Here is a 45,497-nt window from a genome sequence, read left to right on the forward strand (position 1 = left end):
GTGTTGGGCTCTCATCTGCCGTGGGGGGATCCGCGGCGGGGGTGGGATTTCGTCTCCACGGGTCACGGTGATGTGCCGTGGGAGGATGCGTTCCGTGCGCTCGATGCGATCGGGTATGCGGGGCCGATCTCGATCGAGTGGGAGGATGCCGGGATGGATCGTCTGCACGGGGCGGCCGAGGCGGTGGAGTTCGTGCGGTCGCTGTTGTGGAGACGTCCCGACGCGTCCTTCGACGCCGCGTTCTCCACCCGCTGACGGCGACGGGTGAGCTGGATGCCCGGCTACGCCGAGGCGCGCCGTGCGCCCTCGCCGAGCGCGTCGAGCTTGGCCCAGGCGATGTCGGGGTGGATCCGGCCGCCGAGGCCGCAGTCGGTCGAGGCGATCACCCGGTCGGCGCCCACGATGCCGGCGAAGCGGCCGATGCGCTGCGCGACGAGGTCGGGGTGCTCGACGACGTTCGTCGCGTGGCTGACCACGCCGGGGACCAGCACGAGATCGTCGGGGATCGTCCCGGCGGCCGCCGCATCCTGCCATGCGGTCCACTCGTGCTCGTGGCGCACGTTCCCGGCCTCGAACGAGATCGAGCCGACGTTCGCCTCGAGCACGACGGGCAGGATGTCGGAGATCGGGATGTCGGTGACGTGCGGGCCGTGCCACGAGCCCCAGCACACGTGCAGGCGCACGAGCTCCTTCGGCAGCCCATCGAGCGCGTGGTTCAGCGCCTCGACCCGGATGCGGGTGAACGTCCGGTAGTCGGCGACGGTCGGCTCGGGGCTGATCTGGTCCCAGTTCTCGGCGAGTGAGGGGTCGTCGATCTGCAGGACGAGACCGGCGTCGGTGATCGACTTGTACTCCTCGCGCAGCGCGTCGGCCCAGGCGTGGATGTGCTCCTCCTCGGTCGCGTAGTGCTCGTTCCACACCCGCGAGCCGCTGCCGGGCGAGATCGCCGTGAGGAAGCCCTGCTCGCCCGGGCGGAGGGCGTCGCGCAGATGCCGGATGTCGGCGGCCACCGCATCCTGCCCGCGGTAGACGAGCGGCCCGGTCGTCGTGGGGAACGCGGTCGCGGTCCTGCCGGTGAAGGCGCCGCTGTGGGGGTCGGCGTAGACGGCGGGGAAGAGCTGCCGGTCGCGGCGGTCGAGGAACGAGGTCAACTCGATGCGCCCCGGGACCGAGACCGCGAACGGCTGTGTGAACAGGTCGGTGTCGGTGAGCGAGAGGCCGGCCACGCGCTGGAACGAGTACGACCACCACGCGCCGTAGTCGAGGGCGTTCGACATGGCCTTGCCGTACTCGCCGTCGCCGACGAGCGTGATGCCCGCCTCGCGCTGGTGTTCGACGACGTCGCCGACGGCGGTGGCGACGAGGCTCTCGAACTCGGGCGTGCTGCGCAGAGTGAAGCCGTCCTCCTCGAACTCGCGCGCGGCGTTCGCGTCGATCAGGGCACGGCTTCGGGGCAGGCTCCCCGAGGTGGTCGTGGCGATGGCGGACATCGATTTCCTCCTCGTGACGATGTGTCATCGGCTCTCGCCCCGGCGACGGTGGGATCACGATCGCGCATCCGGTGCACGATCGGGTCGACGGTGCTCAAGGCGGAGGCTTCCGATTCACGAGCCGTGGCGAGCATAGCGGCGCTCGGCGGCGGGTCGCCGGGTCTGTGTCGGAAGGTGACGGACGGCGCGGTGTCGCGCGCGGATTCTGCGGGTGGCGGACGATCGCATTCGCGCGTTATCCTTGTTCACAATACGCACGTACGTTCGCAATGCGAACACCCGAAGGAGGATACGTGATCGACAAGACCGTTCCGAACGTCGAGGCAGCCGTCGCGGGCATCGCGGACGGCGCCACCGTCATGATCGGCGGCTTCGGCCGCGCCGGTCAGCCCGTCGAGCTCATCGACGCCCTGATCGCCCACGGGGCGAGCGACCTCACGATCGTGAACAACAACGCCGGCAACGGCGACACCGGTCTGGCGGCGCTGCTCGCGGCGAAGCGGGTGCGCAAGATCATCTGCTCGTTCCCGCGGCAGAGCGACTCCTGGGTGTTCGACGGGCTGTACCGGGCGGGCGAGATCGAGCTGGAGCTCGTGCCGCAGGGCAACCTCGCCGAGCGCATCCGGGCCGCAGGCGCCGGCATCGGCGCGTTCTTCTCTCCCACCGGTGTCGGCACTCAGCTGGCCGAGGGCAAGGAGGCGCGCGAGATCGGCGGCCGTCGGTACGTGCTGGAGTACCCGATCACCGCGGACTTCGCGCTCATCAGCGCGCGCAAGGGCGACCGCTGGGGCAATCTCGTGTTCCGCGAGACCGCCCGCAACTTCGGGCCCATCATGGCGACCGCCGCCGCGACGACGATCGCGCAGGTCGACGAGGTCGTGCCGCTGGGCGACATCGACCCCGAGACCGTCGTGACGCCCGGCCTGTTCGTCGACCGCGTCGTGGCCGTGGGGGAGCGGCCGTGGCTGCGCGACGACGTGTTCGTCGGCGGCGTCGACCTGGAGGGCCGCGCGCTCGAGGAGGAGAACCGATGACCACCCGCATCTCGCGCGACGACCTCGCGCGCCGCATCGCCGCCGACATCCCCGAGGGCTCCTACGTGAACCTCGGGATCGGCGCGCCCACCCTCGTGGCCAACTTCCTGCCGGCGGACGAGGAGATCATCCTCCACACCGAGAACGGCCTGCTGGGGATGGGGCCCGCCCCCGAGCCCGGGCTGGTCGATCCCGATCTCATCAACGCCGGCAAGCAGGCGGTGACCGCGCTGCCCGGAGCGGCGTACTTCCACCACGCCGACTCCTTCGCGATGATGCGCGGCGGCCACCTCGACGTGTGCGTGCTGGGGGCCTTCCAGGTGTCGCAGACCGGGGACCTGGCGAACTGGTCGACCGGGGCACCGGGCGCGATCCCGGCCGTCGGCGGCGCGATGGACCTCGCGATCGGCGCGAAGGACGTGTACGTGATGACGGACCTGCTCACCAAGCAGGGGGAGTCGAAGCTGGTCGCCGCCTGCACCTACCCGCTCACCGGCGTCGGCTGCGTCTCGCGCGTGTACACCGATCACGCCGTGTTCGACGTCGCGGACGGCGCATTCGTCGTCCGCGAGCTGTTCGGCGACAACACGATCGATGAGCTGCGCGAGCTCACCGGGCTCGCACTCGGTGCGACGGAAGGGAACTGAACCATGACCGCATCCTTTGTGTACGACGCCGTCCGCACACCCTTCGGCCGTGCCGCCGGCGCCCTCGCGGGCGTACGGCCCGACGACCTCGCCGCCGTCGTGATGAAGGCCGTCGTGGAGCGCGCCGGGGTCGACCCGGCCGCCATCTCCGACGTGATCTTCGGCGACGCGAACCAGGCCGGCGAGGACAACCGCGACGTGGCGCGGTTCGGCGCACTTCTCGCCGGGTTCCCCACGAGCGTGACCGGCGTGACCGTCAACCGGCTGTGCTCGTCGTCGCTCGAGGCGGTGATCCAGGCGGCGCGCGCGGTCGAGACCGGGGACGCCGACATCGTGCTGGCCGGCGGCGTGGAGTCCATGAGCCGCGCCCCGTTCATCGTCGAGAAGTCGCCGAAGCCGTGGCCCGCCGTCGGCAATCAGACGCTGTGGAACACCGCGATCGGCTGGCGCATGACCAACCGGAGGCTGCCCGCGCAGTGGACGATCTCCAACGGCGAGTCGGCGGAGAAGATCGCCGGAGAGTGGGGCATCTCCCGCGAGGCGCAGGACGAGTTCGCGGTGCGCTCGCACCGGCTCGCGGCGAGGGCATGGGCCGACGGCGTCTACGCCCCCGAGATCGTCCAGGTGCCGGGCGTCGAGCTGTCGCGTGACGAGGGCATCCGCGACGACACCTCGGTCGAGAAGCTCGCCGGGCTGAAGGCCCTGTTCGCCTCGGACGGCGCCGGCACCGTCACCGCCGGGAACTCCTCGCCCATCAACGACGGGGCCTCCGCCGTGTTGATCGGGGCGGAGGGTGCTCTGCCGGGCGAGCCGCTGGCGCGCATCGCGGGCCGGGCCGCCCACGGCGTCGACCCCGACCAGTTCCCGATCGCGCCGATCGAGGCCGCCAACAAGGCGCTGGCCCGCGCCGGGAAGACCTGGGCCGACGTCGACGTCGTCGAGCTGAACGAGGCGTTCGCGTCGCAGTCGCTCGCCTGCATCGCCGGCTGGCCCGAGCTCGATCCGGAGAGAGTCAACATCCACGGCGGCGCGCTCGCGATCGGGCATCCGCTGGGGGCCTCGGGCGGCCGCATCCTCGGCCATGCCGCGCACGAGCTGGCCCGGCGCGGCGGCGGGGTCGCGGTCGCCGCGATCTGCATCGGCGTCGGTCAGGGACTCGCGGTGGTCCTGGAGCGCTGATCGCCTGGTCCGGCGCATGCGCGGCACAACGGCGGAGATCCGGCCGGATGCGCAGGTCGTGCCCGGGCGTGCCCGGCGTGTCGCCCACGGTCCCCGCCGTTGTGCATTCGCACGGGCGCCCGGAAGCGGCGGCACCGGGCAGGAGAGGATGGGATCGTGAACGAACGATCCGAGAGGGAGCCCGCGTCGGGCGAGTTCGTGCAGTCGTTCGCGCGCGGGCTCGCCGTCATCCGGGCGTTCGATGCGGAGAACCCCGGTCTGTCGCTCAGCGACGTCGCCCGCCGCGCCGATCTCCCGCGGGCCGCGGCCCGCCGATTCCTGCACACGCTCGAGGCCCTCGGCTACGTCCGCAGCGACGGGCGGCGGTTCTCGCTCACCCCGCGCGTGCTGGAGCTGGGCTTCAGCTATCTGTCGGCGCTGTCGCTGCCCGAGCTCGTGCAACCGCACCTCGAGCGACTGTCCCGCGCGGTCGACGAGAGCGTGTCGGCGGCCGTGCTCGACGGCACCGACATCGTGTACGTCGCACGCGTGCCGATCCGCCGCATCATGAGCGTGCGCATCACGATCGGCACCCGCTTCCCCGCCTCCGCGACGAGCATGGGCCGGGTGCTGCTGGCCGGGCTCCCGGAGGCGGAGCGCGACGAGGTGCTCGCCGCATCCGCCCGCGAGCACCTCACCGACCGGACTCTCACCGGTCCCGCCGCGCTCCGCACGGAGCTGAGCCGGGTGAGGGAGCAGGGCTGGGCGCTCGTCGACGGGGAGCTGGAGGATGGGCTGCGCTCGGTCGCGGCCCCCCTCCACGGCCGGGACGGAGCCGTGGTCGCCGCGGTCAACGTGTCCACCAGCGCCACCCGCGACACCGTCGAACGTCTCACCGACGAGTACGTGCCCGCGTTGCTGGCGGCGACGGCGGCGATCGACGCGGAGCTCAGGATGCGGTGACCGATCCGCCCGCGATCCGCGGGCGGATCATGTCGTCCGCACGCAGTAGCCGAGCCCGTCCGCCTGGACCACGACACGGGGCCGGTGGAGCGGAGACGATGGGACCGTCCCCGAGCAGGGGGCGGATCCTCCGAAGAACAGGGATGAGACATGACCTCCGCAACCCACCGCGTGCCGCGTCGCCTGGCCGCAGAGTCCATCGTCGGCCCGGTCGTCTACGACCGCGACGCGATCCGTGTGCCCGGCACCCTCCAGGTCTCGCTGGGAGACGCCGCCGCACTCCAGCGTGCGCTTCGCGCCCGGTGAGCCGGCGGTGAGGGGCGCCCTCCACGCCGACCCCGGCACCGGGGTCCATCCGCTCCCCGGTGCCGAGGCGTCTCCCACGGCGGGCGGCACCGAGTCGGGGTCCGGGTCCGAGCCTGCGGCGCGGCGCGGACGGTTCGGCGGCCGCTACCGGCGCCCGCCCGTGCCGACCGATCGCGCCCGCAACCGCATGTCGGCGTTCGTCTACGGCAACGTGCTGGTGCTCGCGGCGGTCGTCGCGCTCAGCGCGCACGACATCGAGGACGGCACCGGCATGGCGATCGTGCTGGTCACCGCGCTGACGACGCTCTGCGCGCACCTGCTCGCCCATTCGGTGGGCGCGCTGGTGGGCCGGCGACCGGAGGAGCCGTGGCGTCACGTGCGGCAGGAGCTGCGGGACGTCGTCCCGATCGCGACGAGCGCCATCGCCCCGACGATCTGTCTGATCGGGGGAGTGCTGGGGTCCTATACGCCGCTCGTGGCGCAGCTCATCGCCTCGGGCGTCGTGGTGCTGCGGCTGGCGCTGATGGGGCCGATCGCCCGGCACCTGTTCCCCGACGGGTCGCGACTGGCCGCGCTGTGGCTCGGCCTCGGCATCGCCGCCGTCGGGATGGCGATCGCCGCCGGCAAGCTGTTCCTGACGCACTGACCGGCTCCGGCCGGCTCCGCCCCGTTGGCGACGGGACGTACGATGATGCCCCGCGTGACGCCCGAGGTCGGGTCGTCGCGCGGGGCGTCTCGTCCGTCAGGGCCGCTCGGGCTCGTCCGCCGCGAGGGCGGTCTGGGCGCGGGAGGCGATGTCCTCGACGCGGCGGCCGACCGCGTCCGGCGTGTGGTCCTTCGTGAACGTCGCCGCTCGGCCGATCGCGTCCGAGGTCTTGCCGACGGCCGCGGCGAACCGCTCCTCGCTGCGCGCCGTGTGCGCGTCGAGCCTCTGCTTCATCGACTCCTCGTGCGCCTGGATGCGGGTGGCGACGTCGTCGCGGGTGGACTCCTCGTTCTCGGTCATCTTCCGGTCTCCTCTCTGGGGTGGGATCCGATGCCCCCGTGGGCGATGGATCCGCCGATGAGCCCAGCATCCTCCCGGCGTCCGGAGGGCGCGTCGTCCGGATGGAGCGTCCGCCGTAGACCGGATGCAGTAGGGTCGCCCGTCGGCGACCAGGGGTGACTCACCAGTCGTCGGATCCGTGGGGCGGATGTCGCCTGCTGAGGCACGACGAGGGCCCCGCCCGCCGTTCATCCGACGACTGAGGACGCATCAGCTTCCCCGCGTCCCTGCTTGCGTGAGGTGGCGAAAGCCCGGTCGCTGCCCTTCGTCTCGGAGCTTGCGCTCCTCGCTCAGGGACCGAGAGCGGAGACTTTCGAGTCAGAAGAGGGCTGTGAGGGCGACGATGCCCACGCCGACCGCCGTGGGGAGGAGACCGAGGAGCACGAGCAGGGCGAGCGTGCCGAGGTCCGCGCGGAGACGGCGGACCCAGGCCGGCGTGTCGGCGTCGCTGCGGGCGGTCACGGCCGCTCCCCGCCGGGGAACGTGCGCTCCGGTCCGTGGCGGGCGGGTCGCCGCCCAGGGGACGTGCGCCGCAGCCCGTGACACGCGCGCGGCGGCGTGCAGACGCGCCCGCCGCGCGGCGGCCCCGGCACGATGTCGTGTCATGGCAGCGGTCGTGGTGTCGGATCCGTCGCGGGCCCGGGAAGACGGTGGACCAGCATGTAGACGCCGATCAGCGCGACCGCCGAGCCCATGGCGAGCCCGCACAGGGCGTTGGAGAACGTGTGGTCGGCCTCCGAGGCCATCGACAGCAGCGCGGTCTGGGTCAGCACGAGCAGGATCAGGGAGGCGGCGAGATTTCCCAGCTTGTTGAGCTCCATCAGCAGGTCCTTCCGCTTCCGGGACGAGACGAGCCCGTGCACGGAGAAGCCGAGCTCGACGAAGGTCACCGCCGCGATCGCGATCGCGACCACGGGATCGTATTCGTCCGTGGCCTTCGAGCCGCCCGGATACGGGATGCAGCACGCGATGTAGATCGCCGCGAGCACGACGAGGAGGGCCCCGCCGCAGCGGTACGCCCTCTTCGCGGCGGTGGCCGAGCCGCGCCGGTCGCGGCGGTCCGACGCCACGATGAGCGTCTTCACCCCGACCAGGCCCAGCGTGAAGACCACGTTCCCCAGGATGAACAGCGAAGGGGCGATCAGCATCAGGCCGCCCTTCCAGCCCGCCATGGCGAGGTGCCCGGGGATGGCGGCGGCGGAGAAGTAGACGTTGCGGCGACCGGCGTCCCTCAGGCGCACGGCGACGCGACGCGAGCCCGGTCGCCCGCGCCGCGCCGCGCCGCCGCCGCCGATGCCCCGCCGCGTCGTCACCGTGCTCTCGACGGTGTCGCCGCGGGTGGTGGTCATCGGCTCCGGCGTGCGATGACGACGCCCACCGTCGCCAGCACGGCGGCGGCGACTCCGGTTCCGATGATCTTCGTGCGAGTGGACATGGCTGCTCCTTGCGATCGTGCATCCGGGCTGCTCCGCGGCTGGTGTGCCCTCAGCCTCGCAAGACGCGGCGCGATCGGGATCGTCCTGCCGGATCGCCGCGCGTACTGCGTCCGGACGAGCGCGTCAGCGACCGCGAGCGCAGCGAGACGAAGCGCCCCACCGGAACGGGCACACCGCGTCCCTTCGTCTCGGAGCTGTGCTCCTCGCTCAGGGACCGGGAAGACGAGACTTTCGGGTCAGCGGCCGGGGTCGCTGACGACCGACGAAGGAAGCGAAATCTCCCCACTCCGGGGAGACTTTCGGGTCAGGGGCGGATGCCGGCTTGCACGGCGAGGGAGACCAGGTGCGCGCGATCCCGCGCGGACACCTTCGTCATGGCCCGGTTGGCGTGGGTCTTCACCGTGAACGGCGAGATGAAGATCCGGCGACCGATCTCGGCGTTGTCGAGACCCTCGACGACCAGCCGGACCACTTCCAGCTCGCGCGGCGTCAGCTGGGCGAACAGCGCCTGCTTGTCGGGGTCCGCCGGCGGCGGCTCCGGTGCGTCGTGGAGATGATCCACCAGTGCGCCGACCGCCGTCGGCGACAGGGCGTTCTCCCCGCCCGCGATCCGCAGGACGCCCTCCGTGAGCTCGGCGGGGCTCGCACCCTTGCTGAAGAAGCCGTCCGCACCGGCACGCAGCGCCTTGAGGACGTTCTCGTCCTGGTCGAAGGTCGTCAGCACGAGAACGCGCGGAGAGGCCGACCCGTGCCGTGCGCGGATGCGGCGCGTGGTCTCCACGCCGTCGATGCCGGGCATGTTCAGATCGAGCAGCACGACGTCGACCGGAGTGCGCTCCAGCAGATCGAGCGCCGTGATCCCCTCGGCGGCCTCCGCGACCACCTCGATCTCGGGGTGCGCGCCGAGGATGACGCGAAGCCCCGCCCGGATCATCTCCTGATCGTCGACCAGCATCACGGTGACCATGAGCTCCTCCCTTCTGACGCGACGTCTCCCCGAGGGAGAGATCTCGCATCCTTCGTCGGCCGTCATCGGCCGCGGGCCGCTGACACGGGAACGACGGCGTCGAGCCAGAACAGCCTCCCGTCGATCCTGACATCCAATCCGCCGCCGGCGGACTCGGCGCGCTCGCGCATGCCGACCAGCCCGTTCCCCCCGGTCGACTGCGGGTCCGCTGTCTGTCGACTGCGCATGTTCACGACCTGGATGCGGATCTCGTCCTCCGTGCGCTCCACGGTCAGCGACACCGTTCCCTCGCCGTGCTTCTGCGCGTTGGTCAGCGACTCCTGCACGATGCGGAAGACGGCAGCGGCGGCCTGCGGCGAGATGTCGGGAGGGGGCTCGGCGATCGTGTCCTCGATCTGCATCCCGGCGTCGCGCCACCTCTCCACGAGCTCCGCGACCGAGTGGTAGGCGTGCTCGGAGCGCGCGGGATCGTCGCCGACGCGCAGCACGCTCAGGATCTGCTGCGTCTCGCGCAGCACGGCCTGCGCCGCGGCGCGCGCGGCGACGAGGTCGGCACGCGCGGCGTCCGCGCCGGGGGGCAGGTGGACCTCCGCCGCGCCCAGACGCATGTTGACCACCGCCACCTGGTGACCCACGCTGTCGTGCAGGTCGCGGGCGATGCGAAGCCGCTCCTGCGCCACCCCGCGTTCTACGGCCGTCGCGTGGGTGAGCTCGGCCTCGTGCGCGCGCTGCTCCACTTCTCGGCGGTAGCTCGCATTGTCGCGGATCGCGCTGCCGATCGCCGCACCCATGACGGCGGCGAACGCCGCGACGGAGGCGCTCACGGCCACGTTCGCGTCGATCGCGGCGGCCTCCCAGCCTGCGGCGGCGAGGTTCGAGACCGCCACGACGCCGCCGGCGATCAGCGCGGAGGACCCGCGCAGCGCGATGAGGAAGACGAAGAAGCAGGCGATCGACCAGATCCCGGTGGAGGGGACCGATGCCACGACGGCCATCGGCGCGGCGGCCGCGACCGGGATCAGACCGGCATAGGGATGGCGCAGCCCCGCGGCCACGCCCGTGGCAGACAGCACGATGCAGACGTAGGCGAGCGGCGGGGAGCCCGAGACGGCGAGGGTCACGGTGTTCACGACGAGGGCGACCGCGATCACCCCCAGTGACGTCAGTGCGAGCGCTCGCGGCACCCGCTCCCAGACGGGACGAGGTCGGAGCGGAGTCTGCGCGGTCGCCGTCACGGTGTCGATCCTGTCATCGCGGCGGCCCTCCGCGCGCCCTCGCGGGCGCGACCTACTCCCGATGCAGTAGGTCGCGCGCGCTCGCTGGACGACTCTCCCGGCCTCCTGCGGGAGGACCATCGAGGAGATCACAGGGCTCGACCTCGATCCGCCCGCATCCGACCTCGCTTCCCGGAGCACAGACATGACCACCGACCAGATCCCGTCCACGGCTCCCGAGAGGGGCGGCGGCTCGTACGTCGCGTACGAGTACCTGTCGGTGAAGGCGCCCCGGAGCCTCGGGGCGCTCTATCGGGACACCTACCGCGGCTTCGGCTGGATCGGCGAGAACGCAGAGCCCCCCGACCCGTTCCGCCCGCCGTCGGCGACCCCGGGGATGCACTCGGGGGTCGTCGCGCTCACACTGAAGCGCGACCGCAGCATCCGCAATCGCGAGCTCGTGCAGGAGCTGCAGCGCACGGCCGAGCGCAGCCTCGCGGCGATCGCCCGGCTGGAGCGGCACACGACGGTCGCCGTCGTGTGCGTCGCCGTCCCGCTGGGCGTCGTCGGCGCAGCCCTGCTCGCCGCCGCGGTCCTCAGCGTGATCGGGGGGCTTCTCGCGCTCTCGATCGTGCTCGGCGCCGCCGGGCTCCTGTCGTGGATGGGCGCCTTCCTCTCGCAGGGGACGGTGCGCCGCCGCAGTCTCGCACGGGTGACCCCGCTGATCGACCGGGAGCACGACGAGCTGCACGAAGCCGCCGGTCGGGCCAGCCGGCTGCTGGCCTGAGCGGCCGATCCGTTCGTCGTACTGCGACTGACGTAGTCGTGGCGGTCCGCCGGGGCGATTCGGCGCGGGGCGCGACTGGCGAGGATCGTCTGGACCGCCGCCGCGGCCCCGCCGCAGCCGACCCGCGCAGACCGAGAGGACCACCCATCCATGACCACCGCCACGCCGCCCGCGACCCTGCAGCCCGCCGCACCGCCCTCGTCCCTGTCCGCCGGACGGATCCGTCTCGTCGTGCTGGTCCTTGCCGCCACCGGGGTGATCGCGGCCGGCATGCAGACGCTCATCGTGCCGCTCATCGGGCGCCTCCCCGCCCTCCTGGGAGCATCCGCCGACGACACCGCGTGGGCGGTGACCGCGACCCTTCTCGCATCGGCGGCCGTCGTGCCGGCGGTCGGGAGGCTGGGCGACATGTTCGGCAAGCGCCGGATGATCCTCCTCAGCCTGCTGCCGCTTATCGCCGGCTCCGTGATCTGCGCGCTCGCCGGATCCCTCGTGCCTCTGATCGTCGGACGTGCCCTGCAAGGACTCGGGATGGGGGTCATCCCGCTCGGGATGAGCCTGCTGCGCGAGGTCCTGCCGCCCGAGCGCGTGGGTTCGGCCGTCGCGATGATGAGCGCGTCGATGGGCATCGGCGGCGCCATCGCACTCCCGGTCGCCGCGGCGATCGCCGAGTACTCGAGCTGGCGCGGCATGTTCTGGACGTTCGCGGGACTGGCCGTGGCGGTCCTGGTCCTCGTGTGCTGCCTCGTCCCCGCGGATGCGCCGGGCCGTCGCGGGCAGCGATTCGACCTGATCGGCGCGGTGCTGCTGGCGGCCTCCCTCGTGAGCCTCCTGCTGGCCGTCTCGAAGGGCGCGGACTGGGGCTGGTCGAACGGGCGGACGGTCGGCTGTCTGCTGGTGGCCGCGATGTTGCTGGGCTCGTGGATCCTGCAGCAGCTGCGCGCCCGATCGCCGCTGGTCGATCTGCGGCGCGTGGGCACCGGCACCGTCGCGATCACCAACGTCGCCTCGTTCCTCGTCGGCTTCTCCATGTACGCCCAGTCGCTGGCGATCCCGCAGCTGATGCAGCTGCCGGCCGAGACCGGATACGGGATGGGTCAGTCCATGCTCCAGATGGCGCTGTGGCTCGTGCCGAGCGGCGTGACGATGATGGTGGTCTCCCCGTTCGGGGCGCGACTGACCGCGTGGCGCGGGCCGAAGACGACACTCGTGGCCGGGGCGCTCGTCGTGGCCGCCGGATACGGGGTGGCGCTGCTGACCATCTCCTCGGTCTGGGGGCTGGTTGCGGCGACCATCGTGATCAGCGCCGGCATCGGCCTCGCCTACGGCGCGATCCCGATGCTCGTCATGGGCGGGGTCGACGCTCATGAGACCGCCGCGGCCAACGCGTTCAACACGCTGGTCCGCTCGGTCGGCACGAGCGCCGCCGCGGCGCTCATCGGGGCTGTGCTCGCGGCGTTCGCCGGGAGCGTCTCCGGCCACTCGGTGCCCGCCCTCGCGGGCTTCCAGGTGACGCTCGTCGTCGGCGGCGGTGCCGCGCTCGCCGCGGCGGCGGTGGCCATGTGCATCTCCTCGCGCCGTTCCCGCGCGGTGCGGGCCGGCTGACCGACCGCCCCCGTGCGCGAGAGCGGTCACGGGCCGACCCCGCCGACGCCCCGGCCGCTCGGCCGCCCGCGTCCACCGGGAACGGCGCGCGGCCGCTCCCGGCTCAGGCCTGCTCGGCGAAGGTCTCGGCGATCCAGTCGGCGGTGAACTCGCCGACGTAGGCCATGTTGTCGATGCCGATGTGCTCGGCGCCGCCCTCATCCCGGGTGAAGATCCGCAGCTCGCGCTTGGGGGAGTTCACCGCGGCCTCGTACTCGTCGTACGCGTACTGCACCGGGATCTGCCGGTCGGCCTCGCCGTGGGTGACCAGGAACGGCACGGTGATCTTCTCGACGACGCCCTCCAGGCGCATGTTCTTCGTCTTCTCGATGAAGTCGGCCTCGTCGGAGGCGCCGAAGACCCAGTAGACGTGATCCCAGTAGTGCGGCACCGGGTTCTCGCCCTCCCGGCGGCGTCGGGCCTCCTGCACGGCGGCCCAGTCGTAGTTCGCGCCCCACGCGACCGCGAGCGCGATGCGCTTGTCGAACGCCGTCGCCCGCGGCACGTAGTAGCCGCCCAGCGACCAGCCGACCAGACCCACGCGGCTCGGGTCGACGTTCAGGCCGGCGGCGTTCTCCTCGACCCAGTCGAGGGTGGACGCGGCCCACACCTCGGTGTCGTAGCGGGCGTGCAGGTCGCGCATGCGCAGCGCCTCGCCGGATCCGGGCGGGTCCATCATCAGCGTCGAGATGCCGCGCCTGGCCAGCTGCTGCGGGAACCCGGAGGTGTACATCATCTCCTTGGTGGAGTCCAGGCCGTTCCACATCACCACGAGCGGGCGCGGGCCGTCACCGGGAGCGCGGTAGAAGTAGCCGGGCAGGGCGGAGCCTTCGGGCGCGTCGTCGCCCGCGTAGGGGATGTCCACGGGGGTCAGCGGCACGTCGCCGAGCTCGACGTGCGCGAGCAGCAGGTCGATCGACTTCTGGTACGCGGCCCTGCGACCCTCCCACTTCGGCGACTGCAGCCGCTCCGCCTGCGAGGTGTACAGCGCCGCGCGGTAGTACTTGTCGGATGCGCCCAGCCGCCAGCCTCGCGCCTGCGCCTCCCGGGCGGCGGTCAGCAGCCGGTCGGCCACGGCCTGCCATGAGCCGTACAGCAGCTCGGTGCCGACGTCGTCGCCGTGCTGGGAGGCCTCGAGCACCGGCCGCGACGCCTTGTCGACGTCGTCGATGAAACCGCCGTTGTTGAGCGACGCGACGACCGCCATGCTCCAGACGTAGTTGGTGGGGAAGTACATGTACATGGGATCTCCTAGGGGAGCTGGGCGCGGACGGCATCGGAGAGGAACGTCGCGACGCCCGAGAGGAACTGGCCGCCGTCGACGCCGACCTCGGCGCCGGTGACGTAGGACGCGGCATCCGACAGCAGGAAGACGACCACGTTCGCGACCTCCTCCGGCTCGCCGCCGCGGTGCAGCGGAGCGATGGCGACGTTCGCGTCGAGGAACGTGCTCGGGGCGCTCGCGGTCATCTCGGTGCGGATGTAGCCGGGGTGCACGAGGTTGACCCGGATGCCGCGGGGCCCGAGCTCGGTGGCGCACGAGTGGGACAGCCCGCGGATGGCCCACTTGCTGGTCGTGTAGGCGGCCGTGTAGTGACCGGTCACGCCCGCCGCGGACCCGATGTTCACGATCGACGAGCCCTCGCCCATGAGCGGCAGGAGGGCCTGGATGCCGAGCATCGCACCCGTGACGTTGATGGCGAGCACGCGGTCCCAGTCGGCGCGGACCACGTCGCCGATGCGGGTGCGCTGGGTGACCCCGGCGTTGTTGACGAGGCCCTTCACCGTCCTCTCGTCGAACGAGTCCGCGAGCGCGCCCCAGCCGGATTCGTCGGTCACATCGAGACGGCGGTAGGTCACGGTTCCGGGCAGCCTCGCGGCTGCGGCGAGCAGCTCCGGGGCGTCGTCGCGCACGTCGGCGGCGACGACATCCGCCCCGTTCGCCGCGAGCAGCAGTGCCTCCTCGGCGCCCTGGCCGCCCGCGGCGCCGGTGACGACGAACAGGCTGCCGTCGAGCCCCGGCAGCCGCACCCCGCTCATGCGCTCACCGGGCCTTCGCGGTCGATCAGCTCGATGAAGTTGCCCTCGGGGTCGGTGACGAAGGCGAAGCGCACGCCGGGCTCGGGCGAGGGGGCCGGCGTCGTGACGACCGTCGCACCGGCGGCGGCGAGTCGGTCGACGACCGCATCCACATCCGTGACACGGAAGCAGAGGTGCCCCCAGCCCTGCGCGAGCAGCTCGTCGGACGGCGTCGTGGCCGGTGTGCGGTGGGTCGAGCCCTTCCGCTCCAGCAGCTCGATCGCGATGTCGTCCGGGCCGAGCAGGAACACCCCGCGCAGCCCGACGGGCGGGATCTCGAAGGCTTTCGCCGAATCGAGGCCGAAGGCCTTCTGATACCAGTCCCGCTGCGCGTCGAGGTCGCGCACCGACAGGCCGACGTGGTCGACGCGCATCATCCGGATGCCCCGTTCTCGGCGTCTGCGCCGCCGGGGCCGTCGTGCGGACCGTGGGTCATGAGCGCGGCGTGGACGTCGTCGGGGAGCACGTCGAGCAGCTCCCGTGCGAACTCGCCGTCGATGAGGACGAAGGCCACGCGGCACACGTGGTCGGTGCGGTTGGCCCAGGCGTGATCCGTGCCGCGCTGGATGGCGATGTCGCCCGCCCTCAGCGTCACCTCGCTGTCGTCGAGGATCAGCACGATCTCCCCCTCCAGCACGATGCCGTAGTCCACCGACCGGGTGCGGTGCACGGGCGACTGGCGGCCCTCCGGGCCGACGTGGCCGGGGAAGAACTCGTTGACGCGGATCTTGGTGCCCCGCGCGGGCGGGGGCACACGGATCGAGCCGACCGTGGGATCGCCCTCGTCGGGGACGATCGGGGCGGGGGCGCCCTCGGTCTGCCACACCTCGTAGAAGCCGACGCCATCCTGCGGCATGAACCGGTGCACGGGTACGAGGCCGTCGGAGACGACAACCGACACGCCGTCGGCGTCGTGCCCCGTCACCACACGGCGGGGCACGGAGAGCGGGCGGAGCCCGCTCATGGCGCCGGAACCAGTGCCATGAGGGCCCGGCCCATCACCCGGCCGGGATCGGCATCCGGCGTTCCCGGGTGCAGCTCCCAGTCGGCGAGCTGCAGCGACGCGTCGACCACGCCCTTGATGCGGGGGAGACGACGCGCGTAGAACTCGGCGAGCTGCGTCTCCCAGTCCCCCTCCGCGGTCACGTGCTCGGCGAACAGCAGCGAGTCCTCCACGCATTGCGCGGCGCCCTGTGCGATCAGCGGCGGCACTGCGTGCACGACCTCGCCGAGCGCGACGACGCGGCCCCGATGCCACGGACCCTCCACGAAGATCCACTCGATCTCCTGGAAGTTCAGGAATGTGTCCTCGGTGATCGACTCCCGCAGATGGTCGAACTCGCCGTGGAAGTCCGCCATGAGCCGCTTGACCTCCTGCCACCCCTCGAGTCCGTTGTCGGGGCGCACCGGCGGGCACAGCACGAAGACATAGCACTGGTCGGCGCTGACCGGCGTGTAGCCGACCTTGTAGGCGCCGCTGTCGTCGGACGGGTAGGCGATGCCGCCGGTCATCCCGGGCAGCCGGGAGGTGACCGCGCGCCAGATGCCCAGGCCGCTCGGTGCGCGATCCTCCGCGATGCCGAGCTTCGGCCGGGTCGGCGACTTGATGCCCTCGGCGACGACGATCACGTCCCAGGTCTCGGTCGTGCCGTCGGAGAGCACCGAGGTCGCCGACTCGGGGCCGGCCTCGTACGAGATCAGCTCACGGCCGAGGCGGATCTCCACCCCGAGCGACTCGGCTTTGGCGACGAGGATCTCGTGCAGATCGGGACGCAGCGCGCCGATCGTCGCGGGCAGGTCGTCGCCGCCGGTGCGCGGGGTCGGCAGCTCTGCCATGACCCGCCCGTCGGCGAAGTACAGGGTGACCGCGTTCTCTGCCTGACCGACCGCGAGCACGTCGTCGATGACGCCGATCTCCTTGAACACGCGTAGTGCGTTGCCCTGGATCGTCAGCCCGTGGCCGACGCGCGCCCACTCCTTCGTGCGGTCGACGAGGGTGACCGCCACCCCGCGCTGCGCGAGCGCGATCGCTGTCGTCAGCCCGGTGAATCCACCGCCGACGATGAGCACGTTCCGAACCGACATCCTCGTCTCCTGCTTTCCGGGACGCGGCTTCGCATCCCATTCCCGGACGCGGCCTCGCATCCCAGCGATGACGCTATGTCGGCGAAGGGGGTCTCACCAATCGTCGAGCGCGATGCCAGCTATCTGGGCCTCAGGCGGGAGCCGATCCCGCCGCGACGAACCCGGCGGCGAACTCGCGGAACCATGAGTGCCCGGCGTCCGGGGAGTGCGCCGGATGCCACCACAGCCGCTGGATGAGCTCGATCGTCGGGAAGGGCGTCGGGACGGCCACGGTCTCCGTGACGGCGGAGTTGAGCTCGACCAGACGCCGGGGCACGACCCCGACCAGGTCGGTGCCGCGGACGATCAGCGGGATCGAGAGCAGGGTCGAGGTCGTCACCCGCACGCGCGGACGCAGATCGAGCTCGTGCATGCGGCGCTCGGCGGGAGTCATGTGGGCCCGCCCGAAGTCGCACCGGATGAAGGGGCTCGCCAGGAGGTCGTCGATGCCGATCTCGCCCCGGGCGACGACGGGGTTGTCCCGGTCGGCGATCACGACGTACTCGTCGCGGAACAGCTCCATGCTCTCGACCTCGATGCCGATCCCGGGCGTCGCGACGATGAAGTCGTGAGCGAGCAGATCGCGCTCGGCCTCCGTGGGCTCGGGCGGCAGCCGGAGGACGTCGAACCGGATGCCCGGTGCCGCCGCCGTCGCCATGCCGAACAGCGGCCGGAGCTCGATCGCCCCGTAGTCGGAGATCTGGATGGTGAAGGCGCGTCGCGTGGTCGCGGGATCGAACGGAACCTCCTGGCCCAGGGCCTGCGCGATGATCGGAAGGGTGAGCTGCACCTGGGGCAGCATCTGCCGCGCGAGCGGAGTGAGCTCGTAGTCCCGGCCGACCCGCACCAGGAGCTCGTCCTGGAACAGCGTGCGCAGCCGCGCCAGCGCCGACGACATCGTCGACTGGCCGACCCCGATCCGTTCCCCGGCCCGGGTGACGTTCGCCTCCTCGAGCAGGGCGCGGAGGGCGACGAGGAGATTGAGATCCGGGTCGCCGCTCGCCACAGATGCATGGTATCCGGCGGCGCCATGGCGACGACGGGGGCGGGCGGCCTACATTCGTGTGATCGCGCCCCGTGCGCCCACGATCCCCTGATGAAAGGTCGACGATGACTGAGCGGCTCGTCTCCCACCTGCGCTACGGCGCACTGGCCGTCCCCGACTTCGAGGTCGAGCGCGACTTCTTCGTGAAGCACTGGGGCCTCACCGAGGTGAGTGCCTCGGACGGTCTCAGCCATCTGGCCGCGGAAGGCTCCGCCGAGCCGTTCATCCTCCGGCTGCGCCGGGACGACAAGCGTGTCGATCTCGCCGGCTTCGGCGTGCGCAGCCGCGCCGACATCCATGCTCTCGCCGACAAGCTGCACGCCGAGGACGTCCGGTTCGTGCACGATCCCCGGGAGCTCACCGGCTTCGGCGGCGGCTACGGCTTCCGTGTCTTCGACGGCGACGGACGGGTGCTCGAGTTCGCGACCGGCTACCAGACCCGCGAGCCCCGCAAGATCCGCGAGCGCGAGCCGATCCCGGTCAAGCTCTCGCACATGGTGTTCAACTCGGCCGACCTCGCCCAGACCGTGCAGTGGTACGTCGACCACCTCGACTTCACCATCTCCGACTCGCTCGTGCGGCCCGACGGGGTGGAGATGATGCACTTCCTGCGCTGCAACCGGAATCATCACTCGATCGCGGTCGCCTCGGGCCCGCATCACTCGCTGCACCACCTGTCGTTCGAGATGCGCGGCATCGAGGAGTGGATGCGCGGCGCCGGCAAGATCCTGCGCGCCGGCACCCGGATGATCTGGGGACCGGGGCGCCACAACGCCGGCGACAACACGTTCGCCTACTTCCTCGACCCCTCCGGCAACACGATCGAGTACACGACCGAGCTCTCGATGGTCGACGACGACGCGTGGGTCGCGAACCGGCACGACATCAGCCGGCTGTCCACCCAGGACCAGTGGGGCACCGCGCAGGAGATGAGCGAGCTCGTCGCGCGCGAGTCGTTCAACGACATCGACAAGGGACTGTTCGTCGCCCCTCCGGTCTGAGCCGGATCCGCACGCTCTCGACACGGAGGTCAGAGATGACACGCATCCACTTCGCCGCCGACCACGGCGGCTACGACCTCGGCAGGGCGCTCCAGGCGCGGGCCGTCGAGGGCGGCTTCGACGTCGTCTGGCACGGCGCGGACGGGATCGACCCGGGCGACGACTACCCGGTCTTCGCGGTGCGCGTCGGGCGCGTGGTCGTCGAGGACCAGGACGCCGGCGTCGACGCCTTCGGCGTGCTCGTCGTCGACGAGGCGAACGCCGGCGTCGTCGCCGCCAACAAGGTCAACGGCGCGCGTGCGGTGACCACGGTCTCGCCCCGCGCCGCCGTCGTCGCCCGCGCCGTGGTGGACGCGAACGTGCTCGTCCTCGACGGCGTCGCGTACGAGGAGTCGGCGTGGCTGAACGTGCACGCGTTCGTCACCTCCCCCATGGAGCAGACCGTCGAGCGGGGCCGTCAGATCCTGCAGATCGAGGAGTACGAGAACGCGGGCACGATCGAGGGCTGGGCCGTCCAGCTCGAGCCCGAGCAGATCGCCGTCCGGCACGAGTGACCGTTGCCCTGCGCCGTGCCCGGTCAGGCCTTCCAGACCGTCTGCAGGTTGCAGAACTCGCGGATGCCGGCGGCGGCCAGCTCGCGGCCGACGCCGGAGTCCTTCACGCCGCCGAAGGGGAGCTCCGGATACGAGGCGGTCATGCCGTTGACGAACACGGCGCCCACGTCGAGGTTGCGCACGAACCAGTCCTCCTCCTCGGCGTCGGTCGTCCACACCGAGGAGCTGAGCCCGAACGTCGTGCCGTTCGCGATCCGTGCCGCCTCCTCGCGGTCCCCGACGCGGTACACCGTGGCGACCGGGCCGAACGCCTCCTCGAGGAACAGGCGCATCCCTGGGGTCACGTCGGCCAGCACCGTCGGCTCGTAGAACCAGCCGTCGCGGTCGGGGACGACGCCGCCGGTGAGCACCGTCGCACCCTTCGCGACGGCATCCGCGACCTGTCCCTCCAGCTCGTCGCGGCCGGACTCGGTGGCGACGGGCCCCACATCGGTGGTCTCCTCGAGCGGGTCCCCGACCGCGAGTGCGGCGACGCCCGCGGTGAACAGGCGGGTGAACTCGTCGTACACGTCGGTGTGGACGATGAACCGCTTGGCCGCGATGCACGACTGGCCGTTGTTCTGGTTGCGCGCCGTGACCGCGACGGACGCCGCCCTGGCGACATCCGCGCTGGCCATCACGACGAAGGGGTCCGAGCCTCCGAGCTCGAGCACGACGTGCTTCACCTCGGAGCCGGCGATCGCGGCGAGCGACCGGCCCGCCGGCTCCGAGCCGGTGAGCGTGGCCGCCTTCACGCGCGGGTCGCGCAGCACCCGCTCCACGTCGGCGGCGGGGATCAGCAGGGTGTGGAAGGCGCCGACGGGGAAGCCCGCCCGCTCGAACAGGGTGCCGAGATAGAGGGCGGCCTGCGGCACGTTCGAGGCGTGCTTGAGCAGTCCTGTGTTGCCGGCCATGAGCGCCGGACCGGCGAAGCGCAGCACCTGCCACAGCGGGTAGTTCCACGGCATGACGGCCAGCACGACCCCGATCGGCGCGTAGCGGGTGCCGGCCGAGGACGCTCCGACCGCGGACGGGTCGGCGAGCGGCTGGGGCGCGAGGAACTCCTCGGCGTGGTCGGCGTAGTAGCGCAGGCCCTTCGCGCACTTGAGGACCTCGGCCCGTGCGGCCTTGATCGGCCGGCCCATCTCGATCGTGATGATCCGGGCGAGCTGCGGGGCGTCGGCCTCGAGCAGCCGTGCGGCCGCGCGCATCCACTCCGCGCGCTGCGCGAACGTCGTGGCGCGCAGCGCGCCGAAGGCCGCATGGGCCTCGGCGATGCGGCGGTCCACCTCGGTCTCGTCGTGCGGCTCGAACTCCTGCTCGGTCCGCCCGGTGAACGGATTGATCGTCGCGATGGCCATGCGTGTGCTCCTCGTCGAGTGGGCGGGACTCCGCGAGCGTACGTCGCGGGAGCGGGCCGCGTCCATCGTCCGTGCCGATGGCTGCCATGGCCGACGTGCCGACGCGCTCACCGGCCGGATCGGCCGAGGGGGGAGGTCGAGGTCGAACGCGAGCACGATGGCCGCGGCGAGCCGCGTCTCCTGGGACTCGTTCAGGAATCCGATCTCGGGTCCCACCGCGTCCGGCGCGATGGGAGGCATCGCCCGCGCGCAGTGGCCCGCGGCATCCCGTGCCCCTAGCGTGAAGGCGATGGGCAGAGCCCGCGACGATGACGACGCCCCGAAAGGAAAACCCCATGGCCTTCGTATGCAGTGCCACCTGGATCGCCAAGCCCGGCGAGGAGGAGACCGTGCGCAGCGCGCTCGAGCAGCTCTCGCCCGCCTCCCGCGAGGAGCCCGGCAACATCTACTACCAGGCGTATCAGAGCCCGGAGGAGCCGAACATCTTCCGCATCTTCGAGGTGTACACCGACGAGGCGGCCTTCAAGGCGCACGCCACCTACCCGCACTTCGAGCAGTGGGCGCTCGGCCGGGCGATCCCCGCGCTCGAGACCCGCCGGCGCGACTTCTACGAGACGCTGGACTTCTGAGGTGGCGCAGTACGCGCGCCACGTGGGGCCGAACGGCATCGTCCACACCGGGCGCGTGCAGCACGGCAAGCTGCAGGACGTGCCGGGCGACCCGGAGATCCTCGATCTGCTCAACGGTCCGGAAGACCTCAAGCGCGACCTGGACCTGCGCGGCGGCCGCCATCAGAGGCTGCCGATCGAGGACGCGGTGTTCGCGGTGCCGGTGCAGCCGCGCGCCATGCGCGACTTCCTGGTCTTCGAGGCGCACATCGCGGGTATGAAGAAGAGCGAGCCGGGCGACGGGTCCGTGCCACCGCAGTGGTACGAGGCCCCGGCGTTCCTGTTCATGAACCCGTGGTCGGTGCTGCCGACCGGCGCCGACATCCCGATGCCTCCGTTCACGCAGAGGCTCGACTTCGAGCTCGAGGTGGCGATGATCGTGAAGGACACCGTCCGCGACGTGCCGATCGAGGAGGCGGCCGAGCACATCGCCGGCTTCTGCCTGCTCAACGACTGGAGCGCGCGCGACATCCAGGGCAAGGAGATGCGGGTGGGCCTGGGTCCTTCGAAGGGCAAGGACTTCGCCAACACGCTCGGTCCGTGGCTCACCACTCCGGACGAGCTGGAGCAGTACCGCGAGGGTGACCGCTACGCCCTGGACATGTCGGTCGCGATCAACGGCGAGGTCGTCGGCGCCGACAACCTGCGCAACATGTCGTGGTCGTTCGAGGAGATGCTCGTGCACGCCTCCCGCGACGCCTGGGTCGGCGCGGGCGACGTGCTGGCGACCGGCACGGCCTCGCAGGGCGCGCTGTCGGAGCGCTGGGCGCGCGCCGGCGGCGAGCTCGTGATCCCGCCCCTGCAGGTGGGTGACGTCGTCACCATGACGGTCCAGGGACTCGGCATCATCGAGAACCGCATCGTCGAGACCGTCAGCCCCGGTCACACGGTGCCGAGCGCACGGCGCACCTACGGCCCGGACCGGCTCTGAGCGTCCCGCCGGAGCGCCGCCGCCGTCTCCTATGCTGAAAAGGAGCGCGCAAGGGGGCGACGTCGACGGCATGGACGACCTGCGGGGCATCGATCTCAATCTCGTCGTCGTGCTCGATGCCATCCTCGCCGAACGCAATCTGACCCGAGCCGGCGAGGTCATCGGCCTCACCCAGCCGGCCATCAGCGGGGCGGTGGCGAAACTGCGCAAGCTCCTCGACGATCCCCTGCTGGTGCGCCGCGGGCGGGTGTCCGAGCTGACGCCGCGGGCGCTCGCGCTCCAGCCCATCGCGCGGGCGGCCGTCACCGAGATCGGGCGCACGCTCAACCTGCGGCCCTTGTTCGACCCGCTCACCAGCGACCGGCGGTTCCGGCTCTCGGCGTCGGACTACGCCCTGTCGGTCATGACGGCGCCGATGCTGGAGGTGCTCGAGCGGGAGGCTCCGCGCGTCTCGGTCGAGTTCGGCCCGATGAGCAACATCGGCCCCATCGACCTGCTGCGCGAGGACGTCACGATCGCCTCGGCCGTGCGGGGTGTGCCGGGCAAGCGGCAGTCCCTCTTCTCCGACACGACCGTGTGCATCGTGCGGCACGACCATCCGCGGATCCGGGACGGCGCGCTGACTCTCGAGGATCTCGCCACCATGCCGTACGTGCAGGTGTCGTTCGCGGACGGCGTGATCATGTACGCCGACGACGCGCTCGCGACCGCGGGGATCAGGCCGCGCGTCGCGCGGACGGTCCCGGGGTTCCTGCCCGTGCCGTTCACCGTGGCCGACACCGATATGTACGGGTTCGTGCCGTTGCGCCTCGCCGAGCTGTACGGGGGTGCGCTCGGCCTGGTGGTCGTGCGCACCCCGTTGCGCCTGCCGGTGCTGGTGGAGTCGGCGTTCTGGCACCCGTCGCGCACGAGCGACCCCGCCCTGACCTGGCTCCTCGGGATCCTCCGCACCGTCGCCGAGCGCGTGGAGTTCGCCTCCGAGGCGGGCTAGGCGCGTGTCCAGGGGAGACGGCCGGACTCGGCGGGTCAGCCGGCCCATCCTCGAACACGTCGGATGGTGGCGGTCTTGGGGTAGGTGCCGGTGGGCGGTCCGATCTCGAAGAGATCGATCATGAGGAAGAGCGGGTAGTCCGGCGCTTGCGGGATGCGCCGAAGCAGGAGTCCCTCGCAACCGATGACGGTTTCTCCGTCGCCCCAGATGACGGTCCAGGTGTGTGATTCGGCGGCGTCGAGAGGCACCGACAACTCGACCATGTCCGTGGTCGTGCGCGGATCGTGGTGAGCCTTCACGCCCGTGCGTGCGTGCGTCGTCTCGCCGATCGCCTCCGCGTCGATCTCGAAGATGCAGATCTCACCCGAGTCGTCGGCGGAGAGATGCTCCGTCCCGACGAGCCAGCCGGCGGTCATGCAGCTCTCGTCCCGGCTGGCCGAGAGCGTGATCTCGATCCGGCCGCGCGAGGGGGCGAAGAGCAGTCGTTGCGGGGTCTCGGCGCGGACGAGGAGCCGGTCGTCGCGATGGCGATGTGTTCCGCGCCGGGAACCGAGGGGACCCGAGAAGGTGCCGGTCTGCAGGTTCGAGACGCGCAACGGAGCATCCTCGGGGCGCCAGTCGGGCTGATCCGCGTCGATCTGCAACTGGATTCCCGCGGCGACAAGGCGATAGCGGGCTTCGGCGCGCTCGGGGGTCGTCCAGTGCGGGAGATAGCTCGGCACCCACCGCTCGGGACTCAGCCCCTCGGAGAAGTCCTCGTCGAGATCCGGGATGCGAGTCGGCGGTGGTGGAATCACCTCGCGCGCGGACGCCATGACCCATGGTCGCACGTGCTCTCATCCCCGCCCAGCCGCAGGCGCCCCAGCTTCCCCGTGCTCGCAGCGAAAGTGCGGTTCACCTGTCGCTTCCGGTCGGTGAGATCGGCGGGACGCGACAGGTCAGCCGGGGCACCGCGCCCCTTCGTCTCGACGCTGCGCTCCTCGCTCACGGACCGAACCCGGAGACTCTCGCATCAGGCGGGCCCGGCGAGCTCGGCCCCGAGCTCTTCGACCAGCCGCTCGCGGAACCAGGTGTGCACCGGGTCCGAGTCGTGGCTGGTGTGCCACCAGAGGTTCAGCGCGATCCCGACCGACCCGAACGGGGCGTCGACGCCGACCGTGCCGGTCAGCGGGCCGAGCCGTTCGGCGAGCGCGCGCGGCACGACGGCGACCAGGTCCGTCCCCGCGACGACCGATGGCAGCGGAAGGAAGGACGAGGTCGTCACGCGCGGCTCCCGCCGGTCGATGCCGAGCTCCCGCAGCCGGCGGTCGGCCGGGGTGAAGTGCAGGCGACCGAACTGGGCGACCGCCTGCGGCAGCGCGACGAAGTCGTCGAACGAGAGCGCGCCGTCGCGCAGCGCCGGGTTGTCCGCATCCAGCAGGCACACGTACTCGTCCTCCAGGAGCGGCAGATGCGGGCCGTCGATCCCGATGCCCGGGACGCCGATGACGAAGTCGTGCGTGACGAGATCCCGTTCGCTCTCCATCGGCCGCTCCGGCAGCGGGAGCAGATCGAGCTGGATGCCGGGCGCCTCGGCGAGGATGCCGGCCAGTGCGCCGCGCAGCCGCATGATGCCGTAGTCGGTCACCATGAGCGTGAGGGTGCGCCGAGCGGTCCGGGGGTCCGGATGCGGCTCGTTCGACAGCACCCGCTCGAGGAGGGGGACCGTGGCCTGCACCTGCGGCAGCAGCAGCCGCGCGAACGGGGTGAGCTCGTAGTCGCGACCCACGCGGACGAGCAGCTCGTCGTCGAAGACGGCCCGCAGGCGGGACAGGGCGGAGCTCATCGACGACTGTCCCAGCTGCACCCGTTGGCCGGCGCGGGTGACGTTGGCCTCCTCGAGGAGCGCCCGCAGGGGGATGAGCAGGTTGAGGTCGTAACCGCCGTTGGTCATGGCCGAATGCTACCGAGCGCGCGGGCCATCGGCAGGGCCCGGTGCGCTACGTCCGGTCGTGCCACGGGGAGCGGCCGCCGGCCGCGGTCAGGCAGTTGAACATGTGCAGGCCCTGCAGCATCCCCGAGTGCAGGCGCAGCACGTGCGTCGAGACCGCCGTCGCCGGCAGCTCCTCGACGACCCGGCGTCCCCGTGCCCAGTCGCCGCGCAGCGTCCGGCGGTGCTGCTCGATCATGGCGGCGGGGACGAAGCAGGACTCGTTCGCATCGCGCACGACGTAGGGCGAGGTGAAGCCGGGCACCAGCCCGGTGACGACGACGATGCCCTGCTCCTCGTCGATCGCGACGATGCGCGCGTCGGGGTCGTAGGGGCGCACGGGCATCAGGCCCGCCTTCATCGACGTCTTCTCGCGGTCGGTGCCGCCGTGCAGCTCCCCGGTCATGAGGAGGTCGATGTAGTCGGGGTCCTCCAGGACGACTCCGCCGAGCTCCATCAGGAGGCAGTCGTCGGAGGGCTCGGGCCCCGTGAGCGAGTCGTCGAAGACCGCCCGGCCGAGCCGTTCGAGCTCGTCGCGGGTCGCGCGCCCGCCGGCCGGGATCTCGCTCGTCCAGCCGGCCGGATACGTGCCGATCTCCTCGGCGAGCATCACGAAGCCGCCGTCGGCGCGTGCGCGCACGTGCGAGAGCTCGGCCTCGCCGACCCGACCGTCCTCGACCTTCAGTCGGGCCCAGAACGTCACCGGCATCCCGCCCTCGTCGAGGCTCGCGGTGACGAACACCTGCCCGAGGACGGGATCGACCACGTACTGGCCGACGCGGTTGACGCCGGTCACCGTCCGCCAGCTGCTGAGCATGCCCGGAGCGCCCGGCACCGAGTTCACGGTCACGGCGTAGCGGTCGGCCCACGGGACGATGCCGGGGTCGCGCTCCACCATGGACTCCAGCAGCAGGTCGGCGAGTTCGCGCACGGCGACGTCCTTTCTCGGGGGCGGGATGCGGCGGTGCCGGCATCCCGGGGGCGTGTTCCACCCTTGCCGATCACCGAATCAGAATCAATATTCTGATTCGTGATATCTCGCTCGCTGATACCCGGAGCCGTGCCGCAGGCGCGATCGGCTGAGAGACTGGTCGGGTGATGACACAGGTGCCCGGTCTCCGCCCTCCCGTGCAGGAGCGGTCGCGTCGAAGCCTCGAACGCATCCTCAACGCGGGCGCCGACGTGCTCAGCGAACGGGGCTACGAGGGCTTCTCCATCGCGGAGGTGTGCCAGCGGGCACAGATCTCCTCCGGCGCGCTCTATTCCCGGTTCGACGGCAAGGACTCGCTCATCCTCGGCATCCACACGCATGTGCTCGGGCGCATCGACGCCGACGCCCGCGAGATGTACCAGCCGGGGCCGCAGTGGGACGGCCTCTCGGTGACGCAGACGATCGAGCTCGCGGTGCGACTGCTCGTCGACCACTTCACGAAGCACGCCGCCATCCTCGGGGTGTTCATCATCATGACCGCGAACGACTCGAGACTGCGCCAGAACACGGCCGAGCCCGCCCAGGCGATCAGCGGCGCGTTCCGCGACCGCCTGCTGGCGCACTCCGCCGAGTTCCCCCATCCCGATCCGGCGGCCGCGGTCGACGCGATCTTCTCGCTCGCGTTCGAGTCTCTGGCCCATCACGTCGCGTTCGGCGGGGAGTTCTGGAACCAGCCGCCCCATCCGATGGCCGAGATCGCCCATCTGCTCCCGCGTCTGGCCCGGTTGCACCTGCTCACCCCGCCGGACCCCGCCGCCTGAGTCGCGCTCCCGCCCGCCGCCGGCACCGTCGCGGGCCCCGCACCTGGTCAGGCGGGCAGCCCGCGCGCGAGCCTGCGGGCGCGCTGGACCACCGGGTCCGGCACCGGGGAGGCGGCGAGCAGCTCCCGGGTGTAGGGGTCCTCCGGCGCCGAGGTGATCCGGTCGCCGTCTCCCGACTCCACGAGGCGCCCGTGGCGCAGCACCGCGACCCGGTGGCAGAGATGGCGCACCACGGCGAGGTCGTGCGAGATGAACAGGTAGGCGACGCCGGTGTCGGCCTGCAGCTCCAGGAGCAGCTCGATGATGCGCGCCTGGGTGGTCAGATCCAGTGCCGACAGGGCCTCGTCGCAGATGATCAGGCGCGGTCCCCGGATGAGGGCACGGGCGATCGCGACGCGCTGGCGCTGTCCGCCGGAGAACTCGTGCGCGTACCGGTTGATGGCGTCGGCGGGCAGATGCACGCGGTCGAGGGCCGCCAGCACGACCGAGCGCACCGCGGCGGACGACGCCCGAGTCAGCAGCAGCGGCTCGCCGAGGATGTCGCCGATCCTCAGCGCCGGGTTGAGCGAGCCGTAGGGGTCCTGGAACACGACCTGCGTCTCGCTGGCCAGCGCGCGTCGTTCGCGCTGTCTCAGGCGGGTGATGTCGCGGCCGTCGAGGCGGATGGTGCCGGTGCTCGGCTCGACCAGGCCCAGCACGGCGCGCCCGAGCGTCGACTTGCCGGAGCCCGACTCCCCGACGAGCCCGACGGCCTCGCCCGCGCGCACGTCGAGCGAGACGTCGTGCAGGGCGGTGAAGGGCGTGCGGGATCCGCGGACACGGAAGTCGACGCGCAGCTCGCGCACGTCGAGCAGGGGCGAGGGACGGTCGCTCACGATCGTCCTCCTTCGCGAGGGGCGGAGCCGCGAGGGGCGGAGTAGGGCTCGCGCGGTGCGGCGCCGGACAGGGTCGAGTCCAGCAGCGTGCGGGTGTACGCCTGGCGGGGCGCGGCGAAGACCTCCTCGACCGTTCCCTGCTCGACGAGGGAGCCATGGCGCAGCACGGCGATCCGGTCGCAGATGTCGGCGGCGACGCCGAGGTCGTGGGTCACCAGCAGGATGGCGAGGCCCCGGGAGCTCTGCAGCCCGCGCAGCACCTCCAGCACCTCCGCCTGCACGGTGACGTCGAGCGCGGTGGTCGGCTCGTCGGCGACGAGCAGCACCGGATCCATCGAGAGGGCGCCGGCGATCAGCACGCGCTGGGCCATTCCGCCGGAGATCTCGTGGGGGTACGACCGCATCGCCTTCTCCGGCTCCCGGATCCTGACGGCCTCGAGCAGCTCGAGGGCGCGGCGCCGGGCGGCCTTCCGCGACAGCCCCCGTACGATGCGCAGCGGCTCGGTGAGCTGGAAGCCGATCGTGAACGACGGGTCGAGGTTGGGGATCGGGTCCTGCGGCACGTAGGCGATGCCTCCGGTGAGGACCTTCCGCGCCCGACGCGGGCTGAGTCCCACGAGCTCCGTGCCGCGGAACAGGATGCTGCCGCTGTCGATCGTCGCCGTCCGCGGCAGCAGTCCCGCGATCGCGAAGGCGATCTGCGATTTGCCGGAGCCGGACTCGCCGACGAGCCCGACGACCTGCCCCGCGTGCACGGCGAGGTCGACGCCCTGCACGACGCGGAGGGGCTCGCCGTCCCGGCCGGTGTAGCCGACGCCGAGGTCGCGGACCTCCAGCAGTGCGGCGCCGGCTCGGCGCGAGGCATCCGCGGCCGGCGTCGCACGGGGCGCGGGCCGCCGTCGGAGGGCGCCGTCGCGCGGGTCGAGGGAGTCGCGCAGTGCGTTCCCCAGGACGATCAGCGCCGCCGTCATCGCGCCGAGGAACAGGGCCGGCCAGAACATGAGCTGCGGGGCCGAGTACACGAGGGCGAAGCTGTCGGCCAGCATCCCGCCCCAGGTCACGGTGCCCGCGCCGAGGCCGAGGAAGTTCAGCGCCGCCTGCACGCCCACCGCCATGCCGGCGACCATCATCGCCTGGATGATGAGCGGCGCGCGGACGGCGCGCAGGATGTGCCGTGTGAGGATCCGCGAGTCGGGGAGCCCGGCGACGCGCGCCGCCTCGACGTAGGGCTCGGCGGCGACGTCGCGCACGGTGGTGCGCACGAGCTGGAAGATCGACGGCGATATCAGCAGGCCGAACGCCGCCATGATCACCAGGATCGACGGGCCGGTGACCGAGCGCAGCGCCAGCAGCACGACGAGGGAGGGCAGCGCCAGCATCAGCGACGCGGCCCACGAGGCGGCCGCATCGACGACTCCCCGGTAGTAGCCGGCGAACAGCCCCGCCAGGCCCCCGATCACGAGCGCGATCGCGAGTACGATGGCGGCCCCGGCCAGGGTGAGGCGGCCGCCGTGCAGCAGCCGCGACCAGATGTCGCGTCCGATGTCGTCGGTGCCGAACGGGTGCGCGGGACTCGGCCCCTGCAGGACGGCGGAGAGGTCCGTGGCGGACGGCGGGATCGGCGCGAACAGGTCGGCGCCCACCACGAGCACGATCAGCAGCACGACGACCGACGCCGAGACCACGGCGAGGGGATTGCGCAGCAGCGCGGGTGCGAGGGCGCCGGGCCTGCGCTTGGCCAGCAGGAGCGTCTCGGTGCGGGGCGCGGTCATCGCATCCTCACCTTCGGGTTGAGCCAGGCGTTGGCCAGGTCGAGCAGGAGGTTGACGGCGACGACCATCGTCACCATGAGGGTGACCACGCCCATGACGACCGGGATGTCGCCGCTGGCGGTGGACGACACGGCGAGACGGCCGATGCCGGGCAGGGCGAAGACCTCCTCGACCACGACGGCGCCGGAGAGCATGCCGACGAACTGCAGGGAGAGGACCGTCAGCGCCGGCGGCGCGGCGTTGCGCAGCAGATGGATGAGGAACAGCCGCCGGGGCGGGAGCGCCCGGCTGCGCAGGGTCCGCACGAACTCCCGGTGGCTCAGATCGATGATGGCGCTGCGCAGCTGCATCGCCGAGCCCGAGATCCCGGCGATCGAGATGGCGGCGACCGGGAGCACGAGCGAGGCGGCCCAGCCGGCGAGATCCTGTTCCGGTCGGACGTAGCCGGTCGCCGGGAGCCAGCGCAGGCCCACCGCGAACACGGTGATCAGGACGAGGGCCACCCAGAACCCGGGCAGAGCGGTGCCGAGCACGGCCACTCCCTGCAGGAGCCGGTCGAGCCATCCGCGGCGCAGCGCCGCAGTGATGCCGACGGCGACCGCGAGCAGGGCCGAGGCGAGGATCGACAGTGTCACGATCGACAGCGTCACCCCGGCCCGCTGCAGGACGGTCTCGGCGACGCCCTGCGAGGTCAGGAACGACGTTCCGAGATCGCCCTGCAGCGCGCGCAGCGCCCACTGGCTGAACTGGTCCCAGATCGGACGGTCCAGGCCCAGCTCGGTCGTCTTCGCCCGTACCTGCTCCTCGCTCGCGTTCGCGCCCACGATCGTGCGGGCGACGTTCGCGCCGCTGAGTGCGAGCATCACGAACACGACCGTCACGGTGGCGGCCAGCAGCACGACGCCGGCGGCGATCCGCTTGAGCAGGTAGACGAGCATGGTGACGCCTTCGGGGGCCGGGAGGACTCACTCCGCCGGCGCGAAGTCGTAGATCGACGGCACCTGGGTCTGCGGCTGCAGCGTGACCTCCACGGCGTCGGTGCTCAGATAGACCCCCTGTTCGCGGAAGAACGGCGCTGCCCACGCGTCCTCGACGATGTGCTCGTTGAGCTTCTGGTAGGCGGCGTTCTGGTCGTCCCCGGTCGTGGTGCGGACGGTGTCGATCAGCGACGCGACGGTGTCGTCCGTCGAGTGGAACGGGTTGAAGGCGGCCGTGGGGAGCACGTACTGCGACAGTGTTTGCCAGGCCGTCCCCTGGAAGTTGGAGTTGAGCGTGACGGCGTAGCCGCCCGACATCGTCTTGCCGATCATGTCGGGGATGGGCAGCGACTCGAGCGTGACCGTGATCCCGACGGCCTGCAGCTGCTCGGTGACCGTGGCGAACAGGGACTCGCCGAAGATGGCGCTGAAGTCGGGGAGCGTGATGTCGAACCCGTCGGCGTAGCCGGCCTCGGCGAGCAGCTCGCGGGCACGGGCGGGGTCGAACGGGTACTCGTCGTCGAGGTCGGCGACGAACGCCTCCGAGTCCTCGCCGAACAGCTGCGAGGTGACGACGCCCCGGCCGTCTCGGAGCGCCGTCAGCAGCGCGTCGCCGTCGATCGCGTGGTTGATCGCCCGGCGTACCCGCGCGTCGCCGAGCGCGGGGACCAGGGCGCCCTCGCGGTCGAAGATCACGAGCCCCGTGAAGTTCAGCAGCTGGGTCTGCACGGTGAGCCCCGCCGACTCCGCGGCGGCGATCTGCGGGATCTCGGCCATCGTGGCCTGCACCTGGCCGGACTGGATGGCGTTCATCCGGGCGGTCACGTCCTCGAGCGTCTTGATGACGATCGTGTCGTACGGGACGAGCTCCGGATCCCAGTAGTCCGGGTTGGCCGTGTACGTATAGGTGTCGCCGGTCGTGGTGCTCGCGGTGTCCAGGACGAAGGGCCCGGTTCCGACCGGTGCCGTCGACAGCGTGTCGGAGTCGAGGGCCTCGGGGCTCACGATGGATCCGGCCGTGCCGGCCAGCGCATCGAGGAGCCCCGGGTCGGGCTCGGTCAGATGGACCTCGACGGTGTCCGCGTCGACCGCCGTGACGGTGTCGACGCTGGCGAGGGAGGCGGACTGAGGGCCGTTGGCGTCGCGGGTGCGCACGAGGTTCGCGACGACCGCGTCGGCGTCGAAGTCGGTGCCGTCCGTGAAGGCCACCCCCGTCCGCAGCTCGAGCGAGAGCGTCGTGAGAGCGTCGTCGTACGTCCACTCGGTGGCGAGCATGGGCACGAGCTCGAGATCGGGTGTGCGGCGCAGCAGGGTGTCGTAGACGGGCTGGAGGTACTGGTCGAGGCTCCCGGTGGTGACCTGCGCCGGGTCGAAGGTCGCCAGGGTCGAGGGGTTGGCGATCGTCAGGGTGCCCGTCGTCGAGTCGCCCGACGGCGAACCCGAGCAGCCGCTCAGTGCGAGGGCTGCGGAGATGAGTGTGGCGGTCCCGGCCAGGGCGGGGGTGCGAGTGGACATCTTCGTCTTCTCTCTGTCTGCATGCCGTGTGGGTGGATCCCGGACCCGCGGGTCCCGACCGAGAAAAAGATAAAGGGAATTCTGATTCGCGTGTAGTGATCGCGGCGATACCAGGTATGAGCGACGGGTCGTGGGCCTTCCCGGCGGTCGCGCCGTACAGTCGGGGACGGTGCACAGGAGTGCCGCCGCACGCTCGAAGGAGAGATCCATGACCCGGACACCAGGACGTCTCGAGGGAAAGGTCGCGCTGATCACGGGCATCGGCGGCGGGATGGGCCGGGATGCGGCGCGCCGGTTCGCCGCCGAGGGCGCGAAGGTGGTCGGCTGCGACCTCGATGCCGAGACGCTCGAGGAGACGGTGCGCATCGTTCGCGAGGACAGGGGCGAGATCACCGGCTTCGCTCCCGTCGACGCGGGGGACGCGAACACCGTCGAGGCATGGATCGACGAGGCCTCCGCCGTGTACGGCGGCATCGACATCCTCTACAACAACGCCTCCATCCAGAGGTTCGGCGCCATCGACGAGATCAGTGTGGCGGACTGGGAGTTCGCGATCGACATGGAGCTGAACATCGTGTTCTACGCGGTGCGTGCCGTGTGGAAGCATCTGAAGGCCCGCGGGGGCGGCGTCATCCTGAACATCGGCTCCATCGCCGGCACGCGCGGCGTCGAGTTCATGCCGCAGAACGCGCACGGCGCCGCGAAGGCCGGTGTCATCAACCTGACCCAGCAGCTGGCGGTCGAGGGCGGCCCGCACGGCATCCGCGCCGTCAGCATCTCGCCCGGATTCATCCAGACCCCCGCGACGAGGTTCCTCGTGGACGACCCGCCCCCGGCGATGAAGGCGACCTGGGACCGCATCCCGCTCGGTCGCATCGGGCAGACCGACGACGTCGTGAACGCGGCGGTGTTCCTCACCTCCGACGAGGCGTCGTGGATCACCGGCATCAACCTCGTCGTCGACGGCGGCGGGTCGGTCCTCGGCTGAGCGGCGACCGCGGGAACGGGTGCGCCGAATGCCGTCGGCGCAGGACCGGGCTCGATAGGTGGTATCCCGAACGGCAGGTTCAACCCGCGGCGCCCGCTCCCTACTGTCGATAGCGGGCGCCGGAACGGACCGCGCCGCATGATCCGCTGAGGAGCTCGACGATGACCCTGGATGCCTCCGCCTTCGACGGCCGCCTGGTGCTGCCGACCGACGCCGACTGGGAGCAGGCGCGCGTCGGCCGCGTCTTCAACGGCCGCCGTCCGGGCCGCCAGCCCGACGCCGTGCTCGTCGCCGGCAGCATCGAGGACGTGCAGAGAGGCGTCCGGCTCGCGAAGGAGAACGGATGGACCGTCGCCGTCCGCTCCGGCGGCCACGCGTGGGCGGTCTGGAGCGTGCGGGAGGGCGGTCTGCTGATCGATCTCGGCGCGCTCACCGACGTCGGCTACGACGAGGAGACCGACGTCGTCTCGGCGGGGCCGGCGACGAAGGGCGGCGAGGTGCTCTCGCCGTACCTGGAGGCGCGGGGCCGTTTCTTCAACGGCGGACACTGCCCGACCGTGGGCATCGGCGGATTCCTGCTGCAGGGCGGCCAGGGGTGGAACCAGCGCGGCTGGGGCTGGGCGGCCGAGTCCGTCGTGGCCGTCGACGTCGTGACCGCCGACGGCGAGCTCGTCCACGCCGACGCGAACGAGAACAGCGACCTGTACTGGGCCGCGCGCGGCGCCGGTCCCGCCTTCCCGGGCATCGTGGTGCGCTTCCACCTCGCGACGCGCCCGATGTTCGGCGCGCTCGCGCACACCGTGCACGGGTACGAGCTCGAGGACTTCTCCGAGGTCATGACCTGGATGTACCGGGCGCACCGCCGCATCCCCGACAACGTCGAGATCGTCTGCGTCTCGGTGCCGGTTCCGGTGCCCGAAGGCGGCGAGCGCCGCCTGTTCCTGGTCACCGGTCTCGCGTTCGGCGATGACGAGGAGCATGCCCGCGCCTCGCTCGCGGAGTTCACCACGAGCCCCGTGATCGACCGGGCCGTGTTCGTGCAGGATGCCGTGCCTTCGACGCTCGCGCAGCAGCGGGAGGAGCAGCTGCGCAACAACCCCGAGCACTGGCAGTACATCTGCGACAACGCGTGGATCGACGGGGAGGACTCGGCCGAGGGCATCGCCGCGGTGGTCGAGGGCATCCGCCCGGTGTTCACGACGAACCCCACCGAGCACGGCTTCGCCATCTGGATGAGCAACGCGCCCCGTCGCGAGCTGCAGGACATGGCGTTCTCGCTGCACACCGACGCGTATGTCGCCGCCTACACCGTCTACGAGGATCCGGCCGACTATCCGCGCAACCGCGACTGGGTGAACGAGGTGTTCGCGCACGCGCAGCCGGTCACGGCGGGCCAGTACCTGGGCGACTCGGACATGACCAACCGTCAGCTGAGGTTCATGGCGCCGGAGAACTGGGCCAGGCTGCAGGAGATCATCGCCGCCCGCGACCCCGAGGGGCGCTTCCACCGCTACCTCGCCGCCGACCCCGAGCGCATCAACGTGAACCACTGGGAGCGGGAGGAGGCGCGATGACCGTCGCGGTGCTGTACGACGAGACCGGCGATCCCGGAGTGCTGCGTCTCGCGGAGGTCCCCGACCCCGTCGCGGGCGCCGGCGAGGTCGTGCTCCGAGTGAAGGCCGTGGGGATCAACCCGTTCGACGCGAAGGTGCGTGCCGGCGCCATCCTCCTCTCCGCGCCGTTCCCGCGCGGCATCGGCGGCGACGTCGCCGGGATCGTGGTCGCCGTCGGCGAAGGGGCCTCGTACGTCGACGGCGCCCCCGTCGGCGTGGGCGACGAGGTGCTCGGCTTCGGCTCGTCGACGCTGCGCGGGCTGGTCGCCGTGCCGGCCGCCCACCTCGCGCGCCGGCCCGCGGCCCTGCCGTGGGCGGTCGCGGGCGCGCTCGCAACTCCCGGGCTGACCGCCGAGGCCTCCTACCGGGTGCTCGAGCCGGCGGCAGGAGACACCGTGTTCGTCAGCGCGGCGGCCGGCTCCGTCGGCTTCCTCTACGGCCAGCTCGCGCTCGCCGCCGGAGCCCGCGTCATCGGCTCGGCGAGCTCCGCCAATCACGAGCGGCTCCGGGCCGCCGGTATCGAGCCCGTCGAGTACGGGCCGGGTCTCGCCGGTCGCCTGCGATCGCTCGCGCCCGAGGGCATCACCGCCGTGCAGGACGACGCGGGCGGTGAGACCGTCGAGGTCGCCCTCGAGCTCGGCGTTCCGCCGGAGCGCATCTGCGAGATCGTCGACCACGCCGCGACCGAGCGGCTGGGGCTCGCCAGTCCCGGCCGCTACGAGCGCCGTCCCGACATCCTGGAACGCCTCGCGCAGCAGGTGGCCGGCCGCATCCTGAGCCTTCCCGTGCAGCGGGAGTTCCCGCTGCACGAGGTGGCGGAGGCGTTCGCCCTGCTCGAGACCCGGCACCTGAGCGGCAAGGTCGTCGTCACCCCGTGAGCGGTGCGGACACCGCGTCGGCGGCGGGCAGGTTCTTGTGCGCCGGGCAGGTGGCGATCGTCACCGGCGGGGCCACCGGCATCGGACGCGCCGTCGCCGAGGCGCTGGCGGCGGCCGGAGCCCGCGTCGTGATCGCGGGGCTCGCCGCGAGCGAACCGGAGCGCGCGGCGGCGGAGATCGCGGCCGCCGGCGGCACCCTCGCCGCGGACGGAGGAGGATCGCTCAGCGGCTGCGCAGCATCAGGATGCACAGCCGGGACAGCCGCTCGCGGAGGGCGCCGGAGGGGGGAGCGTTCGCGGCGAACGCGCGACCGAACGCGGTGTCCCACGACAGGGTGTCGAACACGATCTGGAACGCTGCACGGATGGCGGACTCCGGGTCGTCGTGCGGGAAGTCCGTGGCGCGAGGCCGCAGCGCCTCGACGAATGCGCTCGCCAACCGCGCGGCGTGCGCCACGCCGAGGTCGCGCACGTGGACGTCGACCGCCGCGCGCAGGATGAACGCGCGTAGTTCTCCGTCGTGGTCGGCGAACTGGCGGCAGACGCCGTCGACGACGGTCTCGATCAGCTCGTCGGTGGACAGGTCGTCGCGCGAGGCGAGAGCGCCGATCTCGACGGTGCGCGCGTCGAGCTCTTCCATGACGTGCTCGTGGATGGCGAGGAACAGGCCGTCGATGCTGTCGACGCGCGAGTAGACCGACCCGATCGAGACGCCGGCCCGTTCGCACACCGCGGCCAGCGTGAAACCCTCGATGCCCTGTTCTGCGAGGATGGCCCGTCCCGCCTCGACCACCTTGCGGAAGGTCTCGCGAGCGCGCGCCTGCTGGGGAGGGCGGGCGACGGATCGAGCGGCGGTCACCCGCCTAGTCTTTCGTATCCACCGGCTCGTGTGCCGGGACCGGCTCCACCGTCAGCCTCTTCAGCCGGGGGATCGGCATCGTGCGGTTCACCGCCGCCGCAGCGCCCGGCCAGCGCCACAGCGCGCCGCCCTCGCCCTCGCCATCGATCAGGGGTGTGATCCCCGACGGGACGACGCCCGCGAGCCTGATCTCGACTCCGAATGCCTCTGTCCAGCAGTAGGGGACGTCGTCGGAGAGCGTCGGGCCGTCGACCTCGAGCATCGTGCGCGCCGCCCTCACCGCCTGCGCGATCGCTGCGGTCCACAGCGGAGACCGCGCGGAACCTGCGCCGAGGACGCGGGCGGTGACGTCCCCCGCCGCGTACACGTCCGGCACGAGGCCTCCGCCTCCGCCCGCGCGGACGCGGGAGAGCTCGTCGATCTCGATGGCGCCGCCCGCCCTGGCCGACCGCCACCGAGCCGGGAGTGCCGCGGTGTTCGACGCGCACCCGACCGCACCGATCATGACGTCTCCGCGCAGGATCGAGGCACCCACCGCCACCGCCGTCCCGCCGGCATCCGCGCGCACGATCGGGTCGGCGGCGACGACATGGCGCGCACCGGCGGCGCGGGCGCGCGAGATCAGCATGGCGGCGAGCTCGGTCCCGAGCGTCCGCGCCAACGGCGCCGGGCGAGTGACGACCGTCGTGTCGACCCCTGCGGCGACGCATCCGGCGGCCAGCTCCCACGCCAGGAAGCCGCTGCCGACGATCAGCGCCGTCCGCGCGGTCGTCAGCCGGTCCCGCAGCACCGTCACGTCGTCGATCGTGCGTACGGTGAGCGTCCCCGGACCCGGCACGCGCGCCGACGAGCCCGTGGCCACCAGCAGGGCGTCGTAGGGGAGGGCGGTTCCGTCGGAGGCGGTCACGAGGCGCTCGACGGGATCGACGGCGACCGCGGCCACGCCGCGCCGGAACCTCGCGGCCGCAGGATCGAAGGGGAGCGACGTCGACTCCGGTGGGGCGGCGCCGGTGAGCACGGCCTTCGACAGGGGCGGCCGCGCGTACGGCGTGCGCGACTCGGCGGCCAGCACGTCCAGGTCGCCGTCGAACCCCAGTGCGCGGGCCTGGGCGACGAACGTGTTGGCGGCGAGGCCGCCGCCGAGCACGATGACGCGGCGCGGCCGCGTCATCCCTCCTCCCGCATCACGCGCAACGCGGCGACCGGGCATGCCGCCGCGCCCGCCACGGCCGCCGCCTGCACGTCTCCCGGCAGCGGGACGCCGTCCAGGGGGAACTCGAGCTCCCCGGCCTCGTCGAGCCGGTACACCTGGGGCGCCATCTCCTCGCACACCCCGTGCCCCTCGCAGCGCGCGCGGTCCAGGGCGACCCGCACACTCACGCCGCCACCAGACGCAGCGGCACCGAGGCGAACGTGTTGGCGATGGAGTTCACCAGCCAGACCGGCTCTCCGACCAGCTCGACGGCGCGCACCTGGGCGAGCAGGGCGTGGATGATGGCGTGGATCTCCAGTTTCGCCAGTCCCTGCCCGGCGCAGCCGTGCACGCCGTACCCGAAGGCGACGTGGTCGACGGGATTGCGCTCGATGCGGAACTCGTCGGCATCCGCGCCCCACTTGAGGGGGTCGCGATTCGCGGACGCGACGATCGGCCAGACGCGCGATCCGGCGGGGACGGGCATCCCGCCGATCTCGGTCTCCCGCGAGGCGATCCTGGAGAACCCGCGCAGCGGGCTCTCCAGGCGCAGCGTCTCGTTCAGCGCCGCCGTCACCAGCCCCGGGGCCGCTCGGAGCAGCTCCCACTGCTCTGGGTGACGTGCGAGGAGCACGAGGAGGTGCCCGAGCGCGCTGGCGGTCGTCTCCAGCGACGGGCCCAGGTAGTCGAGCATGAGCACCGGGCACTTCTCCGGGCCGATGTCGCCGCGCTCGACGGCGGTGAGCAGGTTCGCCGCCAGGCTGTCCGGGAGCAGCTCGCCGCCCTGAGCGACATCGATGGCGTACTGCACCTGCAGGCCCGCGGTCTCGAACGCCGACTCGAGGCGGGGATGATCGGGGCCCAGGGTGTCCAGCGCCGCCGCGGCCCAGTCGAAGAGACGCTCCCGGCCGCGCGTGGGCAGGCCGATGAAGTCGGGCACGACGCTCATCGGCATGGCCTGGGCGATGTCGGCGACCGCGTCGATCTCCCCGCGGGCGACGGCCGCGGCGACGACCCGCTGCGCCGCCTCGGCGACGCCGTCCGCGCGACCGCGGACCGCCCGAGGGGTGAGCTCCGAGGCCACGATCGAGCGGAGGTGATCGTGCTCGGGGTTGTCGCTGTTGAGCGTGTTGCCCTTCGTGAGGTCGTTGACGATCCGATTGAAGCCGACGCCCTCCCCGCTGATGAAGGTCTCGGCGTCGCCGAGAACCGCGCGTACGTCGTCGTAGCGTGCGACGGCGAAGACGCCGGTGGCGGGCAGCCACACGGCGGAGCCGAGATCGCGCAGGGCCGCATAGTGGGGATGGGGATCGCTCACGACCTCGTCCGAGAACAAGTCGGCGGCGTAGTCGGGAGTTGCGGGCTTCGGTCCGGTCACGATGTTCTCCTTCGAACGGTGCAGGCCACGATGCCTGTTTGATAATGATAGCTATCATTCGTATATGCGAATGCGGATGCATCATCGCCGCATCCGATGCCAAGCATCAGCGCTCAGGCGTTCCCCATCCGATCGGTCGCTGGTGTGATGAGTGCACTGGCAGAGGAGCCAGCACCCGAAAGAGGCGATGGCGCCGTACTCCGGTCGTCGCGTCTCCCGACACAGCAGGAGTGTCCCTTGAGATCACGCAAGATCCTCGCGATCGCGACGTCAGCGGTCGCCCTCGCCCTCGCTCTCAGCGCATGTTCCAGCGGCGACGAGGGAACCGGCACCCCGTCCACCGACAGCGGCAGCCTCAGCGCCGAGGCGCAGGCGGCGCTGGACACCGCGTACGAGGGCATCGGCTCCGACCTGTCCGGCCTGGAGTCGACGACGCCCCCGGAGGGCCTGAGCTTCTACGTCATGTCGTGCGGCGAGTCCAACGCGACCTGCGCCGCCCCCGCCGCGGCCATGGCGGATGCGGCCGAGGCCGCCGGCTGGAACGCCACGATCGTCGACGGCAAGCTGAGCCCCGAGGGCTTCGCGACCGCGATCCGCCAGGCGGTGGCCGGCGGGGCGGACGTGCTCGTGCCCGTCGGCATCAGCTGCAGCGCCGCCGCCGCGGCCTTCACCGAGGCCAAGGAGGCCGGCGTCACGATCGTCGGTGGCGGCGGGCTCGACGACTGCGACCCGAAGGTCTGGGACTCGGAGCGGCTGTGGCTGGAGGACCCGCCCGTGCCGTCGCCGTTCCACGCGATGGGCAAGCTGCAGGCCGACTACACGTTCGGCAAGAACGACGGCGACGTGAAGGCCGTCGTCGTCAACCTGACCAGCAACCCGTGGGGGCAGCTGGTCACGGACGCCTACGGCGAGGAGCTGGCAGCGCTCGGCAGCGGCGAGGTCGTCCAGACGGTCGACGTGTCCGACCCGGAGAGCGCCGACGGCTCCTACGTCCAGAAGGTCATCAGCGCGCTGCTGGCCAACCCCGACGCCAACGCCCTCGTCATGCCGACCGACGCCTATCTCGTCAACGGCCTCGCCGCGGCGATCGACCAGGCGGGTCTCGCAGAGCAGCTCGTCGTCGTGGGCGGGTTCGGCTCGGAGGCCGCGCTCGACATGATCCGCCAGGGTCAGCCCGGCATCACCGCCACCGTGGGCCAGGCCCAGATCTGGGAGGCATGGGGATCGGTCGACACCGCGATCCGCGTGCTGGGCGGCCAGGAGCCCGCCTACATCGGCCAGTCCGTGCAGGTCGTCGACGCCGATCACAACCTGCCCGCCTCGGGTCCGTACGACGGCTCCATCGACTGGAAGTCGACGTTCCTCGAAGCGTGGGGCAAGTGACCGACACGAGGACCGACCCGGGGACGGCGGGGTCGGCCCCTGCCGCCCCCGGGTCGCGGGGTGCCGACCTGGCGCTGGACGTCCGGCGTCTCGACAAGGACTTCGCCGGCACGCGGGCGCTGAACAAGGCCTCGCTGCGCGTGCGCCGCGGCACCGTGCACGCCCTCCTCGGCGGCAACGGCTCGGGCAAGTCGACGACGATCAAGATCCTCGCGGGCGTGTATCCGGCCGACGCCGGCGAGCTGGAGATCTTCGGCCAGGCGTTCGACCTGCACGGTTACACACCGGCGACGGCGCAGCAGGCGGGACTCCGGTTCGTGCACCAGGACCTGGGCCTGTTCGAGGATCTGTCCATCGAGGAGAACTTCGCCCTCGACACCGGCTATCCGCGCAGCGGCCCGGGAATCGACTGGCGCGGCCTGCGGACGCGGGTCACGTCGCTGCTGAGGGAGTACGAGCTCGACGTCGACCCGCGTGCCGCGATCCGTACGCTGCGCCCCTCGGATCGCACGATGGTCGCGATCGCCCGGGCGCTCGCGGACCAGGACGCCGACCAGCGGCTGATCCTCGTGCTGGACGAGCCGACGGCGCGACTGGCCGCGCACGAGTCCGAGCTCCTGCTGGAGCGCGTACGCCGCCGGGCCGAGATCGGCCAGACCGTCCTCATCGTCAGCCACCGCCTGCGCGAGGTGCTCGCGGTCTCCGACGACTTCACGATCTATCGCGACGGGCGGGTCGCCGGCGAGCTCGTCGCGGAGTCGCCCACCGAGGACCGGCTCATCGAGATCATGGCCGGCCGCTTCGTGAAAGCGCTGCGTCCGACCGGCGACGCCGTCCATGCCGAGCGGCAGCCGGTCTTCTCCGTCTCCGATCTCCGCGGCGGCCCCGTGCGCGGCATCGACGTCACGGTGCACCGCGGGGAGATCCTCGGTCTCGCCGGCCTGGTCGGCTCGGGGCGCTCCAGCGTCCTGAAGATGATCTTCGGCGAACACGCCCCGGATGCGGGGACGATGCGGCTCGAGGGCCGCCCCTACGCGCCGCAGCACGTCGGCGAGGCGATGTCCGCCGGCGTCGCGCTGGTGCCGGAGGACCGTGTCCGCGAGGCCGCCTTCATGGACCAGAGCGTCGCCGAGAACCTCGCGTTCGCCACGCTCGCCGAGAACTGGACGCACGGGTTCATGCCTCGCAGGCGTGAACGCGGGACGGCGGAGACGCTGATCGCCGACTTCGGCGTCAAGGCCGCCGGACCCGATGCGCTGTTCTCGTCGATGTCCGGCGGCAATCAGCAGAAGGTCGTGATGGCGCGCTGGATGCAGCGCCTGCCGAAGCTCCTCCTCCTCGACGAGCCGACCCAGGGGGTCGACGTGATGAGCCGCGCCGACCTGTACGACAGCATCCGCCGCGCAGCCGCGGAGGGCTGCGCGGTCGTGGTCGCCTCGAGCGACCTCGCCGAGATACACGCGCTGTGCGACCGCACGCTCGTGCTCAGCCGCGGCAGGATCTCGGACGAGGTCGTCGCCGGCGAGCTCGACGTCGAGGGCCTCACGAGCCTGGTGCTGCGCGAGAAGACGATGACCGATGCCCCCACGGAGGCGACCCCATGACCCAGACCGCCACCACCCCGCCGTCGACGGCGACCGTCTCCATCCCGGTGAAGCACACGCCCGCTCCGCTGCGGCTGCTGGAGAACTACGCGCTGCCGTTGCTGACGATCCTCGTCTTCGCCTTCTTCGCGTTCTCGCCGCTCTCCTCTGCGTCCTTCCCGACGATCAACAACATCAACGTCATCCTCGGCAGCCAGGCGGTCGTCGCCCTCATCGCGATCGCGGCGCTCTTCCCGCTGGTCTGCGGCTACTTCGACTTCTCGCTGGGCGCCAACGCCATCATGACGCAGGTGATGACGGCCGGGCTCATGTCGGTCTACGGGCTGCCGCTGTGGTCGGCGATCCTGGTGTCGCTGGTCCTCGGGACGCTCGTCGGCGTGGCGAACGGCTTCTTCGTCACGAAGCTGCAGATGAGCCCGTTCGTCACGACGCTGGGCATGTCGATGCTCCTCGCGGGGCTGATGTCGTGGTTCACCGGCGGCCAGACGTTCGTCAGCGGCCTCGACCCCGCCCTGATGAAGTTCGGCTCGACGCGCCTGCTCGGCATCCCGCTCGTGTTCTACATCACCCTCGTCGTCGCGGGCGTCGCCTGGTACTTCTTCACGCACACCCCCTTCGGCCGCTCGCTGTACGCGATCGGCTCGAACGCCACCGCGGCCAAGCTCGTCGGGCTCCCCGTCACGAAGAACGTGTGGTGGAGCTTCGTGGTCGCCGGTTTCGTCGCCGGCGGTGCGGGCGTGCTCCAGCTCGCCCGTGTCGGCAGCGCATCGGCATCGGACGGCGGCACGCTGCTGTTCCCGGCGCTCGCCGCCGTCTTCCTGGGCGCCACGACCATCCGGCCGGGATTCTTCAACGTCTGGGGAACGGTCGTCGGCGCGATCTTCGTGTCGGTGTCGGTGAGCGGTCTCGCGCTCTCTGGTGCGAGCGGCTGGGCCTCGAACGTCTTCAACGGCTTCGCGCTGCTGGCCGCGGTCGGCCTGTCGACGTACCTCGGCCGCCGTAAACGGCGGGGTTAGCCGCCGGCCTCGCCCGCCGGCGCCGGACCGGTCCGTAGGATGGGTGCGCCCACCCGCCCGCGAATCGGAACAGTGCCGTGACCGACGTCCGCAAGCTCGACCTCAACCTGATCGTCGTCCTCGACGCCCTCTTGGCGGAGCGCAACCTGACGCGGGCCGGCGAGCGGATCGGGATGACCCAGCCGGCGGTCAGCGGTGCGCTCGCCCGGCTGCGGGAGCTGTTCCACGACCCGCTCTTCGCGCGCGAAGGCCGCGGCTTCGTGCTGACGCCGCGTGCGGAGTCGCTCATCCCGGTGGTCGCCGAGTGCATGATCGAGGTGCATCGCACGTTCGACGTGCTGCCCGACTTCGAGCCCGCGACGAGCACGCGCACGTTCCTGGTCGCCGCGAGCGACTACGTGCTGGCCGAGATCACGAGCCCGCTGCTGCGCCTGCTGGCCGTCGAGGCGCCCCGCACCCGCGTGGAGTTCAGCGCCCTCCCCGTGGATGCGGACCTCTCGCCGATCGATCTGCTGCGCTGCGACGTGTCGATCGCCGCGACCGGTCGCGGCGTGCCGGGAAAGCGTGCGTCGCTGTTCTCGGACCGGTTCGTCTGCGTCGCGGACGCCGCCAACCCGGCGCTGGCCGGCGGGCGCCTGTCTCTGCAGGCGCTGCGCGAGCAGCGCCACGTGCGCTCCGTGTTCGGCGTGCACGTCTCGACCCATGTCGACGACATGCTCGCCGCCGCCGATCTCGTCCCCTCCGTCGCGGTGACGGTCCAGGGCTTCCTCCCGGTCCCCTTCGCCGTCGCCGGCACGCCGTGGATCGGGTGGGTGCCCGAGCGCACCGCGGCGAGGTTCGCGGCATCGCTCGGACTCGTCGTCGCCGAGACGCCCATCGCCCCGAGCGTCCTGGTCGAAGCGGCGCACTGGCATCCGTCGAAGTCCGGCGACGCGGCGTTGCAGTGGCTGCTGGGACGGCTGCGCGACGCGGCCGAGCTCGTGGAGTTCGGCGGCGACGCGGAGGGCGCGGACGAGTCCGCCGGGTAGCTCAGTGCGGGATGCCGAGATCGCGGCTGTTGCCGTCGCGGTCGGTGTGCACGAAGGAGTTGTAGGCGACGAGGATGTCGCTGAAGCGGCCGGTCTCGTCGATCTCATACATGATCACGCCGTCGAACTCGAACGTCTCGGCCTTTCGGACGGGGCCGAACAGGGACTCTTCGGCATCGTGCTTGGCGGTGAAGACGGTGTTCATCTGGATCGCCGCGCGGTGGTCGTCGGAGACGAAGCGGGGGACGGCGAGGCGCTCGACGAAGTCGGGCCAGATCAGGTCGAGGTAGTGGCGCTTCATCCCGTCCACGCCGGTGAACTCCAGGGTGCCGTTCTTCATGTGCATGTCGGGGGCGAGGTAGTCGTCGAAGGCGGTGTCGTCCTCGGTGTTGAAGCGGCGGATGTACTCGCGGAAGCGCTCCTCCTGCATGGCGGATCCCTCTCTGTCGTCGGGTGGGTCCGGCTCGATACAACGCCGCACGAGGCTCCGTCAGAACGGGCGCCGGCCGATACCAGGTATCCGCCGGGCGCCGCGGCCGGGGGAACACGCAGCCCGGCCGGGGAACGCGCAGCGCGGCCGGGCGCGCACGGCGATGGGCCGCGCCTCCGGGGAGTGCGCGGCCCATCGGGTGCCGATCGCGGACGGGGGGCGGGATGCGCCGCCCTCAGACGAGCCAGCGGAAGCGCTGCACGATCGGCAGGCTCTTCCACCAGGCGCCGAGGCCCCAGGTGTCGCCGGCGTAGAGCACTGCGACCACGATGAGGGCGAGGGCGTAGATGATGTGGTAGTCCACGAGCGGGTTGGTCGATCCGGCGTTCGCGGCGAACGGCCACTCGGCCAGGTACATGAACAGCATTACGAGCGTGCCGGCGACGGCCGAGATGCGCAGCCCGACGCCGAGCATGACCGCGAGACCGATGCCCAGCATCCCCGCCATGAAGAGCCAGTCGACCAGGGGCGAGGCGATCGCCTGGAAGAGGGGCTGCAGCGGTCCGGTGACGGATTCGCTGTTGAGGAACCCCTGGGCGGGGGTGCCGCCGTTGATCCATGCGCGCTCCACCGGGGTGGAGAAGCCGAGGCCGAAGGTCTTGTCGAGGAACGCCCACAGGAACACGAAGCCGGTGGCGAGGCGCAGCACGGCCATCGAGCGGCGGCCGGCGGCGGTGGTGACGACCGCGCTCTCACGGGGGAGGGCGGTGGCGCGCGCCGGGCGG

Annotated in this window: 49 protein-coding genes and 1 pseudogene; 23 read left to right on the forward strand and 27 right to left on the reverse strand. The window is 71.6% G+C overall.

The features are described from left to right. Window positions 1-255: sugar phosphate isomerase/epimerase (locus GVL03_RS13195; protein ID WP_235038162.1), on the forward strand; the 255-nt coding region annotated here is incomplete at its 5' end. A 26-nt stretch (window positions 256-281) separates the two neighbouring features. Here the strand turns inward: GVL03_RS13195 and GVL03_RS13200 are convergent. Beyond that, window positions 282-1,490: a cobalamin-independent methionine synthase II family protein gene (locus GVL03_RS13200; protein ID WP_159501470.1), complete on the reverse strand. Its 1,209-nt coding sequence runs from the start codon at window positions 1,488-1,490 to the stop codon at window positions 282-284. Between the two features lie 293 nt (window positions 1,491-1,783). Between GVL03_RS13200 and GVL03_RS13205 the strand changes: the two genes are divergently transcribed. The 6 genes from GVL03_RS13205 to GVL03_RS13230 all read left to right on the forward strand — a co-directional run bounded on the left by GVL03_RS13205 (window position 1,784) and on the right by GVL03_RS13230 (window position 6,244). Next, window positions 1,784-2,524: a 3-oxoacid CoA-transferase subunit A gene (locus GVL03_RS13205; protein WP_159501471.1), complete on the forward strand. Its 741-nt coding sequence runs from the start codon at window positions 1,784-1,786 to the stop codon at window positions 2,522-2,524. Further along, a complete protein-coding gene (locus GVL03_RS13210; protein ID WP_159501472.1) occupies window positions 2,521-3,171 on the forward strand; it encodes a 3-oxoacid CoA-transferase subunit B in 651 nt (216 codons plus the stop codon). The genes GVL03_RS13205 and GVL03_RS13210 overlap by 4 nt, the downstream gene beginning before the upstream one ends. A 3-nt stretch (window positions 3,172-3,174) precedes the next feature. Then, window positions 3,175-4,350, forward strand: a complete 1,176-nt coding sequence (locus GVL03_RS13215) for a thiolase family protein (protein WP_159501473.1) — start codon at window positions 3,175-3,177, stop codon at window positions 4,348-4,350. Between the two features lie 156 nt (window positions 4,351-4,506). Further along, a complete protein-coding gene (locus tag GVL03_RS13220) occupies window positions 4,507-5,292 on the forward strand; it encodes an IclR family transcriptional regulator C-terminal domain-containing protein (RefSeq protein ID WP_159501474.1) in 786 nt (261 codons plus the stop codon). 150 nt (window positions 5,293-5,442) lie between these two features. Further along, a complete protein-coding gene (locus GVL03_RS13225; protein ID WP_159501475.1) occupies window positions 5,443-5,598 on the forward strand; it encodes a hypothetical protein in 156 nt (51 codons plus the stop codon). A 7-nt stretch (window positions 5,599-5,605) separates the two neighbouring features. Continuing rightward, on the forward strand, window positions 5,606-6,244 hold the full coding sequence (locus tag GVL03_RS13230; protein WP_159501476.1) for a hypothetical protein: 639 nt from the start codon (window positions 5,606-5,608) through the stop codon (window positions 6,242-6,244). 96 nt (window positions 6,245-6,340) lie between these two features. Here GVL03_RS13230 and GVL03_RS13235 read toward each other — a convergent pair whose 3' ends face one another. The 5 genes from GVL03_RS13235 to GVL03_RS13255 form a co-directional block, all read right to left on the reverse strand. Next, the gene (locus tag GVL03_RS13235) at window positions 6,341-6,604 is read right to left on the reverse strand and encodes a hypothetical protein (protein ID WP_159501477.1); all 264 of its coding nucleotides are present in this window, start codon (window positions 6,602-6,604) and stop codon (window positions 6,341-6,343) included. A 357-nt stretch (window positions 6,605-6,961) separates the two neighbouring features. Next, complete coding sequence (locus tag GVL03_RS13240) at window positions 6,962-7,105, reverse strand: hypothetical protein (protein ID WP_159501478.1); 144 nt, start codon at window positions 7,103-7,105, stop codon at window positions 6,962-6,964. Between the two features lie 140 nt (window positions 7,106-7,245). Further along, a complete protein-coding gene (locus GVL03_RS13245) occupies window positions 7,246-7,992 on the reverse strand; it encodes a hypothetical protein (protein ID WP_159501479.1) in 747 nt (248 codons plus the stop codon). A gap of 391 nt (window positions 7,993-8,383) precedes the next feature. Beyond that, window positions 8,384-9,046, reverse strand: coding sequence for a response regulator transcription factor (locus tag GVL03_RS13250; protein WP_159501480.1), 663 nt, complete (start codon window positions 9,044-9,046; stop codon window positions 8,384-8,386). A gap of 62 nt (window positions 9,047-9,108) precedes the next feature. Continuing rightward, window positions 9,109-10,281, reverse strand: a complete 1,173-nt coding sequence (locus GVL03_RS13255; RefSeq protein ID WP_159501481.1) for a sensor histidine kinase — start codon at window positions 10,279-10,281, stop codon at window positions 9,109-9,111. Window positions 10,282-10,465: 184 nt separating this feature from the next. Between GVL03_RS13255 and GVL03_RS13260 the strand changes: the two genes are divergently transcribed. Both GVL03_RS13260 and GVL03_RS13265 read left to right on the forward strand, forming a co-directional pair. Further along, on the forward strand, window positions 10,466-11,047 hold the full coding sequence (locus GVL03_RS13260) for a hypothetical protein (protein WP_159501482.1): 582 nt from the start codon (window positions 10,466-10,468) through the stop codon (window positions 11,045-11,047). A gap of 150 nt (window positions 11,048-11,197) precedes the next feature. Continuing rightward, window positions 11,198-12,652 carry an MFS transporter gene (locus GVL03_RS13265; RefSeq protein ID WP_159501483.1) on the forward strand — a complete coding sequence of 485 codons (1,455 nt, stop codon included), beginning with the start codon at window positions 11,198-11,200 and terminating at the stop codon, window positions 12,650-12,652. Between the two features lie 103 nt (window positions 12,653-12,755). Here the strand turns inward: GVL03_RS13265 and GVL03_RS13270 are convergent, their stop codons facing one another. From GVL03_RS13270 to GVL03_RS13295, 6 genes are all read right to left on the reverse strand, one after another. Further along, window positions 12,756-13,934 carry a S9 family peptidase gene (locus tag GVL03_RS13270; RefSeq protein ID WP_159501484.1) on the reverse strand — a complete coding sequence of 393 codons (1,179 nt, stop codon included), beginning with the start codon at window positions 13,932-13,934 and terminating at the stop codon, window positions 12,756-12,758. 8 nt (window positions 13,935-13,942) lie between these two features. Next, window positions 13,943-14,731 (reverse strand): SDR family NAD(P)-dependent oxidoreductase, encoded by a 789-nt coding sequence (locus GVL03_RS13275; RefSeq protein WP_159501485.1) that lies wholly within the window; start codon window positions 14,729-14,731, stop codon window positions 13,943-13,945. Then, window positions 14,728-15,147, reverse strand: coding sequence for a VOC family protein (locus GVL03_RS13280; RefSeq protein WP_159501486.1), 420 nt, complete (start codon window positions 15,145-15,147; stop codon window positions 14,728-14,730). Before GVL03_RS13280 ends, GVL03_RS13275 begins: the two co-directional genes overlap by 4 nt. Then, a complete protein-coding gene (locus GVL03_RS13285) occupies window positions 15,144-15,734 on the reverse strand; it encodes a cupin domain-containing protein (RefSeq protein ID WP_159501487.1) in 591 nt (196 codons plus the stop codon). Before GVL03_RS13285 ends, GVL03_RS13280 begins: the two co-directional genes overlap by 4 nt. Beyond that, entirely contained in the window at window positions 15,731-16,915 is a 1,185-nt protein-coding gene (locus GVL03_RS13290; protein WP_306770340.1) for an FAD-dependent oxidoreductase, read from the reverse strand. The genes GVL03_RS13285 and GVL03_RS13290 overlap by 4 nt, the downstream gene beginning before the upstream one ends. 70 nt (window positions 16,916-16,985) lie before the next feature. Then, the gene (locus tag GVL03_RS13295) at window positions 16,986-17,900 is read right to left on the reverse strand and encodes a LysR family transcriptional regulator (protein WP_159501489.1); all 915 of its coding nucleotides are present in this window, start codon (window positions 17,898-17,900) and stop codon (window positions 16,986-16,988) included. 104 nt (window positions 17,901-18,004) lie between these two features. Here GVL03_RS13295 and GVL03_RS13300 point away from each other — a divergent pair, with 104 nt between their 5' ends. Further along, window positions 18,005-18,940, forward strand: a complete 936-nt coding sequence (locus GVL03_RS13300) for a VOC family protein (RefSeq protein WP_159501490.1) — start codon at window positions 18,005-18,007, stop codon at window positions 18,938-18,940. 35 nt (window positions 18,941-18,975) lie between these two features. Continuing rightward, on the forward strand, window positions 18,976-19,494 hold the full coding sequence (locus GVL03_RS13305; protein WP_159501491.1) for an RpiB/LacA/LacB family sugar-phosphate isomerase: 519 nt from the start codon (window positions 18,976-18,978) through the stop codon (window positions 19,492-19,494). A gap of 23 nt (window positions 19,495-19,517) precedes the next feature. Here the strand turns inward: GVL03_RS13305 and GVL03_RS13310 are convergent, their stop codons facing one another. Continuing rightward, entirely contained in the window at window positions 19,518-20,894 is a 1,377-nt protein-coding gene (locus tag GVL03_RS13310) for an NADP-dependent succinic semialdehyde dehydrogenase (protein ID WP_159501492.1), read from the reverse strand. Window positions 20,895-21,229: 335 nt separating this feature from the next. Between GVL03_RS13310 and GVL03_RS13315 the strand changes: the two genes are divergently transcribed. The 3 genes from GVL03_RS13315 (at window position 21,230) to GVL03_RS13325 (ending at window position 23,484) form a co-directional block, all read left to right on the forward strand. Further along, window positions 21,230-21,523 (forward strand): putative quinol monooxygenase, encoded by a 294-nt coding sequence (locus GVL03_RS13315; protein WP_159501493.1) that lies wholly within the window; start codon window positions 21,230-21,232, stop codon window positions 21,521-21,523. A gap of 1 nt (window position 21,524) precedes the next feature. Then, the gene (locus tag GVL03_RS13320) at window positions 21,525-22,493 is read left to right on the forward strand and encodes a fumarylacetoacetate hydrolase family protein (protein ID WP_200847178.1); all 969 of its coding nucleotides are present in this window, start codon (window positions 21,525-21,527) and stop codon (window positions 22,491-22,493) included. A gap of 70 nt (window positions 22,494-22,563) precedes the next feature. Next, window positions 22,564-23,484 (forward strand): LysR family transcriptional regulator, encoded by a 921-nt coding sequence (locus GVL03_RS13325; protein WP_159501494.1) that lies wholly within the window; start codon window positions 22,564-22,566, stop codon window positions 23,482-23,484. Window positions 23,485-23,519: 35 nt separating this feature from the next. On the opposite strand, the gene GVL03_RS13330 is transcribed toward GVL03_RS13325, so the two are convergent. The 3 genes from GVL03_RS13330 to GVL03_RS13340 all read right to left on the reverse strand — a co-directional run bounded on the left by GVL03_RS13330 (window position 23,520) and on the right by GVL03_RS13340 (window position 26,384). After that, window positions 23,520-24,299, reverse strand: a complete 780-nt coding sequence (locus GVL03_RS13330; RefSeq protein WP_159501495.1) for a hypothetical protein — start codon at window positions 24,297-24,299, stop codon at window positions 23,520-23,522. 197 nt (window positions 24,300-24,496) lie between these two features. Beyond that, window positions 24,497-25,417: a LysR family transcriptional regulator gene (locus GVL03_RS13335; RefSeq protein WP_159501496.1), complete on the reverse strand. Its 921-nt coding sequence runs from the start codon at window positions 25,415-25,417 to the stop codon at window positions 24,497-24,499. A 46-nt stretch (window positions 25,418-25,463) separates the two neighbouring features. Next, window positions 25,464-26,384, reverse strand: coding sequence for a hypothetical protein (locus tag GVL03_RS13340; RefSeq protein WP_159501497.1), 921 nt, complete (start codon window positions 26,382-26,384; stop codon window positions 25,464-25,466). Window positions 26,385-26,551: 167 nt separating this feature from the next. On the opposite strand from GVL03_RS13340, the gene GVL03_RS13345 reads away from it, so the two are divergent. Next, complete coding sequence (locus tag GVL03_RS13345; RefSeq protein WP_159501498.1) at window positions 26,552-27,205, forward strand: TetR/AcrR family transcriptional regulator; 654 nt, start codon at window positions 26,552-26,554, stop codon at window positions 27,203-27,205. Between the two features lie 47 nt (window positions 27,206-27,252). Here the strand turns inward: GVL03_RS13345 and GVL03_RS13350 are convergent, their stop codons facing one another. Genes GVL03_RS13350 through GVL03_RS13365 form a run of 4 tightly spaced genes read right to left on the reverse strand, consistent with a single transcriptional unit; the run spans window position 27,253 to window position 32,344 of the window. After that, the gene (locus tag GVL03_RS13350) at window positions 27,253-28,080 is read right to left on the reverse strand and encodes an ATP-binding cassette domain-containing protein (RefSeq protein WP_159501499.1); all 828 of its coding nucleotides are present in this window, start codon (window positions 28,078-28,080) and stop codon (window positions 27,253-27,255) included. After that, window positions 28,077-29,852, reverse strand: coding sequence for a dipeptide/oligopeptide/nickel ABC transporter permease/ATP-binding protein (locus GVL03_RS13355; protein ID WP_159501500.1), 1,776 nt, complete (start codon window positions 29,850-29,852; stop codon window positions 28,077-28,079). Before GVL03_RS13355 ends, GVL03_RS13350 begins: the two co-directional genes overlap by 4 nt. Beyond that, window positions 29,849-30,790: an ABC transporter permease gene (locus tag GVL03_RS13360; protein WP_159501501.1), complete on the reverse strand. Its 942-nt coding sequence runs from the start codon at window positions 30,788-30,790 to the stop codon at window positions 29,849-29,851. The genes GVL03_RS13355 and GVL03_RS13360 overlap by 4 nt, the downstream gene beginning before the upstream one ends. Before the next feature lie 27 nt (window positions 30,791-30,817). Beyond that, window positions 30,818-32,344, reverse strand: coding sequence for an ABC transporter substrate-binding protein (locus tag GVL03_RS13365; RefSeq protein WP_159501502.1), 1,527 nt, complete (start codon window positions 32,342-32,344; stop codon window positions 30,818-30,820). 208 nt (window positions 32,345-32,552) lie between these two features. On the opposite strand from GVL03_RS13365, the gene GVL03_RS13370 reads away from it, so the two are divergent. The 3 genes from GVL03_RS13370 to GVL03_RS13380 all read left to right on the forward strand — a co-directional run bounded on the left by GVL03_RS13370 (window position 32,553) and on the right by GVL03_RS13380 (window position 35,823). Beyond that, a complete protein-coding gene (locus tag GVL03_RS13370; protein WP_159501503.1) occupies window positions 32,553-33,332 on the forward strand; it encodes an SDR family NAD(P)-dependent oxidoreductase in 780 nt (259 codons plus the stop codon). 161 nt (window positions 33,333-33,493) lie between these two features. Beyond that, on the forward strand, window positions 33,494-34,906 hold the full coding sequence (locus GVL03_RS13375; RefSeq protein ID WP_159501504.1) for an FAD-binding oxidoreductase: 1,413 nt from the start codon (window positions 33,494-33,496) through the stop codon (window positions 34,904-34,906). Further along, window positions 34,903-35,823 carry an NADP-dependent oxidoreductase gene (locus tag GVL03_RS13380; RefSeq protein WP_159501505.1) on the forward strand — a complete coding sequence of 307 codons (921 nt, stop codon included), beginning with the start codon at window positions 34,903-34,905 and terminating at the stop codon, window positions 35,821-35,823. Before GVL03_RS13375 ends, GVL03_RS13380 begins: the two co-directional genes overlap by 4 nt. Here GVL03_RS13380 and GVL03_RS22650 read toward each other — a convergent pair. Further along, window positions 35,813-36,019: a hypothetical protein gene (locus GVL03_RS22650; protein ID WP_306770341.1), complete on the reverse strand. Its 207-nt coding sequence runs from the start codon at window positions 36,017-36,019 to the stop codon at window positions 35,813-35,815. The genes GVL03_RS13380 and GVL03_RS22650 overlap by 11 nt on opposite strands. Between GVL03_RS22650 and GVL03_RS22655 the strand changes: the two genes are divergently transcribed. Further along, on the forward strand, window positions 35,928-36,323 hold the full coding sequence (locus tag GVL03_RS22655) for a hypothetical protein (protein ID WP_306770342.1): 396 nt from the start codon (window positions 35,928-35,930) through the stop codon (window positions 36,321-36,323). The two genes, GVL03_RS22650 and GVL03_RS22655, sit on opposite strands and share 92 nt — an antisense overlap. 163 nt (window positions 36,324-36,486) lie before the next feature. Here the strand turns inward: GVL03_RS22655 and GVL03_RS22660 are convergent. From GVL03_RS22660 to GVL03_RS13405, 4 genes and pseudogenes are all read right to left on the reverse strand, one after another. Next, window positions 36,487-36,681, reverse strand: a pseudogene (locus tag GVL03_RS22660) (TetR/AcrR family transcriptional regulator); the annotation flags it as partial. 4 nt (window positions 36,682-36,685) lie between these two features. Beyond that, window positions 36,686-37,852 carry an FAD-dependent oxidoreductase gene (locus tag GVL03_RS13395; protein WP_159501507.1) on the reverse strand — a complete coding sequence of 389 codons (1,167 nt, stop codon included), beginning with the start codon at window positions 37,850-37,852 and terminating at the stop codon, window positions 36,686-36,688. After that, window positions 37,849-38,061 (reverse strand): ferredoxin, encoded by a 213-nt coding sequence (locus GVL03_RS13400; protein ID WP_235038163.1) that lies wholly within the window; start codon window positions 38,059-38,061, stop codon window positions 37,849-37,851. The genes GVL03_RS13395 and GVL03_RS13400 overlap by 4 nt, the downstream gene beginning before the upstream one ends. After that, a complete protein-coding gene (locus GVL03_RS13405; RefSeq protein WP_159501508.1) occupies window positions 38,058-39,251 on the reverse strand; it encodes a cytochrome P450 in 1,194 nt (397 codons plus the stop codon). The genes GVL03_RS13400 and GVL03_RS13405 overlap by 4 nt, the downstream gene beginning before the upstream one ends. Window positions 39,252-39,488: 237 nt before the next feature. On the opposite strand from GVL03_RS13405, the gene GVL03_RS13410 reads away from it, so the two are divergent. From GVL03_RS13410 to GVL03_RS13425, 4 genes are all read left to right on the forward strand, one after another. Beyond that, window positions 39,489-40,634, forward strand: a complete 1,146-nt coding sequence (locus GVL03_RS13410; RefSeq protein WP_159501509.1) for a substrate-binding domain-containing protein — start codon at window positions 39,489-39,491, stop codon at window positions 40,632-40,634. Beyond that, entirely contained in the window at window positions 40,631-42,238 is a 1,608-nt protein-coding gene (locus GVL03_RS13415) for a sugar ABC transporter ATP-binding protein (protein WP_159501510.1), read from the forward strand. Before GVL03_RS13410 ends, GVL03_RS13415 begins: the two co-directional genes overlap by 4 nt. Further along, window positions 42,235-43,254, forward strand: a complete 1,020-nt coding sequence (locus GVL03_RS13420; protein ID WP_159501511.1) for an ABC transporter permease — start codon at window positions 42,235-42,237, stop codon at window positions 43,252-43,254. The genes GVL03_RS13415 and GVL03_RS13420 overlap by 4 nt, the downstream gene beginning before the upstream one ends. Before the next feature lie 77 nt (window positions 43,255-43,331). Then, window positions 43,332-44,282 carry a LysR family transcriptional regulator gene (locus GVL03_RS13425; RefSeq protein WP_159501512.1) on the forward strand — a complete coding sequence of 317 codons (951 nt, stop codon included), beginning with the start codon at window positions 43,332-43,334 and terminating at the stop codon, window positions 44,280-44,282. Window position 44,283: 1 nt separating this feature from the next. On the opposite strand, the gene GVL03_RS13430 is transcribed toward GVL03_RS13425, so the two are convergent. Both GVL03_RS13430 and GVL03_RS13435 read right to left on the reverse strand, forming a co-directional pair. Continuing rightward, window positions 44,284-44,712 (reverse strand): nuclear transport factor 2 family protein, encoded by a 429-nt coding sequence (locus tag GVL03_RS13430; RefSeq protein WP_159501513.1) that lies wholly within the window; start codon window positions 44,710-44,712, stop codon window positions 44,284-44,286. 235 nt (window positions 44,713-44,947) lie between these two features. Further along, window positions 44,948-45,497 (reverse strand): DoxX family protein (locus GVL03_RS13435; protein ID WP_159501514.1); only part of this gene is annotated, 550 nt, incomplete at its 5' end.

Origin of the sequence: Microbacterium sp. 18062, from assembly GCF_902706225.1 — a bacterium.
GTDB lineage: Bacteria > Actinomycetota > Actinomycetes > Actinomycetales > Microbacteriaceae > Microbacterium.

Coding starts and splice junctions, on each gene's coding strand:
- GVL03_RS13200 (WP_159501470.1), bottom strand. CDS start 1,490: ATGTCCGCCATCGCCACGACCACCTCGGGGAGCCTGCCCCGAAGCCGT.
- GVL03_RS13210 (WP_159501472.1), top strand. CDS start 2,521: ATGACCACCCGCATCTCGCGCGACGACCTCGCGCGCCGCATCGCCGCC.
- GVL03_RS13215 (WP_159501473.1), top strand. CDS start 3,175: ATGACCGCATCCTTTGTGTACGACGCCGTCCGCACACCCTTCGGCCGT.
- GVL03_RS13225 (WP_159501475.1), top strand. CDS start 5,443: ATGACCTCCGCAACCCACCGCGTGCCGCGTCGCCTGGCCGCAGAGTCC.
- GVL03_RS13235 (WP_159501477.1), bottom strand. CDS start 6,604: ATGACCGAGAACGAGGAGTCCACCCGCGACGACGTCGCCACCCGCATC.
- GVL03_RS13245 (WP_159501479.1), bottom strand. CDS start 7,992: ATGACCACCACCCGCGGCGACACCGTCGAGAGCACGGTGACGACGCGG.
- GVL03_RS13250 (WP_159501480.1), bottom strand. CDS start 9,046: ATGGTCACCGTGATGCTGGTCGACGATCAGGAGATGATCCGGGCGGGG.
- GVL03_RS13260 (WP_159501482.1), top strand. CDS start 10,466: ATGACCACCGACCAGATCCCGTCCACGGCTCCCGAGAGGGGCGGCGGC.
- GVL03_RS13265 (WP_159501483.1), top strand. CDS start 11,198: ATGACCACCGCCACGCCGCCCGCGACCCTGCAGCCCGCCGCACCGCCC.
- GVL03_RS13270 (WP_159501484.1), bottom strand. CDS start 13,934: ATGTACATGTACTTCCCCACCAACTACGTCTGGAGCATGGCGGTCGTC.
- GVL03_RS13275 (WP_159501485.1), bottom strand. CDS start 14,731: ATGAGCGGGGTGCGGCTGCCGGGGCTCGACGGCAGCCTGTTCGTCGTC.
- GVL03_RS13280 (WP_159501486.1), bottom strand. CDS start 15,147: ATGATGCGCGTCGACCACGTCGGCCTGTCGGTGCGCGACCTCGACGCG.
- GVL03_RS13285 (WP_159501487.1), bottom strand. CDS start 15,734: ATGAGCGGGCTCCGCCCGCTCTCCGTGCCCCGCCGTGTGGTGACGGGG.
- GVL03_RS13290 (WP_306770340.1), bottom strand. CDS start 16,915: ATGCGAGGCCGCGTCCGGGAATGGGATGCGAAGCCGCGTCCCGGAAAG.
- GVL03_RS13300 (WP_159501490.1), top strand. CDS start 18,005: ATGACTGAGCGGCTCGTCTCCCACCTGCGCTACGGCGCACTGGCCGTC.
- GVL03_RS13305 (WP_159501491.1), top strand. CDS start 18,976: ATGACACGCATCCACTTCGCCGCCGACCACGGCGGCTACGACCTCGGC.
- GVL03_RS13310 (WP_159501492.1), bottom strand. CDS start 20,894: ATGGCCATCGCGACGATCAATCCGTTCACCGGGCGGACCGAGCAGGAG.
- GVL03_RS13315 (WP_159501493.1), top strand. CDS start 21,230: ATGGCCTTCGTATGCAGTGCCACCTGGATCGCCAAGCCCGGCGAGGAG.
- GVL03_RS13325 (WP_159501494.1), top strand. CDS start 22,564: ATGGACGACCTGCGGGGCATCGATCTCAATCTCGTCGTCGTGCTCGAT.
- GVL03_RS13330 (WP_159501495.1), bottom strand. CDS start 24,299: ATGGCGTCCGCGCGCGAGGTGATTCCACCACCGCCGACTCGCATCCCG.
- GVL03_RS13335 (WP_159501496.1), bottom strand. CDS start 25,417: ATGACCAACGGCGGTTACGACCTCAACCTGCTCATCCCCCTGCGGGCG.
- GVL03_RS13345 (WP_159501498.1), top strand. CDS start 26,552: ATGACACAGGTGCCCGGTCTCCGCCCTCCCGTGCAGGAGCGGTCGCGT.
- GVL03_RS13355 (WP_159501500.1), bottom strand. CDS start 29,852: ATGACCGCGCCCCGCACCGAGACGCTCCTGCTGGCCAAGCGCAGGCCC.
- GVL03_RS13360 (WP_159501501.1), bottom strand. CDS start 30,790: ATGCTCGTCTACCTGCTCAAGCGGATCGCCGCCGGCGTCGTGCTGCTG.
- GVL03_RS13365 (WP_159501502.1), bottom strand. CDS start 32,344: ATGTCCACTCGCACCCCCGCCCTGGCCGGGACCGCCACACTCATCTCC.
- GVL03_RS13370 (WP_159501503.1), top strand. CDS start 32,553: ATGACCCGGACACCAGGACGTCTCGAGGGAAAGGTCGCGCTGATCACG.
- GVL03_RS13375 (WP_159501504.1), top strand. CDS start 33,494: ATGACCCTGGATGCCTCCGCCTTCGACGGCCGCCTGGTGCTGCCGACC.
- GVL03_RS13380 (WP_159501505.1), top strand. CDS start 34,903: ATGACCGTCGCGGTGCTGTACGACGAGACCGGCGATCCCGGAGTGCTG.
- GVL03_RS13395 (WP_159501507.1), bottom strand. CDS start 37,852: ATGACGCGGCCGCGCCGCGTCATCGTGCTCGGCGGCGGCCTCGCCGCC.
- GVL03_RS13420 (WP_159501511.1), top strand. CDS start 42,235: ATGACCCAGACCGCCACCACCCCGCCGTCGACGGCGACCGTCTCCATC.
- GVL03_RS13430 (WP_159501513.1), bottom strand. CDS start 44,712: ATGCAGGAGGAGCGCTTCCGCGAGTACATCCGCCGCTTCAACACCGAG.